Origin of the sequence: Mycobacterium sp. (assembly GCF_052144515.1) — a bacterium.
In the GTDB taxonomy this organism is placed as follows: Bacteria; Actinomycetota; Actinomycetes; order Mycobacteriales; family Mycobacteriaceae; genus Mycobacterium.
Window position 1 is genome coordinate 1 of sequence record NZ_JBKQQD010000378.1, and the last position, 57,671, is coordinate 57,671.

51 protein-coding genes and 2 pseudogenes are annotated in these 57,671 nt (G+C 67.8%); 12 read left to right on the plus strand and 41 right to left on the minus strand.

Annotated elements, in window-relative coordinates:
- Window positions 1-346: 346 nt before the first annotated feature.
- The 6 genes and pseudogenes from ACLP9N_RS24845 to ACLP9N_RS24870 all read right to left on the minus strand — a co-directional run bounded on the left by ACLP9N_RS24845 (window position 347) and on the right by ACLP9N_RS24870 (window position 5,740).
- The gene (locus ACLP9N_RS24845) at window positions 347-1,273 is read right to left on the minus strand and encodes a PE family protein (RefSeq protein WP_442409865.1); all 927 of its coding nucleotides are present in this window, start codon (window positions 1,271-1,273) and stop codon (window positions 347-349) included.
- A gap of 249 nt (window positions 1,274-1,522) precedes the next feature.
- Window positions 1,523-2,681: pseudogene (locus ACLP9N_RS24850) on the minus strand (HNH endonuclease signature motif containing protein); the annotation flags it as partial.
- A 90-nt stretch (window positions 2,682-2,771) separates the two neighbouring features.
- Window positions 2,772-3,236, minus strand: coding sequence for a PH domain-containing protein (locus tag ACLP9N_RS24855; RefSeq protein ID WP_442409935.1), 465 nt, complete (start codon window positions 3,234-3,236; stop codon window positions 2,772-2,774).
- 5 nt (window positions 3,237-3,241) lie between these two features.
- On the minus strand, window positions 3,242-3,724 hold the full coding sequence (gene ribH, locus ACLP9N_RS24860) for a 6,7-dimethyl-8-ribityllumazine synthase (RefSeq protein WP_442409866.1): 483 nt from the start codon (window positions 3,722-3,724) through the stop codon (window positions 3,242-3,244).
- Entirely contained in the window at window positions 3,721-4,998 is a 1,278-nt protein-coding gene (locus ACLP9N_RS24865; protein WP_442409867.1) for a bifunctional 3,4-dihydroxy-2-butanone-4-phosphate synthase/GTP cyclohydrolase II, read from the minus strand. The genes ribH and ACLP9N_RS24865 overlap by 4 nt, the downstream gene beginning before the upstream one ends.
- 118 nt (window positions 4,999-5,116) lie before the next feature.
- Window positions 5,117-5,740, minus strand: coding sequence for a riboflavin synthase (locus ACLP9N_RS24870; protein WP_442409868.1), 624 nt, complete (start codon window positions 5,738-5,740; stop codon window positions 5,117-5,119).
- 84 nt (window positions 5,741-5,824) lie between these two features.
- Between ACLP9N_RS24870 and ACLP9N_RS24875 the strand changes: the two genes are divergently transcribed.
- Both ACLP9N_RS24875 and ACLP9N_RS24880 read left to right on the plus strand, forming a co-directional pair.
- Window positions 5,825-6,529, plus strand: a complete 705-nt coding sequence (locus ACLP9N_RS24875) for an LppX_LprAFG lipoprotein (protein ID WP_442409869.1) — start codon at window positions 5,825-5,827, stop codon at window positions 6,527-6,529.
- Entirely contained in the window at window positions 6,529-8,142 is a 1,614-nt protein-coding gene (locus tag ACLP9N_RS24880) for an MFS transporter (protein WP_442409870.1), read from the plus strand. Before ACLP9N_RS24875 ends, ACLP9N_RS24880 begins: the two co-directional genes overlap by 1 nt.
- Here the strand turns inward: ACLP9N_RS24880 and ribD are convergent.
- The 5 genes from ribD to ACLP9N_RS24905 form a co-directional block, all read right to left on the minus strand.
- Window positions 8,139-9,158: a bifunctional diaminohydroxyphosphoribosylaminopyrimidine deaminase/5-amino-6-(5-phosphoribosylamino)uracil reductase RibD gene (gene ribD, locus ACLP9N_RS24885; RefSeq protein ID WP_442409871.1), complete on the minus strand. Its 1,020-nt coding sequence runs from the start codon at window positions 9,156-9,158 to the stop codon at window positions 8,139-8,141. The genes ACLP9N_RS24880 and ribD overlap by 4 nt on opposite strands.
- Before the next feature lie 10 nt (window positions 9,159-9,168).
- Entirely contained in the window at window positions 9,169-9,876 is a 708-nt protein-coding gene (gene rpe / locus ACLP9N_RS24890; protein WP_442409936.1) for a ribulose-phosphate 3-epimerase, read from the minus strand.
- Between the two features lie 35 nt (window positions 9,877-9,911).
- Window positions 9,912-11,321, minus strand: coding sequence for an RsmB/NOP family class I SAM-dependent RNA methyltransferase (locus tag ACLP9N_RS24895; RefSeq protein WP_442409872.1), 1,410 nt, complete (start codon window positions 11,319-11,321; stop codon window positions 9,912-9,914).
- Window positions 11,318-12,247, minus strand: coding sequence for a methionyl-tRNA formyltransferase (gene fmt / locus ACLP9N_RS24900; RefSeq protein ID WP_442409873.1), 930 nt, complete (start codon window positions 12,245-12,247; stop codon window positions 11,318-11,320). The genes ACLP9N_RS24895 and fmt overlap by 4 nt, the downstream gene beginning before the upstream one ends.
- Before the next feature lie 376 nt (window positions 12,248-12,623).
- The gene (locus ACLP9N_RS24905) at window positions 12,624-13,106 is read right to left on the minus strand and encodes a MarR family transcriptional regulator (RefSeq protein ID WP_442409874.1); all 483 of its coding nucleotides are present in this window, start codon (window positions 13,104-13,106) and stop codon (window positions 12,624-12,626) included.
- 485 nt (window positions 13,107-13,591) lie between these two features.
- On the opposite strand from ACLP9N_RS24905, the gene ACLP9N_RS24910 reads away from it, so the two are divergent.
- Both ACLP9N_RS24910 and ACLP9N_RS24915 read left to right on the plus strand, forming a co-directional pair.
- A complete protein-coding gene (locus ACLP9N_RS24910; RefSeq protein ID WP_442409875.1) occupies window positions 13,592-14,947 on the plus strand; it encodes a PE family protein in 1,356 nt (451 codons plus the stop codon).
- 314 nt (window positions 14,948-15,261) lie between these two features.
- Window positions 15,262-16,572: a PE family protein gene (locus ACLP9N_RS24915; RefSeq protein WP_442409876.1), complete on the plus strand. Its 1,311-nt coding sequence runs from the start codon at window positions 15,262-15,264 to the stop codon at window positions 16,570-16,572.
- A 4-nt stretch (window positions 16,573-16,576) separates the two neighbouring features.
- On the opposite strand, the gene ACLP9N_RS24920 is transcribed toward ACLP9N_RS24915, so the two are convergent.
- Window positions 16,577-18,559, minus strand: coding sequence for a primosomal protein N' (locus ACLP9N_RS24920; protein WP_442409937.1), 1,983 nt, complete (start codon window positions 18,557-18,559; stop codon window positions 16,577-16,579).
- A 92-nt stretch (window positions 18,560-18,651) separates the two neighbouring features.
- Window positions 18,652-19,392, minus strand: coding sequence for a lysoplasmalogenase (locus tag ACLP9N_RS24925; RefSeq protein WP_442409877.1), 741 nt, complete (start codon window positions 19,390-19,392; stop codon window positions 18,652-18,654).
- Here ACLP9N_RS24925 and ACLP9N_RS24930 point away from each other — a divergent pair.
- From ACLP9N_RS24930 to ACLP9N_RS24945, 4 genes are all read left to right on the plus strand, one after another.
- Complete coding sequence (locus ACLP9N_RS24930) at window positions 19,391-20,374, plus strand: alpha/beta hydrolase (protein ID WP_442409878.1); 984 nt, start codon at window positions 19,391-19,393, stop codon at window positions 20,372-20,374. The two genes, ACLP9N_RS24925 and ACLP9N_RS24930, sit on opposite strands and share 2 nt — an antisense overlap.
- A gap of 25 nt (window positions 20,375-20,399) precedes the next feature.
- Entirely contained in the window at window positions 20,400-21,365 is a 966-nt protein-coding gene (locus ACLP9N_RS24935; protein ID WP_442409879.1) for an alpha/beta hydrolase, read from the plus strand.
- A 29-nt stretch (window positions 21,366-21,394) separates the two neighbouring features.
- Window positions 21,395-22,879, plus strand: a complete 1,485-nt coding sequence (locus ACLP9N_RS24940) for a flavin-containing monooxygenase (RefSeq protein ID WP_442409880.1) — start codon at window positions 21,395-21,397, stop codon at window positions 22,877-22,879.
- A gap of 1,753 nt (window positions 22,880-24,632) precedes the next feature.
- Complete coding sequence (locus ACLP9N_RS24945) at window positions 24,633-25,202, plus strand: pyridoxamine 5'-phosphate oxidase family protein (RefSeq protein WP_442409881.1); 570 nt, start codon at window positions 24,633-24,635, stop codon at window positions 25,200-25,202.
- 19 nt (window positions 25,203-25,221) lie between these two features.
- Here ACLP9N_RS24945 and metK read toward each other — a convergent pair whose 3' ends face one another.
- The 12 genes from metK to pyrR all read right to left on the minus strand — a co-directional run bounded on the left by metK (window position 25,222) and on the right by pyrR (window position 38,300).
- Entirely contained in the window at window positions 25,222-26,433 is a 1,212-nt protein-coding gene (gene metK, locus ACLP9N_RS24950) for a methionine adenosyltransferase (RefSeq protein ID WP_442409882.1), read from the minus strand.
- Between the two features lie 104 nt (window positions 26,434-26,537).
- Window positions 26,538-27,800: a bifunctional phosphopantothenoylcysteine decarboxylase/phosphopantothenate--cysteine ligase CoaBC gene (coaBC, locus tag ACLP9N_RS24955; protein WP_442409883.1), complete on the minus strand. Its 1,263-nt coding sequence runs from the start codon at window positions 27,798-27,800 to the stop codon at window positions 26,538-26,540.
- Window positions 27,801-27,819: 19 nt separating this feature from the next.
- On the minus strand, window positions 27,820-28,152 hold the full coding sequence (gene rpoZ / locus ACLP9N_RS24960) for a DNA-directed RNA polymerase subunit omega (RefSeq protein WP_442409884.1): 333 nt from the start codon (window positions 28,150-28,152) through the stop codon (window positions 27,820-27,822).
- Window positions 28,153-28,220: 68 nt separating this feature from the next.
- The gene (gmk, locus tag ACLP9N_RS24965) at window positions 28,221-28,811 is read right to left on the minus strand and encodes a guanylate kinase (protein WP_442409885.1); all 591 of its coding nucleotides are present in this window, start codon (window positions 28,809-28,811) and stop codon (window positions 28,221-28,223) included.
- Between the two features lie 22 nt (window positions 28,812-28,833).
- Window positions 28,834-29,148, minus strand: coding sequence for an integration host factor, actinobacterial type (gene mihF, locus ACLP9N_RS24970; RefSeq protein ID WP_085232540.1), 315 nt, complete (start codon window positions 29,146-29,148; stop codon window positions 28,834-28,836).
- 432 nt (window positions 29,149-29,580) lie between these two features.
- Window positions 29,581-30,414: an orotidine-5'-phosphate decarboxylase gene (gene pyrF, locus ACLP9N_RS24975; RefSeq protein ID WP_442409886.1), complete on the minus strand. Its 834-nt coding sequence runs from the start codon at window positions 30,412-30,414 to the stop codon at window positions 29,581-29,583.
- Window positions 30,411-33,758: a carbamoyl-phosphate synthase large subunit gene (carB, locus tag ACLP9N_RS24980; RefSeq protein WP_442409887.1), complete on the minus strand. Its 3,348-nt coding sequence runs from the start codon at window positions 33,756-33,758 to the stop codon at window positions 30,411-30,413. The genes pyrF and carB overlap by 4 nt, the downstream gene beginning before the upstream one ends.
- A 91-nt stretch (window positions 33,759-33,849) precedes the next feature.
- Entirely contained in the window at window positions 33,850-34,977 is a 1,128-nt protein-coding gene (gene carA, locus ACLP9N_RS24985; RefSeq protein WP_442409888.1) for a glutamine-hydrolyzing carbamoyl-phosphate synthase small subunit, read from the minus strand.
- Window positions 34,974-35,495, minus strand: coding sequence for a PH-like domain-containing protein (locus ACLP9N_RS24990; RefSeq protein WP_442409889.1), 522 nt, complete (start codon window positions 35,493-35,495; stop codon window positions 34,974-34,976). Before ACLP9N_RS24990 ends, carA begins: the two co-directional genes overlap by 4 nt.
- The gene (locus ACLP9N_RS24995) at window positions 35,492-36,784 is read right to left on the minus strand and encodes a dihydroorotase (RefSeq protein WP_442409890.1); all 1,293 of its coding nucleotides are present in this window, start codon (window positions 36,782-36,784) and stop codon (window positions 35,492-35,494) included. The genes ACLP9N_RS24990 and ACLP9N_RS24995 overlap by 4 nt, the downstream gene beginning before the upstream one ends.
- The gene (locus tag ACLP9N_RS25000) at window positions 36,781-37,740 is read right to left on the minus strand and encodes an aspartate carbamoyltransferase catalytic subunit (protein ID WP_442409891.1); all 960 of its coding nucleotides are present in this window, start codon (window positions 37,738-37,740) and stop codon (window positions 36,781-36,783) included. The genes ACLP9N_RS24995 and ACLP9N_RS25000 overlap by 4 nt, the downstream gene beginning before the upstream one ends.
- Complete coding sequence (gene pyrR / locus ACLP9N_RS25005; RefSeq protein ID WP_442409892.1) at window positions 37,737-38,300, minus strand: bifunctional pyr operon transcriptional regulator/uracil phosphoribosyltransferase PyrR; 564 nt, start codon at window positions 38,298-38,300, stop codon at window positions 37,737-37,739. The genes ACLP9N_RS25000 and pyrR overlap by 4 nt, the downstream gene beginning before the upstream one ends.
- 95 nt (window positions 38,301-38,395) lie before the next feature.
- Between pyrR and ACLP9N_RS25010 the strand changes: the two genes are divergently transcribed.
- The 3 genes from ACLP9N_RS25010 to ACLP9N_RS25020 all read left to right on the plus strand — a co-directional run bounded on the left by ACLP9N_RS25010 (window position 38,396) and on the right by ACLP9N_RS25020 (window position 41,063).
- Complete coding sequence (locus tag ACLP9N_RS25010) at window positions 38,396-39,079, plus strand: class I SAM-dependent methyltransferase (RefSeq protein ID WP_442409893.1); 684 nt, start codon at window positions 38,396-38,398, stop codon at window positions 39,077-39,079.
- A gap of 227 nt (window positions 39,080-39,306) precedes the next feature.
- Window positions 39,307-40,521, plus strand: coding sequence for a serine hydrolase domain-containing protein (locus ACLP9N_RS25015; protein ID WP_442409938.1), 1,215 nt, complete (start codon window positions 39,307-39,309; stop codon window positions 40,519-40,521).
- Window positions 40,522-40,523: 2 nt separating this feature from the next.
- Window positions 40,524-41,063 (plus strand): GNAT family N-acetyltransferase, encoded by a 540-nt coding sequence (locus ACLP9N_RS25020; protein ID WP_442409894.1) that lies wholly within the window; start codon window positions 40,524-40,526, stop codon window positions 41,061-41,063.
- A gap of 54 nt (window positions 41,064-41,117) precedes the next feature.
- Here ACLP9N_RS25020 and ACLP9N_RS25025 read toward each other — a convergent pair.
- The 7 genes and pseudogenes from ACLP9N_RS25025 to ACLP9N_RS25055 form a co-directional block, all read right to left on the minus strand.
- Window positions 41,118-41,408, minus strand: a pseudogene (locus ACLP9N_RS25025) (GntR family transcriptional regulator); the annotation flags it as partial.
- A gap of 289 nt (window positions 41,409-41,697) precedes the next feature.
- Window positions 41,698-44,550, minus strand: a complete 2,853-nt coding sequence (locus tag ACLP9N_RS25030; protein WP_442409895.1) for an aminotransferase class I/II-fold pyridoxal phosphate-dependent enzyme — start codon at window positions 44,548-44,550, stop codon at window positions 41,698-41,700.
- Between the two features lie 217 nt (window positions 44,551-44,767).
- On the minus strand, window positions 44,768-45,163 hold the full coding sequence (locus ACLP9N_RS25035; protein WP_442409896.1) for an antitermination protein NusB: 396 nt from the start codon (window positions 45,161-45,163) through the stop codon (window positions 44,768-44,770).
- Entirely contained in the window at window positions 45,160-45,642 is a 483-nt protein-coding gene (nusB, locus tag ACLP9N_RS25040; protein ID WP_442409897.1) for a transcription antitermination factor NusB, read from the minus strand. Before nusB ends, ACLP9N_RS25035 begins: the two co-directional genes overlap by 4 nt.
- A 9-nt stretch (window positions 45,643-45,651) precedes the next feature.
- A complete protein-coding gene (gene efp, locus ACLP9N_RS25045; RefSeq protein WP_442409898.1) occupies window positions 45,652-46,215 on the minus strand; it encodes an elongation factor P in 564 nt (187 codons plus the stop codon).
- Between the two features lie 275 nt (window positions 46,216-46,490).
- Entirely contained in the window at window positions 46,491-46,643 is a 153-nt protein-coding gene (locus ACLP9N_RS25050) for a hypothetical protein (protein WP_442409899.1), read from the minus strand.
- A gap of 9 nt (window positions 46,644-46,652) precedes the next feature.
- Window positions 46,653-47,801: an aminopeptidase P family protein gene (locus tag ACLP9N_RS25055; RefSeq protein ID WP_442409900.1), complete on the minus strand. Its 1,149-nt coding sequence runs from the start codon at window positions 47,799-47,801 to the stop codon at window positions 46,653-46,655.
- 33 nt (window positions 47,802-47,834) lie between these two features.
- Between ACLP9N_RS25055 and ACLP9N_RS25060 the strand changes: the two genes are divergently transcribed.
- Window positions 47,835-48,611 (plus strand): B-4DMT family transporter, encoded by a 777-nt coding sequence (locus ACLP9N_RS25060; RefSeq protein WP_442409901.1) that lies wholly within the window; start codon window positions 47,835-47,837, stop codon window positions 48,609-48,611.
- Here the strand turns inward: ACLP9N_RS25060 and aroQ are convergent.
- Genes aroQ through alaS form a run of 9 tightly spaced genes read right to left on the minus strand, consistent with a single transcriptional unit; the run spans window position 48,608 to window position 57,616 of the window.
- Window positions 48,608-49,045, minus strand: coding sequence for a type II 3-dehydroquinate dehydratase (gene aroQ / locus ACLP9N_RS25065; RefSeq protein WP_442409902.1), 438 nt, complete (start codon window positions 49,043-49,045; stop codon window positions 48,608-48,610). The genes ACLP9N_RS25060 and aroQ overlap by 4 nt on opposite strands.
- Window positions 49,042-50,142 carry a 3-dehydroquinate synthase gene (gene aroB / locus ACLP9N_RS25070; protein ID WP_442409903.1) on the minus strand — a complete coding sequence of 367 codons (1,101 nt, stop codon included), beginning with the start codon at window positions 50,140-50,142 and terminating at the stop codon, window positions 49,042-49,044. Before aroB ends, aroQ begins: the two co-directional genes overlap by 4 nt.
- The gene (locus tag ACLP9N_RS25075; protein WP_442409904.1) at window positions 50,139-50,690 is read right to left on the minus strand and encodes a shikimate kinase; all 552 of its coding nucleotides are present in this window, start codon (window positions 50,688-50,690) and stop codon (window positions 50,139-50,141) included. The genes aroB and ACLP9N_RS25075 overlap by 4 nt, the downstream gene beginning before the upstream one ends.
- A gap of 6 nt (window positions 50,691-50,696) precedes the next feature.
- A complete protein-coding gene (aroC, locus tag ACLP9N_RS25080; protein ID WP_442409905.1) occupies window positions 50,697-51,902 on the minus strand; it encodes a chorismate synthase in 1,206 nt (401 codons plus the stop codon).
- 20 nt (window positions 51,903-51,922) lie between these two features.
- On the minus strand, window positions 51,923-52,363 hold the full coding sequence (locus ACLP9N_RS25085) for a prepilin peptidase (protein WP_442409906.1): 441 nt from the start codon (window positions 52,361-52,363) through the stop codon (window positions 51,923-51,925).
- A gap of 10 nt (window positions 52,364-52,373) precedes the next feature.
- Window positions 52,374-53,189 carry a shikimate dehydrogenase gene (locus tag ACLP9N_RS25090; RefSeq protein WP_442409907.1) on the minus strand — a complete coding sequence of 272 codons (816 nt, stop codon included), beginning with the start codon at window positions 53,187-53,189 and terminating at the stop codon, window positions 52,374-52,376.
- Window positions 53,167-54,348 (minus strand): endolytic transglycosylase MltG, encoded by a 1,182-nt coding sequence (gene mltG / locus ACLP9N_RS25095; RefSeq protein WP_442409939.1) that lies wholly within the window; start codon window positions 54,346-54,348, stop codon window positions 53,167-53,169. Before mltG ends, ACLP9N_RS25090 begins: the two co-directional genes overlap by 23 nt.
- A gap of 55 nt (window positions 54,349-54,403) precedes the next feature.
- Complete coding sequence (ruvX, locus tag ACLP9N_RS25100) at window positions 54,404-54,892, minus strand: Holliday junction resolvase RuvX (protein WP_442409908.1); 489 nt, start codon at window positions 54,890-54,892, stop codon at window positions 54,404-54,406.
- Window positions 54,893-57,616 (minus strand): alanine--tRNA ligase, encoded by a 2,724-nt coding sequence (alaS, locus tag ACLP9N_RS25105; RefSeq protein ID WP_442409909.1) that lies wholly within the window; start codon window positions 57,614-57,616, stop codon window positions 54,893-54,895.
- Window positions 57,617-57,671 lie beyond the last annotated feature (55 nt).

Here is a 57,671-nt window from a genome sequence, read left to right on the forward strand (position 1 = left end):
GCTGAAGGGCTTTCCCGACAACGTCGCTCCTTCGCGTACCACGTGCACGTGACGAAGGCTGATTAGCCCACCTGACTACTCGCACGCATCAGCAGGGGGTATGTTGCAAGAATTTCCGTGCCGTCGGGCAGCTGCTTGTCGCGCCAGCCCTCGAACGTTTTCACCAAATGATGGCACCGATTAGAGATTGACGATTCGCTGCAGTTCGCCGATGACGCCGACGACATGAACAACGCCATCATCTATGCCGGGATGGTCTGTGCCCAAATCGAATTGGCCAAGCTCGCGCGCTCCCATCCCAAGTTGGTGGACAACATGAACACCTGCTCATCAACGCCGCCAGCGGTCAGGACCGGCGCGAAATCCCCACGGTGTCTACACCGGCTGACACACCTTGCCAGGGGTGGCTCAGCGGACCCGGGAAGCACGGAAAGTTCAAAATGGAAGCTTTGAAAACTTGCAGGCGCGTGAGAGTGGTTAGGTTGTCGATCGTTTCCGTGTCGGAAGGGAAGTCCGCCGTAGTAGCGCCTATCACTTCTCGCCCGTTCAGAACGCCCATTCCGACGTGAACTTCTGTGCCCTGCGTCACTGAGCCGGCGAACGACTCCTGGCCCACGTTCGGTGACGGCAGGGGACTAAATCCCGGGACGGCGGCGCTCTGTTGTTTAGCGACGTCAAAGGCCGTTAGCGCGCTCTGGTGGCTTGGGTAAAGGTCCACTGAGAGTGTCACCTTTTGGCCCCCGGCGTTTTGGTAGACCACCAGCCTGGTGGCTACCGGGTGGCCCGGCGCGTTGGAATTCGGGCCGGTACTGCCGAACTTGGTGATCTGAGGGAAGAGCGTGCGAACCCCGGGGAGGCCGACGATAAGGGCTCGGGGCAGCAACCGCTGACTACGCTGAGAAACAGCGCCAGTTAGCTGGTTTTCGATGCGTTGAATCGGCCGGGCGACGGGGCCAAAGCCATTCTGCACTGTGAGCAGGCCCTGCCGGACGTTGGCGGCCTCGGTGCTGGCATAGGCGCCCGCGGCCGAGTCGAGGGTCTGCACAAACTGGGAGTGAAACTTCGCGAGCTGGGCGCTTAGCGCGTGAAATTCCGAGCCGTACTGAGAAAACAGCGCCGCAACCGCCGCCGACACCTCATCATCAGCCGCCGTCAGCACCGCCGTCGTGGGCGCTGCCGCCTCCGCGTTGGCCGCGCTGACCGTCGCGCCGATGCTCCCCAAATCTGTTGCCACCGCCGTCACCATCTCCGGCGCCACGATCACAAACGACATCTAACCCTCTCCTGTCCTGTGGCAGCGAAAAAAATCTTACTGCGAGCCGGAGCCGCGAATTGCGTTTCCGCATCGAAACACAGCGGCGGCCAAACGATTCCGCAAGCTGCTTAAGGGGCCTGCCATACGTGCCGCGCGTGCTGGTACCGACAAGTTGGGCAGCTACCAATGCCTGGCGCTTCGGCGCGAGGTCTCAGTCGACTCACCGGCCATGACCTGTATGGGCCCCGGGGGGTATCTTGCATGAGTTACCGTCCCATCGGGCAGCTGCTTGTCGCGCCAGCCCCAAAATGTCTTGAGCAAATAATGAAGCCGGCATAGGCATTTCAGATTGGACGGGTGGGTGTGGCCGCCGGCGGCGTACGCGACGGTATGGTCCACATCGCAGTAGACCGCCGGCCGGTCACAGCCAGGGGGCCCGGCAGGTCAAGTCCCGGCAGCGCACGAAATCCGCCAGTTGGGCCGAGGGGACATACCCGGGCTCGGGCGCATCGATCGGCAGGATCAGTGGCTGCAGCCGCGCGGTCTTGCCCAACTCGGCGACCAGCTCGGCCGGGATGAGTCCGTCGGCGCCGGGCAGCACCCCCGGCGCGGTGCCGGTGCCATCGACGCTGGACTGCTCGGCGATCACATGGATTACGACGTTTGACGCGCCTGAGGGCGCCGCGGCGCTGCAGTCGCCGGATCGGCAGCCACACACGAGGCGGTCGGCCCCAGCGGCCAGCGCGCCCACCGCATCGGCGCGACGCTGCTTATGGGTGCGTGGATCGGCGTCGCACACCGTGGCCGCCAACTCGTCGAGCCGGCGGTCAAAGGCCCGGCCCGCGGTGGCCACCACGTTTCCCGTTACCCAGGCCATGCCCGAGTCGTCGACGACATCGACAAACCGATCGCTGGCCGCCTTCGCCGCCCGGCGCACCGCGTCGGGGTCGACGTTCGCCACGACTTGGTCCACCGCCGCCGAGAGCCCGCCACGGGTGATCGAGGGGTACCGCGACAACAGCACCGCTAGCCGCGCGTCCACCTTCGCCAGCGCGTCGGCGTCGGTGATCAATTCGGTGCGGAACACGATCGTTTGGAACGACCGATAGTCGATGTCCCCGGCCTGGAACGCCTTGCCCACCTCCGGCAGTCGCTGGCGCATCGCCATCGCGTAATGCAGGTAGCTCGAACCCATAGCCACGCTGCAGCACAACGCTGCGGCAATCTGCGCGGCGACCGCCTCCCACGTGTCCGTTGCCCACTCCTCCCGTTCGCCGGAATCGCGACAGCGCAGCACGAACAACTCACCGATTGCGATCAGCCGCTCGGCGGCCGCCTGAGCCTCCGCCCGCCTGGCGTCGCGTACCCGCGCCAGCAGCGCCGTCGACTCTCGCGTCTCCCGCGATGCATACCAAGATTCGAATATGTGTTCGAGCGCAGCATTGCTCCACTGACTCAATACTTTTTGGCAGGTCGCAGGTTGTGGATAACCGGCGTTAAGCGGCCTGACCCATGATCACATCCCGGTCGCCAGGTCGGGCCGATAAACCTTCACCAGCCTGCGCACGGCGTCCATCGCCGCCACGGCGCGCTCCTTGTCGACGGCCTGGATCGCCATCACCGGAAAGTACTCGTCGTCGGGCAAGTCGACGCGCGCCCAGCGGCTGCCGGCCGGAAACGACACACCGACCGTGTCGGACCACGGGATAAGCTTGTCGCCCAACAGGTTACGTACCAAAAGCCCGGGCGGGCCCACTCGCAGTCGCGGCCGCGCGAACAACAACACGGCACCGGCGATGACCAGACCGAGCAGGGCCAGCGCGACCTGGTCGGCGGTCTGGAAGATCACTCCACTGGACTGCTTCTTGAGCAGCAGGCCCGCCACGATGTGCACTGCCGCGATCAGAAATGCTGCACCGTAGGCAAATAGCGGTGTCAGATGCGGGCGCAGTTCAACGTCCCAAACCTCGCGTTGTGACACCGCAGTCACGACCGAGCGCGCAGGTCACGCAACGTCAGCGCGGCGGTCAGGCCCGCCGCGGTCGCCTGGGCTCCCTTGTCCTCGACCGACGTCGGAAGCCCGGCCCGGGCCAGCGCCTGCTCCTCGGTGTTGCAGGTCAGTACCCCGTTGGCAACCGGAGTCGAGGCGTCCAGGGCAACCCGGGTCAGGCCCTGCGTCACGGAATCGCAGACATACTCGAAATGTGGTGTTTCACCACGGATCACGACTCCCAGGGCGACGACGGCGTCGTGGTTGCGGGCGAGTTCCTGCGCCACCAACGGGATCTCGATCGCGCCGAGCACGCGGACCACCGTCGGGTCGTCGATACCCGACTCGGCGGCCAATTTGCAGGCGCCGGTCAGCAACGCGTCACAGATCTGACCGTGCCAGGTGCTGGCGACGATACCGAGCCGCAAACCGGAGGCATCCAGCGCCGGAACGTCCGGCACGCCGGCGCCACCGCTCACAAAGCACCGCCGAATTCTCCTGGCAGATAGACAGATTCGTGAAAATCGTCCAGTCCGGCCAGGTCGTGGCCCATCCTGTCGCGTTTGGTCATCAGGTAGCGGATGTTCTCCGCGTTGGCCCGCACCGGCAGCGGCACCCGCTCGATGATGTGCAATCCGTACCCGTCCAGCCCGACCCGCTTGGCCGGGTTGTTGGTCAGCAGCCGCATCGAGCGCACCCCGAGGTCGACGAGGATCTGCGCGCCGATTCCGTAATCCCTTGCGTCGGCGGGCAATCCGAGCTTGAGGTTGGCGTCCACGGTGTCGGCGCCGGCGTCCTGCAGCTGGTAGGCCTGCAGCTTGTGCAGCAGCCCGATGCCGCGGCCCTCGTGGCCGCGCATGTACAGCACCACGCCACGGCCCTCCCGGGCGACCATCGCCATCGCGGCATCCAGCTGGGGCCCGCAGTCGCAACGGCGTGAGCCGAACACGTCGCCGGTGAGGCACTCGGAGTGCACGCGGACCAATACGTCGTCTCCGTCGGCGTTCGGCTCGGCGATCTCGCCGCGAACCAGCGCCACATGTTCGACGTCCTCGTAGATGCTGGTGTAGCCGATGGCGCGAAACTCGCCATGACGGGTCGGGATCCGTGCCTCGGCGACCCGCTCGATGTGCTTCTCGTGCTTGCGCCGCCATTCGATGATGTCGGCGATGGTGATCAGTGCGAGACCGTGCTCGTCGGCGAAGACCCGCAGCTCGTCGGTCTGGGCCATCGCCCCTTCGTCCTTCTGGCTGACGATCTCGCAGATCGCGCCCGCGGGTTGCAACCCGGCCATCCGGGCCAGGTCGACGGCGGCCTCGGTGTGACCGGGCCGGCGCAACACGCCACCGTCCTTGGCGCGCAACGGAACCACGTGACCGGGGCGGGTGAAATCGTCGGCGACACTGGTGGGATCAGCCAGCAGTCGCATGGTGGTGGCCCGGTCGGACGCGGAAATCCCGGTTCCCACGCCTTTTTTCGCGTCGACGGTCACCGTATAGGCGGTGCCGTGCTTGTCCTGGTTGACCGCGTACATCGGCAGCAGGCCCAGCCGGTCGCAGATCGCGCCGTCCAGTGGCACACACAGGTATCCCGAGGTGTAGCGAACCATGAAGGCCACCATCTCCGGCGTTGCCTTTTCGGCGGCGAAGATCAGATCGCCCTCGTTCTCGCGCTCCTCGTCGTCGATGACGACGACGGCCTTGCCCGCCGCGATGTCGGCAACCGCCCGCTCGACGGAGTCCAACCTCGTCATCGTCGCTACCTTGCTGTCAGACCAGCTCACACGAGAAGCCCCACGTGTGACATCCAGTATGAACCACCGCGCCGCGCCGGTTATTGCCACGGCTTATTGAGTGGGACAGTTCACCCAGCTAACGCGTCGGATGCCTGGTGGGCGCGGTCTCCAGTAACCGCTCAACATACTTGGCGATCACGTCGACCTCGAGGTTCACGTTCGTCCCGACCGGAGCGCCGCCGAGGGTGGTGAGTTCCCGGGTCGTCGGGATGAGAGAGACCTCGAACCAGTCCCGTGGTTCGGCGCCGAGGCCGGAAACCGTCAACGAAATCCCATCGACGGTGATCGAGCCCTTCTCGACGACGTAGCGGGCCACCGCCGCGGGCACCTCGATCCGCACCACCTCCCAGTGCTCGGACGGTGTGCGGGTCACGACCTCGCCGGTGCCGTCCACATGCCCCTGCACGATGTGCCCGCCGAGCCGGCTGTTGAGGGCCGCGGCGCGCTCCAGGTTCACCGGGCTTCCGACGCGCAGCGCGCCCAGGTTGGACCGGTTGAGCGTCTCGGCCATCACATCGGCGCTGAATTGGCCGCCGGGCAGCACCTCCACGACGGTCAGGCACACACCATTGACGGCGATCGAATCGCCGTGGCCGGCGTCGGCGGTGACGACGGGTCCCCGAATGACCAGGCGTGCGGCGTCGGCGAGCGGTTCGCGGCCGGTGACCTCTCCGAGTTCCTCGACAATTCCCGTGAACATTGCACCAGGTTAATGACCGTTGCGCGGCTCACGCACCCCGTTGGTTCACCGGCCTGGTCACGAGCACCCTCTACGATGCAGACTATGCAGACCCGCCGCCGATTATTTGCCATCCTCGCCGCCGTGAGCCTCGCTGCCGCCCTGATCACCGGATGCTCGTCGGGCTCCACGCAGAGCAGCGCGCCTCTCCCGGACGCGACGACGTTGGTCAAGCAGTCCGCCGATGTCACCAAGAATCTGAAGAGCGCGCACCTGGTGCTGTCGGTGATCGGCAAGGTTCCCGGGCTACCCATCAAGACGCTGACCGGCGATCTCACCACCGCCCCGGCCACCGCCGCATCGGGCGATGTGCAGCTGACAATGGGGGGCTCTGAGGTCGACGCCAATTTCGTCGTCGTGGACGGCGAGCTGTACGCCACGCTCACCCCGAACAAATGGAGCGATTTCGGCAAGGCCGCCGACATCTACGACGTCTCGACGATCCTGAACCCGTACGCCGGCGTGGCCAACTTGCTGGCGAATCTCACCGACGCCAAGGCCGAAGGGCGCGACACCATCAACGGGCAGAGCACCATCCGCATCAGCGGAAATGTCCCCGCGGATGCCGTGAATAAGATTGCGTCGCAACTCAGTGCGGGTAAGCCGGCGCCGACCACCGTCTGGATTCAGGAGACCGGCGATCATCAGCTGGTACAGGCCAAGTTGGATCGCAGTCCGGGCAATTCCGTCCAGATGACGTTGTCGAATTGGAACCAGCCGGTGCAGGTCACCAAGCCTCAGGTGAGCTGATGAGCACACAGTCAGGACGCCGGGTCGCCATCACCGCGGGAAGCCTCGCGGTATTGCTGGGTGCGCTGGACGCCTATGTCGTGGTCACCATCATGCGCGACATCATGACCGATGTCGGCATTCCTATTAACAAGCTGCAGCGCATCACCTGGATCGTCACGATGTACCTGCTGGGCTACATCGCCGCGATGCCGTTGCTGGGCCGCGCGTCCGACCGGTTCGGCCGCAAGCTGGTGCTACAGGCCAGCCTGGCCCTGTTCATCGTCGGCTCGGTGGTCACCGCGCTGTCCGTGCAAATCGGCCAGTGGAACCTGTTCGGCGACGACCCCAACACGGCTTTCCACGCGCTGATCATCGGCCGCACCATCCAGGGCGTGGCCAGCGGCGCCCTGCTTCCGGTAACGCTCGCCCTGGGCGCGGACCTATGGGCGCAGCGCAACCGCGCCGGCGTGCTCGGCGGTATCGGCGCTGCGCAGGAACTCGGCAGCGTGCTGGGCCCGCTGTACGGAATCTTCATCGTGTGGCTGTTCCACGACTGGCGCGACGTCTTCTGGATCAACGTCCCGTTGACGCTGATCGCCATGGCGATGATCCAGTTCAGCCTGCCGGCGCACGATCGCAGCGCCGAACCGGAGAAGATCGACTTGGTCGGTGGTGTGCTGCTGGCGGTCGCTTTGGGCCTCGCCGTGGTTGGGCTGTACAACCCCAATCCCGACGGCAAGCAGGTGCTGCCGAGCTACGGGCCGCCGTTGGTGATCGGGGCGGTCGTTGCCGGGGTGGCGTTTTTACTTTGGGAGCGTTTCTCGCGCACCCGGCTGATCAATCCGGCCGGGGTGCGTTTCGTGCCGTTCCTGTCCGCGCTGGGGGCGTCGGTGTGCGCCGGCGCGGCGCTGATGGTGACGCTGGTCAATGTGGAACTTTTCGGTCAGGGCGTGCTGCAGATGGACCAGAACCAGGCGGCCGGGTTGCTGCTGTGGTTCCTGATCGCCCTGCCGATCGGCGCCGTGCTGGGCGGATGGATCGCCACCCGCGTCGGGGACCGCGCGGTGACGTTCGTCGGGCTGCTCATCGCCGCCGGTGGTTACTGGCTGATCCACTACTGGCGGGCCGATCTGATAAGCCATCGGCACAACATCTTCGGGCTGTTCAGCGTGCCTGCCGTGCACACGGACCTGCTGGTGGCGGGTATCGGGCTCGGCCTGGTGATCGGCCCACTGTCGGCGGCCGCCCTGCGGGTGGTCCCCGCGGCGCAGCATGGCATCGCCTCGGCGGCCGTGGTGGTGGCCCGGATGACCGGCATGTTGATCGGGGTGGCCGCGCTCAGCGCCTGGGGCCTCTACGAGTTCAACCACATCGTCGCGAGAAAGTCCGCGGAAATCCCACCCAACGCGAGCCTCTTAGAGCGCCTGCTCCGCCAGAAAGACATGTATCTGGACGCGTTCGCGGAGATGTACGGCGGCATCTTCGCGGTCACCGTGTTCATCTGTGTGATCGGTGCGCTGCTGGGCCTGTTGCTCGGTGGCCGGAACCACCACGCCGCCGAGCCAGACGAACCCGAAATCCCCGAGCAGCAGGCCGCAGCAAACACAGCGCCCCAAGCCGTGAACCCCTAACGCGACACCAGGCTCAGCACCAGATCCGGGCCGACCCGTTCGACGCCGTCGAATTGCCAGCGCAACGCTTGCGTGATGCTGGACACCCCGACATCGTGGACGGCGGCGACGGGGCCACCCAGCAGGATCGGCGCGACGTAAGCCAAGATCCGGTTGATCGCGCCGGCCCGCAGGAAGGCCCCGGCGAGGGTGGGGCCGCCCTCGATTAGCACGTCGGTGCGATCCGACAGCGCCTTGATCACCTCGGCGGGATCGTGGGTGCGAATCACCATGGTGCGCGAATCGTCGTTGAGAACCTTTGCCTCGGGAGGTATTTCACGCATGCCCACCACCACGCGCAGCGGTTGTTTGTCGGCCAGCGAACCGTCCGGCAACCGGGCGGTCAAGGCCGGATCGTCGGCCAGCACGGTGCCGGTGCCGACCACGATCGCATCGGCGGCCGCACGGCGACGATGCAGGTCCGCGCGTGCGGCCTCGCTGGAGATCCACTGACTGGAGCCGTCGGCCGCGGCGCTGCGGCCATCAACGCTGCTGGCGTACTTCCATGTCACGTGCGGCAGCCCGGTCCGCTGCTTGTGCAGCCACTCCCGCAGCGGCCCGGCGGCCACCTGATCGGCCAGCACGCCCGACCGCACCTGCACGCCTGCCGCCTGCAGCCGGCCCGCGCCGCCGCCTGCGAACCCGTTCGGATCGGTGACGGCGTAGATCACCGTTCCGACCCGGGACTCGATCAGCGCGTTCACGCAGGGCGGGGTCTTACCGTAGTGGTTGCACGGCTCGAGGGTGACCACCGCGATGCCGCCGGCCGCCAGGCCACCCGCCCGGCGCAACGCCACCACCTCGGCGTGGTCGCCGCCGGCGGGCTGGGTGGCGCCGACGCCGACAACCCGGCCTTCGGGGTCCACAATGACGGCCCCAACCGGAGGGTTCGGGTATGTGGTGCCCTTGACCTGGTAGGAGTGCTCGATGGCGAGGCGCATCGCCGCGTCGATGCTGTTGACCTGTTCAACGGTCATAGGCGGCCGCTCATCCGCGTAGATGCGGTGACGCGGCGGCTGCCTGTCGACGTAGCGCCTCTATGGCGGCCTCGGGGTCGTCGGCGCCGTACACCGCCGAGCCGGCGACGAAGCAGTCCACGCCGGCCTCGGCGGCCTGCTCGATCGTGTCCGCGTTGATGCCGCCGTCGATCTCGACCAGGATGGTCAGCTCGCCCGAATCGACCAACTTGCGAACCGCACGCACCTTGCCCAGCACGTCGGGGATGAAGTCCTGGCCGCCGAAGCCGGGCTCGACCGACATGACGAGGAAGGTATCGAAGTGCCGCAGGATCTCTAGATAGGGATCCAGCGGGGTCTTCGGTTTGATGCTGATCCCGGCTCTGGCGCCGGCGGCGCGGATGTCGCGGGCCACCGCGATCGGGTTGTCGGTGGCCTCGGCGTGAAAGGTGACGTTGTAGGCGCCCGCTTCGGCGTACGGAGGCGCCCACCGGTCCGGGTTGTCGATCATCAAATGGCAATCCAACGGGATGTCAGTGTGGGTTAGCAGGCTTTCCACCACCGGCAGCCCGATCGTCAGATTGGGAACGAAGTGGCCGTCCATCACGTCGACGTGCAGCCAGTCGGCGCCTTCGACGGCCGCCGCTTCGTCGGCGAGCCGGGCGAAATCGGCGGCCAGGAGCGACGGTGCTATCAGGGGCCCCATCGAAGTTCCTGTGCTGCGAGGCATGAGCGCCACACTACTGAGATCGGCGCTGAGATCGGCGCGAGGCCTCACGTCACGCGCCGCAGCGCGGCGGCGAACATCGCGTCGGTGCCGTGCCGGTGCGGCCAGAGCTGCACAGAGTTCATCGAAGGGCCGCCCCCACTACCCTCGTCGACCGGTTCGAACAGCGGCCGGGTGTCCAGCGCGCACACCGGATGGCGGCGCAGCGCATCAGCGACCACGCCCGAGGTTTCGGCCAGGTGCGGCGAGCAGGTCGCATAGAGCACCACGCCGCCGGGCCGGGTCAGCGCGATCGCGGCGGCCAGCAGCTCACGCTGCAGCCTGGCCAACTGCGGCACGTCGGCCGGCTGACGCCGCCAGCGCGCCTCGGGCCGGCGGCGCAATGCGCCCAGCCCGGTGCAGGGCACGTCGACGAGCACCCGGTCGAAGCCCGCCTCGAGACCGGTCTGCCGCCCGTCGGCCCGCAGCACCTCCACCGGCAGCCCGGAGGTGTTCTGCGCCACCAGGTCCGCGCGATGCGGCGCCGGCTCGACCGCCGTGACCCGGGCCAGGGGTCCAAGGCCTTGGCTTAACAGCACAGCGGCCAGCAGCGCAGTCTTGCCGCCGGGCCCGGCGCACAGGTCCAGCCAGCGTCCGGTGTCGCCGTCGACAGGTGCCAGCGTCAGCGCCCGGGCCACCAACTGGCTGCCCTCGTCCTGGACCAGAGCCTGTCCGTCGCGCACCGGGGCCAGCTGTCCGGGGTCGCCACCACGCAGGTAGACGGCGTACGGCGAGTAGCGGCCGACGGTGCCGTGCACCATAGCGGCTAGTTCCGCGGCGCTGAGTTGGTCCGGGCGGGCCGCCAAATGCACATGCGGCCGTTCGTTGTCGCTTGCCAATGCCGCGTCGAGTTCTCCTGCCCCCGCGCCCAGCGCGTCGGCGAAGGACTGGGCGATCCAGCGTGGGTGGGCGTGCACGAACGCGGCATGCCCGATCGGATCGGCCGACGCATCGGGAGCGAGCTCGGCGACCCAGGACTGCTCGTCACGCCCGGCGATGGTGCGCAACACGCCGTTGACGAAACCCGCTCGCGCCGAGTCGAATTCGATACCTGCCTGTTCAACGGTGGTGGACACTGCGGCGTGTGCGCCGACCCGGGTGCGCAGCAGTTGGTAGGTGCCGAGGCGGAGCAGATCGAGCAGCACCGGATCGATTGCTTCCGGTGAGCGTCCAGCGGCCGCGCCGATGACCGCGTCGAGCAGGCCTAGGGTGCGGCAGGTGCCGTAGGTCAGCTCGGTGGCGAATGCGGCGTCGCGGCCGGTGATACCGCGTCGCCGCAGCACTGCGGGCAGCGCCAGGTTCGCGTACGCCTCGCGCTCGCTGACCGCCCGAAGCACCTCGAACGCGGCGCCGCGCGCCGGATCCAGTGGTTTGCGGCGCGGCCCTTTCCTCCGGTTTTGCGGCCGGGACGCGGTCATGACGCGCGTACCGCTGGGTCGAGCCGGGCGCCGCGGGCCCAGTCGGCGGCGTCCATGAGTTTCTTTCCGGGCGGCTGAATCTGGCCCAGCCGCACCGGATCTGAGCCGGTGCCGATCCACACACTTTTGCGGTCGACGTGAATACCACCGGGCGGCAAGGGTTTCGGTGACTGGTCGAGGTGCACCGGTCCGAGTTTGAGCCGCAGGTCACCGATGGCCGTCCAGGCACCCGGGTTGGGAGTGACGGCGCGGATCCGGCGCTCGACGACCGACGCCGGCAGCTCCCACCGTACCCGGGCCTGCTCGACGGTGATCTTCGGCGCCGTGCTGACGCCCTCGGTTGGCTGCGGGCGCGGTGTCAGCGTCGCGTCGGCGATGCCGTCCAGTGTGGCCGACAGCAGTACGGCACCCGAAAGAGCCAGTCGCTCAAGCAGATCCGCGGCGGTATCCGTCGGCCGGATCGTCTCGGTGACGACACCGTAGACCGGTCCGGAGTCCAGGCTTTTTTCGATTTCGAACGTGGTCGCCCCGGTGACGGTGTCCCCCGCGGCGATGGCGGCCTGTACCGGTGCCGCGCCGCGCCACGCGGGCAATAGCGAGAAGTGCAAGTTGATCCAGCCGTGGGCAGGCACCGCGAGCAGGCCGTCCCCGAGCAGTGCCCCGTAGGCCACCACCGCGCAACACTCGGGCGCCAGCTCCGCGAGTTCGTCGACGAACTCCGGCGAATTCGGCCGCGACGGCCGCAACACCGGAATGCCGCGGTCGAGCGCCTCACGGGCCACCGGTGACGGCGCCGGCTTGCCCCGCCGGCCGGCGGCCGCGTCGGGTCGGGTCAGCACCGCGACCACGTCATGCCGCGGCGAGTCGATGAGGCTGCGCAGCGCGGGCAGCGCGGGTTCGGGGGTGCCGGCGAAGACGAGGCGCACCGGCTCAGTCTAGGAAGTGTGGCGCAGGCCCACCGAAGATGTAGTAGGCATTTACTATTTCTAATACATACTGTTTCTAGAAGGCACGCTCTGGCGCCCCCTCGTTCCCAGAAGTTCCGATGACCCTCGACATCACCGTTCCCGACGACCAACCGCTCGCGGCGACGCACCGCGCGATCTGGGCGCTGCGCGACTACGCCCAGATGGCCGGGGAGGTGATGGCCCGCTCGCCAGTATCTGGCCGACGGTGTCATGGAATGGGAGTACCTGCTCGTCACCGCAACCGAGCGGTGATCACCGACCACCCTGAGTCCGGCGCCTGTGGCTCGGTGCCGGACTCAGGGACTCAGGGTTTTTTCTTCCGAGTACGTACGGCCTATATGCCGACGTCAAGGCTGACGTCGGGCTCGCCACCGGCGGCGGTGAACGCCGTCAGCGCCCGCACCAGCCCGTGACGTTCGGCCGGCGGCATCTTTTCCACGATGCCGGCGATCTCGGTACGCCGGTGCTCGGTGACGCGCCGGACAACTTCTCGTCCACGCTTGGTCAGCGCGGCGAGCAGTTCGCGCCTCGAGGTGGGGTGCGGCAGCCGGTCGATCAGCCCGGCGGTCACGAGTCGGTCGACCATCCGGCCGGTGGCCGAGGGTTGCACACCCAACAGGCTTGCCAGCGTGGCCAGGTTGATCGAGCCCCGGTTGGACAAGATCACCAGTGTCCGAAACTGCGGAATGGTGATGGTGTCGTCGACCTGCGAGATTGAGCGAGCCGATATGGCCACCAGCAGCCGGGACGCCGTCAGCAACGCGTCGGTGATCGCATCCAGCGATTCGCCTGCCGCCGTCGCGCTTTCGGTTGCCACTGTCCCCCCTTTTTCCGGGCCGCTCCCACGGGACCGTCGCAGGCTGAAGACACGAGTGTAACAGGCTCTAATTTCCTATGCATACTATCGCTATAGGGCATGATCGGACCCGAGCCGAGTCCAATCCCGTCATCCGCCAGCGATATTCGGGGGTCGAGAAAAGGGCGCGCCATGCAGGGCAACACGACAACCGCAGTTTGGCAGCAGTTTGCCGCGATGGCGCTCTTTGTTCACCAAAGAGTTCGGGCACGCGCACCGGCGGGAGGCACATATTTGCCTCCCAGGAGATTTTAAGCTCTCGTTGGTATTGCGTTGGGGCGATATGTTCCCTGGCGCAACGCATTTGACGCATTGTTGCCGAGCGCACAGCGAGTTTCACCGAAATGTAGAGGCCACCCTGCAAGTCGCGTTAGCATCCCCCCTGTCCTACGGTTTCGTGGGTATGTTCGCTGCGTCGGGTGTGATGTGTCTGAGGAGGACGGTAAATGTCGTATCTGATCGCGGCGCCAGAGTTCGTGTCGGCGGCGGCAACGGATCTCGCGAACATCGGGGAGACGATCAGCCAAGCCAACGCAACAGCGGCGTCGCCCACTTCGAGCGTGCTGGCTGCCGGCGCAGATGAGGTCTCGGCGGCTATTTCGTCACTGTTCGGCGCCCACGCTCAGGCCTACCAGGCGTTGAGCGCCCAAGCGGCGTCGTTCCATCAGCAATTCGTGCAGCTGCTCCACGGCGGCGCGGCCGAGTATGCCCAGACTGAGGCGGCGAACGCCCAGAAAACCGCGCTGAGCGTGATCAACAAACCCGTCGAGGCTGCCACCGGGCGTCCGCTGATCGGCAACGGCGCCAACGGCACGGCGGCGGACCCCAACGGCGGTAACGGCGGCCTGCTTTTCGGCAACGGCGGCAACGGTTACTCGCAAACCACCGCCAACGGCCTCGCCGGCGGCACGGGCGGCAATGCCGGGTTGTTCGGCGAGGGCGGCAACGGCGGCAACGGCGGGGCCAGCCCTGGCGGGGCAATCGCGGGCGGCAACGGGGGCAAGGGCGGCAACGGGGGGTGGCTGACCGGCAACGGCGGCAACGGCGGCAACGGCGGGGCAGGCGGCGCTACGGCCTCGGCCGGAACTGGCGGTGCCGGCGGCAACGCCGGAGGGCTGCTGGTGGGCCAGCTTTACGGCAGCCAGGGGATCAATAACCTGTTCGGCAACGGCGGGGAAGGCGGCGCCGGTGCCACCGGTGGTGCCGGCGGCAATGCCGGGCTATTTGGTACCGGGGGCCAGGGCGGCGTCGGTGAAGCGACTACCGGCGCTAAGGGCGGTGCCGGCGGTGCGGGCGGGGTGTGGGTCGGTAACGGCGGCGCCGGCGGGGCCGTAGCCAACAGCGGCACCGGCGGCACCGGCGGCGGCGGCGGCGTTTTCTATGGCAATGGGGGCGTCGGCGGCGCTGTCGAGGGCACCGGCACCGGCGGCGCCGGCGGCTTCGCCCTCGTTGGCGAAGGTGGCAACGGCGGCGACGTCGGTACCGGTACCGGCGGCGCCGGCGGCGCGGTCGGTTGGCTGGGCAATGGCGGCGCCGGCGGCGACCAAATCGGCGGTGGAAACACCGGCGCCGGCGGCCTTGGCGGCAACGGCGGGCTGTTTGCGGGCAACGGTGGCGACGGCGGATCGGCCACCGCAACCTGGTCCGGAACCGGCACCAAACCCTCGGGCGGCAATGGCGGCATCGCCACCCTCATCGGCCGTGGGGGCGACGGCGGCAACGTCGGGCTCGGCGGCAACCCGGGCGCCGGCGGCATCGGCGGCATCATTGGCAAGTCCGGCACCAACGGCGAGATCACCTAGCCCGCCACCGGGCGCTAACTACCCGCACACCGAGCGGCGCACCCCTGGGGCAAGCTTGGCGAAGCCTCGCCGACTGGCCCCACCGGGGTGACCGCATAATATTTACCCGGCACGCAGATTTTAAGCTCCCGTTGGTATTGCGTTGGGCCGATATGTTCCCTGGCGCAATGCATTTGACTCATTGTTGCCGAGCGCACAGCGAGTTTCACGGAAATGTAGAGACCACCCTGCAAGTCGCGTTAGCATCCCCCTGGCTTACGGTTTCGTAGGGACGTTCGCTGCATCGGGTGTGATGTGTCTGAGGAGGGCAGTAGATGTCGTATCTGATCGCGGCGCCGGAGTTCGTGTCCGCAGCGGCAACGGATCTGGCGCAAATCGGGGAGACGATCAGCCACGCCAATGCCCTAGCGGCGCTACCCACTTCGAACGTGCTGGCCGCCGGCGCGGACGAAGCCTCCGCCGCTATCTCGTCGCTGTTCGGCGCTCACGCGCAGGCCTACCAGTCGTTGAGCGCCCAAGCGGCGTCGTTCCATCAGCAATTCGTGCAACTGCTACACGGCGGCGCGGCGCAGTACGCCCAGACCGAGGCCACCAACGCCGAGCAAACCGCGGTCAACGCCATCAATAAACCCGTCCTGGCGATATCGGGGCGCCCATTGGTCGGTAACGGCGCCAATGGGACGGCAACGTTTCCCAACGGCGGTAACGGAGGCTGGCTGTACGGCAACGGCGGCAACGGTTACTCGCAAACCACGGCCAACGGCCTCGCCGGCGGCAACGGCGGCAACGCCGGGTTCTTCGGTAAAGGCGGCAACGGCGGTAACGGCGGGGCCAGCCCTGGCGGGACAACCGCGGGCGGCAACGGGGGCGCCGGAGGCGTCGGCGGGTGGATATACGGCAACGGCGGGAACGGCGGGAACGGCGGGGCAGGCGGCGCTACGGCCTCGGCCGGCAATGGCGGCGCCGGCGGGAGTGCGTCGTTCATCGGCAACGGCGGGACCGGCAGCATCGGCTTCAATTGGGGCGCCGGCGGCAACTCCGCAGCGTTTGGTAACGGGGCCGAGGGCGGCGAGGCTACCGGTGCCACAGGGGCCAAGGGTGGTGCCGGCGGCAGTGGCGGCCTTATCACCGGTAGCGGCGCCGACGGCGGGTCCGTCGAGCACAACGGCACGGGCGGCGTCGGCGGCGACGCCGGACACTTCGGCAACGCGGGCAACGGCGGGTCCGTCGTGGGCAGCGGCACCGGCGGCGCCGGCGGCTACGTCCTGGGGCTCGGCAACGCCGGCGACGGTGGGTCCGTCGGCAGCGGCACCGGCGGCGCCGGCGGCTACGCGCTGGGGATCGGCAATGGCGGCGCCGGCGGCGACCAAACCGGCGGCGGAAACACCGGCACCGGCGGCGTCGGCGGCAGGGGCGGGTTTTTCTTCGGCAACGGCGGTGACGGCGGGACGGCCACCGCGTCGTACTCAGGAACCGGCACCAAACCCTCGGGCGGCAACGGCGGCTCGGCCCAACTGCTCGGCAACGGCGGGAACGGTGGGGACGTCGGGACCGGCGGCGTTGCGGGTATCGGCGGCATCGCCGGCATCCTTGGCAAGCCCGGGGCCAACGGCGAGGTCATCTAGCGCGCTAGCCGACATGCAGCGGGTCGATCTGTACCCGCGCCGGCTCGTGGGTTTGCCGGGTGCTGAGCACCCCCACGCCGCGGCGTAGCGCCGCCGCCAAGGCAAGGCCATGCTCGCGCCGGACCCGCACCAGCATCCTGATGACTGGCACGCCGACCGGGATGCCCGCCGGGCGGCGCACGCCCGGCGGCAGGTCCACCGGGCCGAGCACGTCGGCGTGCTCGGGCAACTGGGCCTCTTCGAGCAACGCCGTCACCGCCTCGGCAGAGCCATCCACGGCCGCCATGTGCACACTGGGCGGCAGGCCGACCTCGGTGCGGGCCGCCAGGTCAGCCTCCGCGTGGCCGACCGGATCCCAGCGGATCAACGACTGCACCGTCGGGATGGACGCATCGGCAACGATCGTCACCACGCCGCCCTCGCCCCGGGCCCGCACCAGTGCGGCCGCGGACATCCAGCGCCACAAGGCGTCCTCGGCGGCGCGCAGGTCCTGTCGGCCCAGCAGCGCCCAGGTGTCCAGCAGCAGCGCCGCGCCATACCCGCCCGAAGCGTGCGGTTCGGCCCCCGGGGTCGCGACAACCAGGGCCGCCCGGGCGTCGACCTCCGCGACGATGGCATCACCCGCCGAGGTGACCACCGGCGTGCCCGGAAACGCCCGGCCGAGTTCCTCGGCGGTGCGCCGGGCCCCTACCACGACCGCGCGCACCGCCTCCGATCCGCAGCGCGCGCAGCGCAGCACTGGTTCGGCGCGACCGCACCACCGGCACACCGCTCCTGTTTCCGGCCCCCGGCCGGCGCCCTCTGGCAGCGACCCGGTTAGTGACAAGGGTCCCGTGCAGTGCCGGCAACGGGCGATGCTGCGGCAGCGACCGCAGGCCAGTGACGGCACGTACCCGCGCCGCGGCACCTGCACCAGCACCGGCGCTCCAGCCTCGAGCGCGGAGCGGGCGGCCCGCAGCGCGATGGACGGAAGGCGCGCGGTGCGGGCCGCCGGGTCGCGCTCCTCCGCGTATCCGCTGTCGTCCAGGGCCACCACCCGCGGGGTACGGGCGCGAACCACCGGCCGCGCCGCCACCACATCGTGCGCCCACCCGCTACGCACCAACGCCTGGGCTTCGGCGGTTCGGGAGTAGCCGCCGATCAGCGCGGCGCACCGCGCCTGATGCGCGCGCAGCATCGCCACCTCGCGGGCATGCGAATACGGCGCCCGCGGCTCGACCAGGGTGTCGTCGGAGTCGGCCCACACCATGACCAGCCCCAGGTCGCTCAGCGGAGCGAACACCGCGCTGCGGGTGCCGATCACCAGTCGCGCGCTGCCGCGCAGCGCCGCCAGCCAGCGCCGGTAGCGGGCGGCCGGCCCCAGTCCGGCCGAGAGTGCCACCACACTGTGTTCGTCGATGCGGGTCGTCGCCGCCGCCCACAGCGTGTCCAGGTCGCGCTGGTCGGGCACGATGGCCAGCGCCGTGCGCCCCGCACGGACGGTCTGCGCCGCGGCCTCGGCGAATCGGTCCGCCCACGGCTCGCCCGGCAGCGCCTGCCATACGGCGCGGGCGGCACGCGACTCGGACAGAGCGGCCAAGAACTGTTCCCCACGACGGCCGTAAACCTCCCAGCCCGACGGGTCGACCGGCGTAGGAACCAGCTGGGTCAGCGGACCCTGCGCTGGCGCGGGTTCGCGCTCGACCCTGGCGTGTCGGGCCGGCATCGCCAGCCGCAACACCTCCGGCCGGGTGCCGGCGTAGCGCGCCGCCACCGCGTCGACCAGTCGGCGGGTTTCCGCGGTGAGTACCGGCTCGGCGGACACCACACGATCGAGCCAGCCCAGCTTTCCGGTGTGATCGGTGTCGTTGCGGCGCTCCAGGATGAACCCGTCGACGAGCCGGCCGTGAAACCGCACCCGCACCCGCACCCCCGGCTGAGCGTCGTCGGACTGCTCGGCGGACACCAGGTAGTCGAACTCGCGATCCAGGTGCGGCACCGACAGCATCGGCAGCACGCGAGCGATCGGCTCCACCTCGACGGGCGTGCGCCCTTTCTCGGTCACGGCCAAAGCCCGAATATGTTGTCAGACAACGACAATTAGCCCTCGGCCAGCTCGGTGGGCTCGCTGTCCACATCCCCTCGACCGAAGAAGAACCCCGCCGTGATGAGGATCTCGGCCGCGGCGTATGACCACCAGATCGGCACCGCCAGTGCCTCGTTGCCCAGGATGAACCGCCCGATGGCGATCATCGAATCCGACGCCGCGAAACAGACCGCGCCCACCGCGGTCCACATCGTCGGCAGCCGCGCCAACAGCGCCGTGCAGACCATTGCGGACAGCGCGACGAGGTAGACCGTCACCGGAATCGTCAGCTTGTCGGCACCCAGGTGGGGCCAGAACCATACCAACAGCCCGGTGGCGGCAAGGCACATCGCCACGACGGCACCGATCCGCGCGGGCGACGGCCGTGCACCCAACGCCAGGGGAAGCAATGCACCCAGAAAACACAAGTGCGCCAACAGAAACGCCGCCAGCCCGGCCACGAACGACGGTGTCCACCAAGGGATCGCCAACAGCCAGTCGCCGACGGCCGAGAACAGCAGGGCCGGCATGAGCCACCGCCGCTCGCGGACGATGGGATGCGCGACCGCCGCGATCGTCAACAGCACCGCCATCGACGCCTTGAACGGCGGCTGCAAAATCCCGTGCCCGGTCAACTCCGTTCCCGGCGGGGAGCGCAACGCGATCACGGTCAGGTACACGCCATAGGCGATCGCCGCCCAGCCGGCGACCACCCAGGCTCCGGCAACCAGGCGGGGTGCGTACGGTACCTCCATGCCCAGTTTGGACAACACAGCCGAGGAAAACCCGACGATCGACCCCATCCTGATGAAGGTACTGGATGCGGTTCCGTTCCGGCTATCCACCGAAGACGGCATCGACGCGGCCAGGCAGCGCTTGCGCGATCTGCCCCGCCGGCCGCTGCACCCCGAACTTCGGGTGGAGGACCGCGACATCGACGGTCCGGCGGGCTCCATCGGGATCCGGATCTATTGGCCGCCAAACTATTCCGAGGCCAGCGCGGAAAGCCCCCGGCCGCCGGTGGTGGTGTTTTTCCACGGCGGCGGCTTCGTGATGGGCGACCTCGACACCCACGACGGCACCTGCCGCCAGCACGCCGTCGGCGCCGACGCGGTCGTGGTGTCCGTCGACTACCGGTTGGCACCCGAGCACCCCTACCCCGCCGCCGTCGAAGACGCTTGGGCCGCAACGCTATGGGCCGCCCAATATGGCGCCGAGATCGGCGCGGACGCGACCCGGATGGCCGTCGCCGGGGATTCGGCGGGCGGAACGATCGCCGCGGTCATGGCACAGCAGGCCCGCGACAATCCCGATTGGACCGGTGCGCCTCTCGCCTTCCAGCTGTTGTGGTATCCCTCCACGCTGTGGGACCCGTCGTTGCCGTCGTTCACCGAGAACGCCGACGCGCTCATCCTCGGCGCCAAGGCCATCGCCGACTTCTCCCGTTGGTACGCAGGCGAAATCGACATGTCCAACCCGCCGCCGGGAATGGCGCCGGGGCGCGCGCAGAACCTGACCGATCTGGCGTCCGCCTACATCGGCGTCGCCGGCCACGACCCGCTGCGCGACGACGGCATCCGCTACGGCGAGCTGCTGGCCGCCGCCGGTGTCCCCGTCGAGGTGCACAACGCCGCGACATTGGTGCACGGCTACGTCGGCTATGCCGGTGTGGTTCCCGCCGCCACCGCCGCGCTGGACCGCGGACTGGCGGCGTTGCGGGCGGCGCTGTACGGGTAGTTGCGGTGCTGCGTACGGTAAGTCCATGACGCAGCCCACCAGCACCCGGCCAGCTATCGATCCGACGCTGAAAACGCTGCTCGACGCGTTCCCGCTGACCTTCACCGCGGCCGACGGCGTCGAAGTGGCACGCGAGCGGCTCCGGCTGCTGAAGGCTCCCCCGCAAATGCTGCCCGACCTGCGCATCGAGGAACGGACCGTCGGATATGGCGACCTCACCGACATTCCGGTGCGGATCTACTGGCCACCCATGGCGGCCCACGACAACCTGCCGGTGGTGGTCTTCTACCACGGCGGCGGCTGGTGCATCGGTGATCTGGAGACCCACGACCCGGTCGCCCGGGCGCACGCCGTCGAGGCGGAGGCCATTGTGGTGTCGGTCGACTACCGGCTCGCCCCGGAGCATCCGTTCCCGGCCGGGATCGACGACAGCTGGGCCGCATTGCGCTGGGTCGGCGAACACGCCGCCGAGCTGGGCGGTGACCCGGACCGGATCGCTGTCGCCGGTGACTCCGCGGGCGGCAACATCTCGGCGGTGATGACACAGCTGGCCCGCGATAACGACGGGCCGCCGTTGGTGTTCCAGCTGCTGTGGTATCCGTCGCTCACGGCCGACCTGTCGCTGCCGTCCCACACCGAGAATGCCGACGCGCCCATCCTGGACCGCAACGTCATCGAAGCGTTCGTGAGCTGGTATGTGCCGGGCACAGACATCAGCGACCCCAAGACGCTTTCCACCACCCTGGCCCCGGCGAACGCCGCCGACCTGTCCGGTTTGCCGGCCGCCTTCATCGGCACCGCCGAACACGACCCGGTGCGCGACGACGGGGCCCGCTACGCCGAGCTGCTGCGCGCCGCCGGCGTGCCCGTGGAGTGGAGCAACGAACCGACCATGGCGCACGGCTACGCCAGCTTCGCTCTGGTGGTGCCCGCCGCCGCCGAGGCCACCAACCGCGGATTGGCCGCCCTCAAAAAGGCTCTCTATTCCTAGGCTCGACATCTGATCGCGAGGAGTCGCCCATGAGCACCACGCCCGATTACCACGTGCTGATCGTCGGTGCCGGATTCTCCGGCATCGGCGCCGCCGTCGAGCTCGACCGGGCCAGATTCACCGATTTCGTGTTGCTCGAAGCCGGCGACGGCGTGGGCGGCACCTGGCACTGGAACACGTATCCCGGTATCGCCGTGGACATTCCGTCGTTCTCGTACCAGTTCTCCTTCGAGCAGAGCCGCCACTGGTCGCGAACCTATGCGCCGGGCCGCGAGCTGAAGGCCTACGCCGAACACTGCGTCGACAAATACGGCATCCGGTCGCGAATCCAGTTCAACACCAAGGTCATTTCCACCGAATTCGACGAAGAACATGAACTCTGGCGAGTGCAGACGGACCCGGGCGGAGAAGTCACCGCCAGGTTCGTGATCAGCGCCAGCGGTGTGCTGACCGTGCCGAACCTGCCCGACATCGACGGGGTGGACTCTTTCGCTGGCATCACCATGCACACCGCGCGGTGGGACCACGGCCAAGACCTGACCGGCAAGCGCGTCGCCATCATCGGCACCGGCGCCTCGGCCGTGCAAGTCATCCCCGAGATCGCGCCAATTGTGGAGCACCTGACGGTATTTCAGCGCACCCCGATCTGGTGCTTCCCCAAGTTCGATGTACCGCTGCCCGCCGCGGCTCGCTGGGCGATGCGGATTCCCGGCGGCAAAGTACTGCAGCGGCTGCTCAGCCAGGCGTTCGTCGAGGTGACCTTCCCGATCTCGGCGCAGTACTTCACGGTGTTTCCCCTGGCCAAACGAATGGCGTCGGCGGGTCGCAGTTATCTGCGGCAACAGGTCGACGATCCCGTAGTGCGCGACAAACTCACCCCGCGCTACGCAGTGGGCTGCAAACGGCCTGGCTTCCACAACGGCTACCTGGCCACGTTCAACCGCGAAAACGTGCGGTTGGTCACCGAGCCCATCGGCAAGGTCACGCCATCGGCGGTGGCCACCACAGACGGCGAGAACCACGAAGTCGACGCGCTGATATTGGCGACCGGCTTCAAGGTCATGGACACCGACAACGTCCCCACCTACGCCGTCACCGGAAGCGGCGGCCGGTCCTTGAGCCGATTCTGGGACGAGCAGCGATTGCAGGCCTACGAGGGCGTCAGCGTTCCCGGTTTCCCGAACATGTTCACCGTGTTCGGCCCGTACGGCTACGTCGGCTCGTCGTATTTCGCGCTCATCGAGACGCAGACCCATCACATCGTGCGCTGCCTGAAACGAGCGCGGCGCGACGGCGCAACCCGGGTCGAGGTGACCGAGGAGGCCAACGCCCGCTACTTCGCCGAGATGATGCGGAAACGCCACCGGCAGATCTTCTGGCAGGACAGTTGCCGGCTGGCCAACAGCTACTATTTCGACAAGAACGGCGACGTGCCGCTGCGCCCCACCACCACCGTGGAGGCCTACTGGCGAAGTCGGCGTTTCGATCTGGACGACTATCGATTCACCGGCTAGGGCGCGCTGGGCGAGCGGAGGAAGCTTGGCGTCGTTGAGGTCCGCGGGCTGGGCTGTGTTCGTCTCCTTTGAGATAGCGGCGTTCTAGCTGGTCAATGTGACGCCGCGCTTCGGAGATGTCGCGCCGCAGTGCGGCTGCTTCCAACCGTATTGCCTGTGCCCAGCTGCCGGTGGCATCTCGACTTTCAAGCCACGCCAGCCGCTGCGTCATTTCATGCAGGAGATCGCACAATGTGCGGACCAGCAGGACGGCTTGGGCATCGTCGCGTTCACCCACCACCACGGGATCGGTTCATCAGCTGGCCCTACGTTTAAGCCCAGGTGACCCAGCCGTGACAACCACCCAACTAAGCGGAAACACCATCGCAATCCCCGAGGAGAGCAGGCGGGGCCCGTCAATTAGTCACACGCAGGACTAGGCGCCGGTTCCTGTCTCGCGAACGCTGTGCGCGGCAGACGTCACTTCACAGTGAAATGGGTCACCATCACCCGAGATTGGGCAGCCTTCGCATCGTCCACGCGTTCTCGTAACCGGCCACTAATCAGACGGTGACCTGGACTCTAAGTGAGGTAAACATGCAGCGCAGCACGACCATGCGACACCCGGGAAACCACGACACAGTCGCCGCCGCATTCTGGCTCGTCGCAGGCATCATCGTGATGATCGCCTCCGGGGACGCCCTCGCCCTACTGATTGCCGCGGTCACGATCGTGACCCTAGTTTGGCGGATGATCCGCGCAATCGAGCACCGCGTCCGAAACCGCGCGGAGCTGGCTCCTGTGACCCATCTACGCCCAGCATTGACAGCCCGGCCAGCCCGGCCCGACCACAAAAACAGTTCGGCTCACGGGTCATGGCGTGGCCCTCGCGCCGCGTAACCGACCTGGCTGCGGTAGAGCACTCCTCAGCGATTGAGACCATCCCGCTGGACGAGCTATAAGGGGTCAACTGTTGCCTACACCTGCGGCCGTCGGTGTTTTCGAAGTGGGCGCGTAACTTGTCTGCCACTTCCGATCTGACCGCGGCGGCCTCACTCGGCCTATTCGCGTAGTTGCGCCATTCCTCGGCCTTGTCATGGTGGCCGTGCGCCTCGAACTTGAGAGCGGTCGCACGGCACAGTCGTACTAGTTGTTCAGAGTGAGCCTCTTCGAGAGCTTGGTGGTTGTCCAGGATCTCGGTGATGTGCGCATGGAGCTGCTCGCTAGTGGGGTTGTCTGGAAATGGCGAGTAATCGAACTCGTCTGGCCAGCTGTGCATTTCGCCTTCTCGCGCCGATCTGGCTCGTAGTGCCGAAATACTACTGAGTCAGCCGCAAGTTAGGGCGCCAACGCTAGAAATCGAACGAGGTAACGCCGCTGCAACCGGTCGATGTGAGCCTGTGCCTCTTGGTTGTCTCTGCGTAGTGCGGCTGCGTCCATCCGCATTTCACATGCTCGGCCGTTTGTGTGCGGTGACGTCCTGGGGTTGAAGTGTTGAAGCCAGGCTAACTGAGTAGTCATCTCGCGCAGCTGAGAGTGCAAAGCACGAATTAGCTCGACAGCTTGGCACGATTGCAGTCATCCGCGACGAGATAGTCGCATTTAACTTCGAATTACACCAACGTTTGATTGCGGATTGGACTGCCGTTTAATTTACGCCGGCGTCACGATGCTGCGGTGAACGCCTACCGATGCCGCACCCTGGCCGGACCGCTGCATTCCGGCGGCTAGCCTTAGTCACTACAGTTCCTAATCACCGACTAGGAGACCTCGGGTGGCGAAGGAGTTTTCGCGTATCGACGAGTCCCTCCGCGAGTTCATCGGCGAACAGGCGATGTTCTTTGTCGCCACCGCCCCTACGGAAGGTGGGCGAATCAATCTCTCGCCCAAGGGATACAGCGATACGTTCGCGGTGATCGACGACCACACCGTCGCCTACCTCGATCTGTTCGGCAGCGGTGTCGAGACCATCGCACACCTGCGTGACAACGGCCGGATCACCCTCATGTTCTGCTCGTTCACCCGCAACTCGCGGATCTTGCGACTGTTCGGCACCGGCCGCGTCGTTCGCCCTGACGATGCCGAGTTCGACAGCCTCAGAAGACATTTCGCGCAGCTGCATCCGGGCATCCGGGCCGCCGTCGTCGTCGAAGTCGAACGGATCGCCGACGCCTGCGGATACGCGGTGCCCTACTACGAACTCGTCGACGAACGGCCCGTGCTGGACGCGTATCACTGCAAGCAGCCCGACGAGAAATACGCTCAGCAGATCGCAACCCGCAACCGGCACAGCATCGACGGTCTGCCCGCACTCGAGCCCGACCACCCGCTGCCGCCCCGCTAGAGCGGGGCGCGAGCAAACCCTAAATCGCGCGCTTGAGGTCGTCGACCTTGTCGAGCCGCTCCCACGGCAGGTCGATGTCGGTGCGGCCGAAGTGCCCGTAGGCGGCGGTCTGCGCATAGATCGGCCGCAGCAGGTCCAGGTCGCGGATGATCGCACCGGGCCGCAGGTCGAACACCTCAGGCACGATCTTCTCGATCTTGACCGGGTCGACCGTCGCGGTGCCGAAGGTCTCGATGAAGAGGCCGACGGGTGCGGCCTTGCCGATCGCGTAGGCCACCTGCACCTCGACCCGCTCGGCCAGCCCGGCCGCGACGATGTTCTTGGCCACCCAGCGCATCGCGTACGCCGCCGACCGGTCCACCTTGGACGGATCCTTGCCGGAGAAGGCGCCGCCGCCGTGACGGGCCCAGCCGCCGTAGGTGTCGACGATGATCTTGCGGCCGGTGAGCCCGGCGTCACCCATCGGGCCGCCGAGGACGAACTTGCCGGTGGGGTTCACCAGCACCCGCGTCGACGATGCGTCCAGGGTGTCGTGGGCCAGGTCGTCGAGCGCGTTCTGCAGCACGTGCCGCCGGATGTCGGGATCCAGCGTCTTCTCCAGATCGATGCCGTCGGCGTGCTGGGTTGAAACGACCACGGTGTCCAGCCGGACCGGGACGTCGTCCTCGTATTCGATGGTGACCTGCGTCTTGCCGTCGGGACGCAGGTAGGCCAGCGTCCCGTTCTTACGCACCTCGGTCAGCCGCCGTGACAGCCGGTGCGCCAGCGCGATGGGCAGCGGCATCAGTTCGGGGGTGTCGTTGATCGCGTAGCCGAACATCAGGCCCTGGTCGCCGGCGCCCTGGGAGTCCAGCGGGTCCGCGGCGCCCTCGACGCGCGCCTCAAGGGCGGTGTCCACACCCATGGCGATGTCGGGCGACTGTGCGCCGATCCCGATGTTCACGCCGCAGGACGCCCCGTCGAAGCCCTTGTCCGACGAGTCGTAGCCGATGTCGAGGATGCGCGCGCGAACCGTGTTGGTGATGTCGGCGAACGCCGCTTTGGCCGCCGTGGTCACCTCGCCGACCACGTGCACCTGCCCGGTGGTGACCAGCGTCTCGACCGCGACACGGGAGCGGGGGTCCTCCGCCAGCAGCGCGTCGAGGACCGAGTCGCTGATCGCGTCACAGATCTTGTCGGGATGTCCCTCGGTCACCGACTCACTGGTAAACAGCCGACCCTTCTCGCTCACCCTGTCATCCTTTCGTGCTGCGTAAAACTTAGATAGTCAAATTATTTTAGACGCCTCTAACCGAACCGGTTCGGCGGGGGCGTGCGCAACTCTTCCGAAGGCCGTTATCCGGCGTCACCATGCAGGAACGCGACAATCGCGTCCACAATACGACTGGCCATCAGCGTCTTGGAACCGTGCTGCAGCGCGGACTCGGTGCCGTGGGACGCCAGCAGCCAGCCGTCGTTGCTGTCCACCTCGAACGCCCGGCCGTCGCCCACCGCGTTGACGACCAACAGGTCACACCCCTTGCGGCGCAGCTTCGCCCGTGCGTGGAACAGTACGTCCCCGTTGGCGTCGCCGGTCTCGGCGGCGAACCCGACAATGGCACGCATGTTGGGCAGCTCCCCGTGTGCGCGTGCCCGCACCGCACCGGCCAGCACGTCGTCGTTGCGCACCAAGTCGATCATCGGCGCATCGTCGCGACTATCCGGACCTTTTTTGATCTTGGCGGCCGAAACCTGCGCGGGACGGAAGTCGGCAACGGCCGCGGCCATCACCAGCACGTCCGCGTCGGGGGCGTGCTTGGACACCGCGTTCCCGAGTTGTTCGGCCGAGCTGACGTGCACCACGTCGACTCCGGCCGGGTCGATGAGCCCCGCGGTGTGCCCGGCGATCAGCGTGACCTGGGCGCCGCGCTGGGCGGCGACCCGTGCGACCGCGTAGCCCTGCTTGCCCGAGCTGCGGTTGCCTATGAAACGCACCGGATCGATGGCCTCGCGGGTGCCGCCGGCGGTCACCAGGACCTTGCGGCCGGCCAGGTCGTAGGGCAGGGCGTCGTGGCGTTCCAGCAGCAGGTGGGCAAGGGTGGTGATCTCCTCGGCCTCGGGTAGCCGGCCGGGCCCGCTGTCGGTGCCGGTGAGCCGCCCGAATGCGGGTTCCAGCACCACAGCACCCCGGCGGCGCAGCGTGGCCACGTTGTCGACGGTGGCCGGGTGTAACCACATCTCGGTGTGCATTGCCGGCGCGAACATCACCGGACAGCGCGCCGTGAGCAGCGTGGCGGTCAGCAGATCGTCGGCGCGGCCGGCCACGGCCCGGGCCAGGGTGTCGGCGGTGGCAGGAGCGACCACGACCAGGTCGGCCTGCTGGCCGAGACGAACATGCGGCACCTCGGGAACGTCGGAGAAGACGCCCGTGTGCACGGGCTGACCGGAGAGCGCCTCGAAGGTGGCGGCCCCCACGAACCGCAATGCGGATTCGGTGGGGATGACCCGGACCTGGTGACCGGCCTCGGCGAGCTGGCGGACGACGGTGCACGCCTTGTAGGCGGCGATGCCCCCTGAGACGCCGACGACGATCCGCTTGGGGATCCAGGTGCCGTGCATGATCTCCGGGCCTGGCCTGTTACTCGCCCTCGGTGTGCTCGAGCAGATCGGCGTGGATCTCGCGCAACGCGATGGACAGCGGCTTCTCCTGCAGTCCAGGCTCGACCAGCGGGCCGACGTACTCGAGGATGCCCTCGCCGAGCTGGTTGTAGTAGTCGTTGATCTGCCGGGCCCGCTTGGCCGCGTAGATCACCAGGGCGTACTTGCTCGAGACCCGCTCCAGCAGCTCGTCGATGGGCGGGTTGGTGATGCCCAGCGGGGTGTCGTAGGCGCCTTGTCCACCCGCGGACGGATCGAATTGATCCACGGCGGGGATGGCGGCCAGCGACGAGTCGGACTGCGGAATACTCACGTGCAAAATCTCCTGGCGACGTAGCGGGGTGCGATTAAGGGGCTGAGAACTTCGGTGCTGATCCGGGGTCATGCCGGGTCCGGCGCAGTTACCAGCAAGGATACCAATTCGGCGCACGCAGACTCTAATCGCGTGTTCACGACGACCTCGTCGAAGTCGTCCTGGGCGGCCAATTCGGTGCGCGCGGTGTCCAGCCGGCGCTGTATCGCCTCGGGTGTCTCGGTGCCCCGCCCGATCAACCGGGCTTCGAGGTCCTCCCAGCTCGGCGGCGCCAGAAAGACGGTCATGACCTCGGGCATCGCCTTCTTGACCGCCCTGGCCCCGGCCAGGTCGACCTCGATGAGCACCGGAAGGCCGGCGGCGATGGCGGTGTGCACGGGCTCCGCCAGGGTGCCCGATCGCTGCAAGCCGCCATGGATCTCGGCCCACTCCAACAATGCGCCCTGGTCGATCAGTTGCTGGAAGCGGGCGGGACTAACGAAGTGGTAGTCGACGCCGTCGACCTCGCCCGGCCGCGGCGCACGCGTGGTCGCCGAGACGCTGAAGTGCAGGTTCGGAATGCGCTCGCGCAGACACCGGACCACGCTGGACTTACCGACGGCTGAGGGACCGGACAGTACGACGACACGTCCTCTGCCCGGTCCCCGGCCGGCGCTCACAGGCGCTGTTGGGTCGGCGGGGTTAGGAGCCGAACTTTTCCAGCAATGCCTTGCGCTGACGGTCGCCGAGGCCGCGCAGGCGGCGGGTCGGGGCGATCTCGAGCTCGGTCATGATTTCCTGCGCCTTGACCTTGCCCACCTTCGGCAAGGCCTCGAGCAGGGCAGACACCTTCATTTTGCCCAGGACTTCGTCTTTCTCGGCGTCCTTGAGCACCTGGGTGAGGTTGGTGCCGCCGCGCTTGAGCCGATCCTTGAGCTCTGCTCTCGCTCGACGTGCGGCAGCAGCCTTCTCCAACGCGGCCGCGCGCTGCTCGTCGGTCAACTGGGGAAGGGCCACGATTCCTCCGTCTCTCATCGATCGCAATCGATCTTTGTTTATCTCAGCCGGGGTACTCCAGCCAGCGGGAACGACCGTACTCACGCTTCCTGACGAAATCTAACCCGACCCCCTGATTTTGGGGACATTTGTCCAGCAAGAAGTCCAGCATGAGCCCGGCGCGGGCCCGTCGCGGGCCACCGGCCAGCGGTCGTCAGGGCGCTGCTGACGGCGGTCTCATAGATTGGCGTGCCAGCCGTGTCGGGCGCGGTTTGTGGACCCGTTAATGGGTTTACCTGCAGTTTTTCTGTTGTCGGGAGGGTCGTGCGTCCGTGCGTCGACGGCCCGCCGTCGATGTCTGGGGTTGCGTGAGGTGGCGGCCACGGGCCCTGATGCTGCCCGGTGCTGGGAATCACGGATTTTCGTTGCGTGTCGCGCGTGTCGCGCCGCCCGTCAAACGAGGTAGGCCACAGCCTCGCGCATCCGCTCGCCCGCCGCCCGCAGTTCCGGCACGCCCGGGCCCGCCCGCAGCACCTCACGTGACACCGCGGGTAACAGCTGGCCCGGCGCCGCCCCACCCAGGCCGGCGAGCTGCTCAGGCCGCCCGCCTTGCGCCCCGATGCCCGGCACCAGCACTGGTCCATCGAGGGCGGACAGATCGGGCGGCTTGAGCGTGGTCGCCCCTACGACCACGCCGACGGATCCGGGCTCCCCCGGGTTCGCGCTGTGACTTGCGGTCTTGTTGATCACCGCCGCCTGGTCGACGATCAGCTGCGCAACCGTGCGCTCGTCGAACCGGGCCTGCTGCACGGTCGCGCCCTCCGGGTTGGAGGATGCGGCCACCACGAACACCCCGCGGTCATGCGCCGCAGCGGTCTCCAGCAGCGGCCGCAGCGAGCCGAATCCCAGGTACGGCGAGGCCGTCACCGCGTCGGCGGCCAGCGGCGAGTCGCCCGCCCAGGCGGCGGCATAGGCCGCCATGGTCGTCCCGATGTCGCCCCGCTTGGCGTCAGCCAGCACCAGCACCCCGGCGTCGCGCAGCGCGGCGATGGTGCGTTCCAGCACGGCGTATCCTGCGGCGCCGTAGGCCTCGAAGAAGGCCACCTGTGGCTTGACAACCGCGAAACCGGCGAACGCTTCGATGCAGCTGTCGCAGAACGCGGCCAGCCCGTCGGCGGTGGTGGGCAGACCCCACGCCGTCAGCAGCTCGGGATGCGGGTCGATGCCCAGGCAGAGCGCCCCACGGCGCGATCTGGCCTCGGCCAGCCGGGCACCGAACCCGGTCACCGAGCGCCCTCTCCGAGTGCACTGTGCAGCTCCTGCAGCGAACGCACGCCGATGTCGCCCCGGATCCCCGCCTCGATGCCCTGGACGGCGGCAGACGCGCCCTGCACCGTCGTGACGCAGGGGATGTTGACGGCCACCGCGGCCGAGCGGATCTCGTAGCCGTCGACGCGTGGACCGGAGTTGCCGTAGGGCGTGTTGATCACCATGTCGACCTCGCCGGCCCTGATCGCGTCGACGGCCGACATCTCGGGACGGCCCGGCTGCGGTTCCTCGAAATGCTTGCGCACCTCCTCGCACGGAATCCCGTTGCGGCGCAGCATCTCTGCTGTTCCTTCGGTGGCCAGCACGCGGAAACCCAAGTCGGCCAGGCGCTTAACCGGAAACACCAGCGATCGCTTGTCCCGGTTGGCGACCGACACGAATATGGTGCCTTCGGCCGGCAACGACCCGTAGGCGGCGGTCTGGCTCTTGGCGAATGCGCTGCCGAAGTCGCGGTCGATGCCCATCACCTCGCCGGTCGATTTCATTTCCGGGCCGAGCAGGGAATCGATAGCGGCTCCGTCGGCACGGCGGAACCGGTGGAACGGCAACACGGCTTCTTTGACCGCGATCGGCGCGGACGGGGACGCGTTGGCACCGTCCCCGGAGGCCACCAGCATCCCCTCCTCGCGGAGCTGGGAGATGCTGGTGCCCAACATGATCCGGGCACATGCCTTGGCGAGCGGGATCGCGGTGGCCTTCGAGACGAACGGCACCGTGCGGCTGGCGCGCGGGTTGGCCTCCAGCACGTAGAGCACATCGTCTTTGAGGGCGTACTGCACGTTGAGCAGACCGACCACGCCGATGCCGTGCGCGATCGCCTCGGTCGCGCGGCGCACCTTCTCGATGTCGCTGCGGCCCAGCGTCACCGGCGGCAGCGCGCAGGCCGAGTCGCCGGAGTGGATGCCGGCCTCCTCGATGTGCTCCATGATCCCGCCGATGTACACCTCGGCGCCATCGCATAGCGCGTCGACGTCGATCTCGACCGCATCCTCGAGGAAGCGGTCGACGAGCACCGGGTGCTCGGGAGAGAGCTGGGTGGCCCGGGTGATGTAACCCTCGAGCGTCTTTTCGTCGTAGACGATCTCCATGCCCCGTCCACCCAGCACGTACGACGGCCGCACTAGCACCGGATAGCCGATGTCTTCGGCGATCCGGCGGGCCTGCGCAAATGTCGTTGCGGTGCCGTACTTTGGCGCCGGCAGGCCGGCGGCGTTCAGCAGGTCGCCGAAGGCGCCGCGGTCCTCGGCCAGGTCGATGGCCTCCGGCGGGGTGCCGACGATCGGAACTCCGGCGTCGGCGAGCCGTTGCGCCAGCCCGAGCGGCGTCTGGCCGCCGAGTTGCACGATCACGCCGATGACCCCCGGGCCGCCCTCCGCCGACTGGGCCTCGGCGTGGAAGACCTCGAGTACGTCCTCGAAAGTCAGGGGCTCGAAGTACAGCCGGTCGGCGGTGTCGTAGTCGGTGGACACCGTCTCCGGGTTGCAGTTGACCATGACGGTCTCAAAACCGGCCTGGCTCAACGTCGTTGCCGCGTGCACACAGCTGTAGTCGAACTCGATTCCCTGGCCGATCCGGTTCGGGCCAGACCCCAGGATCAACACCTTGGGCTTCTCGGTCTGCGGGGCCACCTCGCTCTCGGCGGCGGGGTCCAATTCATAGCTGCTGTAGTGGTAGGGCGTCTTGGCCTCGAACTCGGCGGCGCAGGTGTCCACCGTCTTGTACACCGGGTGGATGCCGAGGCGCTCGCGCAGCGACCGGACCCCGTCCTCCCCGGCCAATTCCGGTCGCAGCGACGCGATCTGGCGGTCGGACAGCCCGCTGTGCTTACCCCGCCGCAGCAGTTCGGCGTCCAGCACCGGTGCGTCGACAAGCTCGCCGCGCAGCTGCACCAGCTCACCGATCTGCGCGACGAACCACGGGTCCACACCGCTGGCCTCTGCGACGCTTTCGATCGACGCGCCCAGCCGCAGCGCCAGCTCGAGGTCGTAGAGCCGGCCTTCGGTGGGGGTCTGCAGCCGGGTCAGCACCGCTTCGACGTCACCGTGCGGGTCCGGCTTGGTCCAGAACCCGGCGCGGTCCGTCTCCAGGGACCGCATCACCTTGCCCAGCGCTTCGATGAAGTTGCGGCCCAACGACATTGCCTCCCCGACGGATTTCATCGTGGTGGTCAGGGTGGGATCGGCGCCGGGGAACTTCTCGAACGCGAACCGCGGCGCCTTGACCACGACGTAGTCCAGGGTGGGCTCGAAACAGGCGGGCGTTTCCTTGGTGATGTCGTTGACGATCTCGTCGAGGGTATAGCCGATGGCCAGCTTGGCCGCGATCTTGGCGATCGGGAAGCCGGTGGCCTTGGACGCCAGCGCACTCGATCGGGATACCCGCGGGTTCATCTCGACGACGATCAGCCTGCCGTCGGCGGGATCCACCGCGAACTGGATGTTGCAGCCGCCGGTGTCCACACCGACCTCGCGCAGGATCGCGATGCCCAGATCCCGCATCCGCTGGTATTCCCGGTCGGTCAGCGTCATGGCCGGAGCGACCGTCACCGAGTCGCCGGTGTGCACGCCCATCGGGTCGAGGTTCTCGATCGAGCACACCACCACCACGTTGTCGTGGCCGTCGCGCATCAGCTCGAGCTCGAATTCCTTCCAGCCGAAGATCGATTCCTCGATCAGCACGTTGGCGCTGGGCGAGGCCGCCAACCCGGCCCCGGCCATCCGGTCGACCTCCTCGAAGGATCGCGCCATACCCGAGCCCAGCCCGCCCATAGTGAAGCTGGGCCGCACCACGACCGGCAGGCCCACTTCGTCGACCGTCTCGCGGACCTCGTCCATGGTGAAACACACTCGGCTGCGGGCGGATTCGCCGCCCACCTTGGCGACGATATCCTTGAACCGCTGCCGGTCCTCGCCGCGCTGGATGGCGTCGAAATCGGCGCCGATGAGTTCGACCCCGTACCGCTCCAGCGCCCCGTTCTCGTACAGCGCCACCGCCGTGTTGAGCGCCGTCTGTCCGCCCAGCGTGGCTAGCAGCGCGTCGATCTTGTTGCCACGCTCGGCCTGCTGGGCGATCACCCGCTCGACGAACGCCGGGGTGATGGGCTCGACGTAGGTGTGATCGGCGTACTCCGGGTCGGTCATGATGGTCGCCGGATTCGAGTTGACCAGGCTGACCTGCAGGCCCTCGGCGCGCAGCACCCGGCACGCCTGCGTGCCCGAGTAGTCGAACTCGCAGGCCTGCCCGATGACGATCGGGCCCGAGCCGATCACCAGGACGTGGTTGACATCCGTCCGCCGCGGCACTAGCGCCCTCCTTTCCAGGCGCGAGAGTGCGCAGTTGTACAGGGTTTGCGGCGTGTTCCTGTACAAACACGCACGCTCGCGAGTGGTGGGATCATCGCGCACCTGCCATTAGCTCGACAAAGCTGTCGAAGAGGTACTCGGCATCGTGGGGTCCGGCGGCGGCCTCTGGGTGGTACTGCACCGAGAACGCGTGCCCCTCAACGAGTTTGACGCCTTCCACCACGCCGTCGTTGGCGCAGGTGTGGCTGACGACCGCGGGGCCGAACGGCGTGTCGAAGGACTGGCCCGCCTCGCCTTCCAGCGCGAAGCCGTGGTTCTGCGCGGTGACCGCGACCCGCCCGGTGGCGTGGTCGATGACCGGGATGTTGATGCCGCGGTGGCCGAACACCATCTTGTAGGTCGACAGGCCGAGTGCCCGGCCCAGGATCTGATTGCCGAAACAGATGCCGAACAACGGGATGCCGGCGCCCAGCACCTCCCGGGTGAGCGCGACGACGTGGTCGGCGGTGGCCGGGTCGCCCGGGCCGTTGGAAAGGAACACGCCGTGCGGTCTGATGTCGGCGATCTGCTCGAAGGTCGCCGACGCCGGCAGCACATGGCTGCGGATCCCGCGCCGGGCAAAGTTGCGCGGCGTGTTGGTTTTGATGCCCAGGTCGAGGGCGGCCACCGTAAATCGGTGCGGCACATCGGGTTCGACGACATAGACACCATCGGTGCTGACCTCGCCGGCAAGATCGGCGCCCAGCATCGACTGCTGGCCCCGCACCCGCTCGACCAGCGCCTCCATGTTCACGGGGTCGGTCGCTGCGTCACCGGAGAACACCCCCGCCTTCATCGACCCGCGACTGCGCAGATGGCGCACGACCGCCCGGGTGTCGATGCCGGCAATCCCGACGATGTTTTGGCGGACCAGCTCGTCGTCCAGCGTGCCGGTGGCGCGCCAGTTCGAGGCGCGTGGCGACGGATCGCGTACGGCGTAACCGGCCACCCAGATCTTGTCGCCACGGCTCTCGGCGTCCTCACCGTTCCAGCCGGTGTTGCCGATCTGCGGTGCGGTGGCCACCACGATCTGGCGGTGATAGCTGGGATCGGTCAGCGTCTCCTGGTAGCCGGACATGCCGGTGCTGAACACGGCTTCGCCGAGCGTTTGGCCGATCGCGCCGAACGGCGTCCCGGTGAAGACGCGTCCATCCTCGAGGACCAGCAGGGCTTTACTCACGCGACCTCTTCCTGCCGGCCGTCCGGCCGGACCTCAAGCCAGGCGGCGTATTCGGTGCGGTTGTTTGCGCGGAACCCGGTGTCGATCTCCACGCCCGACGGCAGCCGCCACCGGATCGCGAGTATCCCATTACGGACCGTGACTTTGCCGGCGATGCCCCGCTCGGTGCGGATGGCCGTAATCGACTCCTGCGGAATCCAAATCGGGCGGGCGCCGATGCGTTGCACGATGATTCCCTCGGGATAGCGGGTCAGCACCGCCTTGCTGCGGTACCCCAAATCATCGACCGTGATCCGGTCGTTCCACCACGGCGCTAGCGTGCAGCCGACATAGACCCCGCGGGTACTGATGATCGCCGAGCCCACCTCCTCGGGCATGTCCGGAATGGTGCCGATCGACTCCACTTGCCGCTCCGCGCGACGCCGCCAGCCGCGCAGCATCAGTTGGATCACCACCGCGATCACCACCACCAGCACCGCGGCGAAAATCAGCGACCCGACCAGCGTGGCGGAGTTCATGCCGGGCTCTTCCCATCCCTGGCGGTGACCTTGCCGCGCAGCAGGGTGGCAGTCACGGTGGCGGGCAAGGTCATTGACTCGTATGGCGTGTTGGCCGACCGGCTGGCCAGCGCGGGCCCGGTGACCGTCCACGTGGCGTCGGGGTCGACCACGGTCAGGTTGGCCGGCTCCCCCACCTCCAGCGGCCGGCCCTGATCGGGCAGGCGTGCAATGCGCGCCGGATTCTCACTCATCACCCGCGCGACGTCACGCCAGCTCAACAGCCCGGGCACCACCATGGTTTGCGCCACCACCGACAGCGCCGTCTGCAACCCCAGCATGCCGGGGCGCGCCGAGGCGAACTCGACGCATTTCTCGTGCTCGGCGTGTGGGGCGTGGTCGGTAGCCACACAGTCGATGATCCCGTCGGCCAGCGCTTGGCGCAGCGCGACGGCGTCGGCGGCTTCGCGCAGCGGCGGATTGACCCGATTGACCCCGTCGTAGCTGGCCAGCCTGCTGTCGTCGAGCAGCAGGTGGTGCGGGGTGACCTCGGCAGTGATCGAAATACCTTGCTCCTTAGCCCATTTCAGGATCTCGACGGTGCCCGCAGTGGAGGCGTGGCAGATGTGCACGCGGGCGCCGGCGTCGCGGGCCAGCAACGCGTCGCGCGCGACGATCGATTCCTCGGCCGCTCTGGGCCACCCGGACAGCCCGAGCCTGGCGGCGGTGGGCCCCTCGTGCGCGACGGCGCCGACGGTCAGCCGTGGCTCCTCGGCGTGCTGGGCGATCAGCACCCCAAGCCCGGTGGCGTACTCCAGCGCGCGGCGCATGATCAACGGGTCATGCACGCAGATCCCATCGTCGGAGAACATCCGCACCTGCGCGACACCGGCAGCCATCATGCCCATCTCGCTGAGTTCGGCTCCGGCCAGCCCGACGGTGACCGCGCCGACGGGATGCACGTCGACCAGGCCGACCTGCTGGCCGCGGTGCCAGACGTGGTCGGTGACCACCGGGCTGTCGGCCACCGGGTTGGTGTTGGCCATCGCGAACACCGCGGTATAGCCGCCGAGAGCCGCTGCGGCCGAACCTGTTTCGATGTCCTCGGCGTATTCGCGGCCCGGCTCGCGCAGGTGGGTGTGCAAATCCACAAATCCGGGCAGTAGCACCTGATCCGTGGCGTCAATAACATCTGCGGTGTCGGGAATCTCCAAGCCGGCACTGATTTCGGCGATCTGGCCGTCATCGACCAGGACGTCGATCCTCTCGCCCTCCCCGTACAGACGGACACCACGCAGCAGCACACTCATGCCGCACCCTCTTTTCCGGCGAGGTCAGCACCGACCAGCACGTGGAAGAGCACGGCCATCCGGACGTGCACGCCGTTGGAAACCTGTTGTAGCACTGCCGATTGCGAGGAGTCCGCCACCGACGACGCGATCTCCATGCCACGCACCATCGGTCCCGGGTGCAGCACCACGGCATGGCCGGGCAGCATCGCCTGGCGCCGGTCGGAAAGCCCATAAAGAACCGAGTATTCGCGCACCGACGGGAAGAAGCCGCCGTTCATCCGCTCGGCCTGCACCCGCAGCATCAGCACTGCGTCGGCGGCGGGCAGCTCGGCGTCGAAGTCGTGGGTCACCGTGACCGGCCAGCCGTCGACCCCGACCGGCAACAACGTCGGCGGTGCCACCAGCACCACCTCGGCGCCCAGGGTTCCCAACAGCATGACGTTGGAACGGGCGACCCGGCTGTGCAGGACGTCGCCCACGATCACGACGCGCCGGCCGTCGATGCCGCCGAGCCGCTGACGGATGGTCAGCGCGTCCAGCAGCGCCTGCGTCGGGTGCTCGTGCGTGCCGTCGCCGGCGTTGATCACCGAGGGCCCGTCGTCGTTCCCACAAGTCCACTCGGCGAGCAGTTGCGCGGCACCGGACGCCGGATGCCGGATGATCAGCGCGTCGGCGCCGGCCGCGCACAGCGTCAGCGCGGTGTCGCGCAGCGACTCGCCCTTGCCCACCGACGATCCAGTCGCGCTGACGTTGATCACGTCCGCGCTCATCCACTTGCCGGCCACCTCGAACGACACCCGGGTGCGCGTCGAGTTCTCGTAGAACATGGTGATCACGGTGCGTCCGCGCAGCGTGGGCAGCTTCTTGATTTCGCGACCCACCAGCGCCTGCGCGAACCGATCGGCGTCGTCGAGGATGGCGGTGGCCTCGTCGCGGCTCAGGTCGCCGGCGGCCAGCAGATGTCTTGTGCTCATCGGGAAATCACCACGCCATCGTGACCGTCGTGCTCACTGAGCTGAACATGCACGCTCTCGCTGCGCGAGGTCGGCACGTTCTTGCCCACGTAGTCGGCGCGCACCGGCAGTTCGCGGTGGCCACGGTCGACCAGCACCGCCAGCTGCACCGCCCGCGGCCGGCCCACGTCGCGCAGCGCGTCCAGCGCGGAGCGCACCGAGCGCCCCGAGTACAGCACGTCGTCGACCAGGATCACCAGCGCGTCGTCGATGCCGCCGGCCGGGATCGACGTGGCCTCCAGCGGTCGCGGCGGCTTCGTCATCAGATCGTCCCGGTACAAAGTGATGTCCAGCGCGCCGTGGCCGACCTCGACGCCGCTGTACTCGCCGATGTTGGTGGCCAGCCGCTGGGCCAGGATCACGCCGCGGGTCGGGATTCCCAGCAGCACCACCCGCGGCGCGTCGGGACCATCCAGCGCGGTCTTTTCGATGATCTGATGGGCGATACGAGAAATGGTGCGACCGACGTCGGCCGCGGACATCAATTCTCGGGATTCCCCGCCCGGGGCAGCAGCGCCCATGCGAAAACCCTGACCTCCTTCTCCGCCTCTCCGGACGGATCGTTAAAGGATGTCGACTGCCGGGCATCGTAGCACTGCTGACTATCCTGGGGAAAATGACAGGCTCAAGTTCCTCCCAGCAATCCTCCGGACGACCGCTAATGGACTTCGATGCCCTCTACCGCGGCGAGAGTCCGGGCGAAGGCATCCCACCGATGACGACACCGCCGTGGGATCTCAAGGCGCCCAAGGAGAATGTCGTCGCGTGGCAGGCCGGCGGCTGGGTGCACGGTGATGTCCTCGACATCGGCTGCGGCCTTGGCGACAACGCCATCTACCTGGCCAAGAACGGGTACCGGGTGACCGGCTTGGACATCTCGCCCACCGCGCTGATCACCGCCGAGCGGCGCGCCATGGACGCCGGAGTCGACGTGAAGTTCGCGGCGGCCGATTCCACCAAATTAGAGGGGTATGCCGACGCCTTCGACACCGTGATCGACAGCGGCATGTTCCACTGCCTCGACGACGACGGCAAGCGCAGCTACGCCGCCGCGGTACACCGGGCCACCCGGCCGGGCGCCACCCTGTTGCTCAGCTGCTTCTCCGACGCCAACCCGGCGCGCGAGGAGTGGTCAACTCAACCAAACAGGCCGGAGGTTTCCGAGCAGACGCTGCGCGACGTCTTCGGCGGCGCAGGCTGGGACATCGAATCGCTGGAGCCCGCCACCGTCCGCCGCGAACAGGACGGCACCGAAATCGAGATGGCGTTCTGGTACGTTCGCGCGCAGCGTCGCGATTGAGTTTCGGCTGAGTTTCGGAGCCGGAAACTTTTCCAAGTTCGAGAGTTGCACGTTCAAAACGAACTCATTCGTTTGGCTGGTTAGGCAATGTCGCCTCGTTGATGCAAGACGACCGGTGACCGACCCCCCGCCGCCCGGACCGTTCGGAGGCCCACCTCCGCCGCCCTTACGCTGATGTCGCCAGCGGGGTAGCCAGCCCGACGGCTAACCTGGACCGCGTGAATCGCCTGAACCACCCGAACCTCGGGGGCAATCAGGCCTCCATCCGCGAGGTATGCGATGCCGGCCTGCTCGCCGGCGCGGTGACGGTGGTCTGGCAGCACGGAGAAGTGTTGCAGGTCAACGAGATCGGTTACCGGGACGTCGACGCGGGCCAGCCGATGAGCAGGGACACCCTGTTCCGCATCGCGTCGATGACCAAGCCGATCACGGTGGCGACGGCAATGAGCCTGGTCGATGAAGGCAAGCTGGCACTGCGCGACCCGATCGTGCGCTGGGTGCCGGAGATGGCCGATGTGCAGGTACTGGACGACGCGCGCGGTCCGCTGGACCGGACGCATCCGGCCCAGCGTGCCGTGCTGATCGAGGATCTGCTTACCCATACCAGCGGGCTGGCCTACTCATTCTCGGTATCCGGGCCGATCTCGCGGGCCTACATGCGGCTGCCGTTCAATCAGGGCCCCGACGCCTGGCTGACCGAGCTGGCGGCACTGCCGCTGATGCACCAACCCGGTGAGAAAGTCACCTACAGCCATGCGATAGATCTGCTGGGCGTCATCATTTCCCGCATCGAGGACAAGCCTTTTCACCAGGTTCTCGACGAACGGATCCTGGGCCCGGCGGGCATGCCCGACACCGGGTTCTTCGTCTCCCCCGAAGCACGAGGCCGCGCCGCGACCATGTACCAGGTTGACGACGAGGGCCAGTTGCGGCACGGCGTGATGGGGCCGCCGCATATCAAGCCGCCGTCCTTCTGCAACGCCGGCGGCGGGTTGTGGTCGACCGCCGACGACTACCTGAGGTTCGTGCGAATGCTGCTCGGGCAGGGGACCATCGACGGCGTGCGGGTGCTGTCGCCGGAGTCGGCGCGCCTGATGCGCACCGACCGGCTCACTGATGAACAGAAGCGGCATGACTTCCTGGGGGCGCCGTACTGGGTCGGCCGCGGATTCGGGTTGAACCTGTCGGTGGTCATCGATCCGGCGAAGTCCGCCTCGCTGTTCGGGCCGGGCGGCCCCGGAACATTCACCTGGCCCGGCGCCTACGGGACGTGGTGGCAGGCTGACCCGTCCGCGGACCTGATCCTGCTGTACCTGATTCAGAACTGTCCCGATCTAAGCGCGGATGCGGCTACGGCCGTCGCGGGTAACACGTCGTTGGCGAAACTGCGCACGGCGCAACCGAAATTCGTCCGTCGCACCTATAACGCACTCGCCCTCTAGCCATGGCCGACTATCCGCCCAGCCGAATCGACGGGCCGCGGCTGACGCTGCGCCCCCCCGCACTCGAGGACGCCGGTGCGATTTTCCAGCGGGTGGCCCGCGATCCCCAAGTGACCAAGTATCTGCTGTGGACCCCGCACCCCGATGTGGCTACCACGCGGCGGGTGATCGCCGAAAAACTCAATATCGGCAACGAGGAGCAGACGTGGGCCATCGCGCTGCGGCGCAGCGACGAGGTCATCGGACTGACCAGCTGCCGGCGCCGGGTGCGGCACTCCGTCGAAATCGGCTACTGCATGGGACGACGTTGGTGGGGCAAGGGTTTCATGTCCGAGGCGCTCGACATGCTGATGACCGCGCTGGAAGCCGACCGCGACGTGTACCGCGTCTGGGCCACCTGCAATGTCGACAACGAGCGCTCGACGCGACTGCTCGAGCGAGCCGGCTTCGTGTTGGAGGGCCGGCTGGCGCGCCACGCCGTCTACCCGACCCTCGGGCCCGAACCGTGCGACAGCCTGCTCTACGCCAAGGCCCTGCGGTGAATCGCGCCCCCGTGCCGAGCCTGCGGTAAGGGCGCGGTTCTGCGAAAGATTCAGCGCTGAGCGCAGTCTCGATGCCACCACTGCAGACTCGATGCGCGTCGTAGGCTGGGCCGCCACCCGTTTTGGCGTTCCAGCGCACGGCGGGCGCACGTCGAGCTCATGGTCGAGCTTGCGCTGTGCGACATGAGTGCCGACTTTGGGACCATGCTCGATCAGCCCCTCGTTTTTCAGAACGGTGAGCGCCTCGCGAATGGTGTTGCGGGACAAGAAGAATTCGGCCGCCAACGCACTTTCCAGCGGCAGGCCGTCGGGGTAGGCGCCGGCATGGATCTGCTGGCGTAACACGTCGGCGACGCGGCGCGCACGGTCGGCGCGGTGTCCCCCCGATCGGTACGGCTACAGCCACGTCGTCACGCGGCCCGCACCGGCAGCTCAGCGTATTACGCCGGTTCGAGTTAGGTGAGGACCAGCTAAAAGCCGGCCCGCCTGGCTATTGCGCCACCCAAAGCGTCTTGCCGGCTTTCAGATCGCGCTGAGTGGAAACGGACAGCAATCTGTCCCGCAGGACTCTCCGGAAGCCGGTAGAAATTTTGCCCACCTCGAACATCTCCGCCGCCAGAGGCCTACGAGTCAGCTACGCGTCTTTGGCAGCCGCGCGCACCGCGCGGTCTCCATTAACGGCTCCCGCCGCCCCCAAACTAGAAGCATCCGATGAGATTTCGAAGACTGGGACCGCGGCACCCACGGCGGCCGTCGCCGCATTCCGTTGGGCCTCCATGCGCGCCAGCGCTTCCTGGGTGAACACCGACAACCCGAGGTCGTGGTTGTATCCGTGGATTTCCTTGACGTCCAGCTGGGCCAGGAAGTAGACGATCTCTTTGGAGACCACCTGACCCGGGACCAGCACGGGGAACCCGGGCGGGTACGGCACCACGAACGTAGTGGACACCAGCCTCTTCCCCTCGGCGAGCCGCCGCCCGGCCGCGCCGATCAGCACGTATTCGCGGTCGGCCTCTTCGTATCCCGCGTAGAAGGCCGCCCGCATGTCGCCGAACGAGCAAGCGTCCACGGGACGGAAGGCGAAGTCGAACTCGCTGAAGTCAGGTAGGTGCGGCAGATCCTCGGTGATCTCCTCGACCCGGCGCTCGTGCAGTGCCCAGTCGGCCGCGCTGGCCCCCTGCTTCTCCCGGTCGAAATCGGTGGCCACCCGCCGCAGCACGTCGAGCAGATAGTGCACGCTCGACCACGTGACGCCGATGGTGAAGATCAACAACACGCTGTTGATAGAGGTCTTATTGATCTGGATGCCGAATCGGTCCATCAGGATCTTCTCGCGGAAGTCGTACCCGTTCATTCCGGTGTTGCCGAGGAACAGGGTGACCCGCGTCGGGTCCAGCACGAACTGGTCGGAGCGCCAGGCCTCGTTCCACTCCGCCAGGGCCCCCTGCCTGATCGAAGCGGTCGAGCTGACCGCGGAGGCCCGGAACTCCTCGGGCACCAGGTCGGCTTCGTCGAGGATGCGAAACCACTTGCTGATCAGCCGGTCTTTGCGGACGCGGTGGCGGAACACCAGCGCCATGTCGTAGACCTGCCGGACCAGCTGGAAACCCTCCATGTCGACCTGCCGGCGCGCCAGGTCCAGCGAGGCGAGAAGTTGCTGGTTCGGCGATGTCGAGGTGTGCGTCAGGAACGCCTCGCCGAACGCGTCGCGGGCACGCGCATTGAAATCCTGGTCGCGGACGTGGATCATCGACGCCTGCCGAAACGCCGACAGCGACTTGTGGGTCGAGTGCGTCGCATACACCCGGACCCGCGCCCTACTGGGGTCGGGCAACAGCCGGTGATCAACCCACTCCGACCGGGGGATCCCCTCCATCGACGCGGCCCAACTGCGGTATTCCTCGGCGTATTCCGGCGACGCCAAGGTGTGCTCGAGTCGCTTCGCTGACACCATGGCCGTCCGTTGCCGGGCCCACGGCACGGCGGTGGCGAACGCGTACCACGCCTCGTCCCATAGGAAGCAGATGTCCGGCTTGATCGCCAGCACCTCCTCCATCACGCGACGAGGGTTGTAGACGACGCCGTCGAAGATGCAGTTGGTGAGCAGCAGCATGCGTACCCGGTGCAGCTGCCCAGCCGCCTCGAGATCCAGCAGCGCCTTCTTGATGGTGCTCAGCGGCACCGAGCCGTAGATCGCGAACTGCGGCAGCGGATACGCGTCCAGGTACAGCGGGTACGCGCCGGCCAGCACCAGGCCGTAGTGGTGCGACTTGTGGCAGTTGCGATCGATCAGCACGATGTCGCCCGGCCGGGTCAGGGACTGCACGACGATTTTGTTGGCGGTCGACGTTCCGTTGGTGACGAAGTAGGTGTGGTCGGAACGCCATGTACGCGCGGCTTTGTCCATCGCCTTCTTGATGTTGCCGTGCGGATCCAGCAGCGAGTCCAGGCCACCGGACGTGGTCGATGTCTCGGCCATGAAGATGTTGCGGCCGTAGAACTCCCCCATGTCCTGCAGCGACTTCGAGTTGAAGATGCTGGCGCCACGGGCGATGGGCAGCGCATGGAACTGTCCGACGGGCGCCCCCGCGTACGCGCGCAGCGCGTCGAAGAATGGCGTGGCGTACCGGTTCCGCAAACCCGCGATCACCGTGCTGTGCAGATCGGTGACATCGTTGAGCCGGTAGAACGTCCGGTCGTAGACGTCGGGCTCGTCGTCATTGCCCGCCGCGATCGATTCGTCGGTCAGCAGGTAGAGGTCGATATGTGGCCGCAGTTCTCTGATCCACTCGCCGCATTCGACCCAGTCCTGAGCGCATTCGCTGCTGACCGCGTCATCGTTGGGCCCCAGCAGCGTGTTCATCAGCGGCACCCGGTCGCGGGACCGCAGCGGCAGGTCATGGCGGATGATCGCGGCCTGGATCTCGCCGTTGAGTGCGACCGCGGTGATGGCATCCTCGACGCTGGGGGCGACCAGGACCTCGAACTGGATGTCGTCGGACGGGTTGCGCAGCGCCCGCAGGCTTTCGGCCAGGCAGTCCGGGGCCGTGGGCGGCGAATCGTCGGCGAGCAACACGGTATAGAACTGCTGCTGTTTGGCCTGGGCCACCAGCTCCTGATCGGCCAGCGGCGCGGAGGTGTCGAAAAGCGCTGTGCGGTCGCCATATTCGCTCAGCAGTCGCACGGCCAGCGACACCTCTTCGCTGAGCCGCACCGTGGAAAGGCTCTCCAGGTGAGCGCGGAAGGTCGCCAGATTCTCCGCGCCGGGGTACAACCAGTAGCGCTCGTAGGCGTCGATGCGGTCCATTAGTCGTTTGACCCGAGCCAGGTCGTGAGCCTTGTCCAGCCCGGCGAGGTCAACCTCGGCGAGGTGCCGGCATGCGTCGTCGAGCAGGTTCCACGTGTCGATGCGCGTGTACGACGGGTTAGCTACGGCCGCCAGCGCGGAGACCCGAAGTCGCCGCGGGCGGGCACCGTTTCGATTCATGCCGTCACCTGTCCTTGGTGCATTCGTCATTATCGCGCGCAGGACGCGAATAATTACCGGGCGCTGTGATCGGTACGGGTTGTCCGCAGGCGCGTGCTATCGCGGTCGCTGGGATGTGGTACCGGATTTCCATCATGGGACAGCAACCATTGTGTCCCGCTCGCGCTCGCCGCGCGGCGATTTCCTTACCCGGGATCGGACCCACCGGATGAGCGGGTCAGCCGTCCACTTCGTCGTCGGCGTCATCAATAGCCACCCGGCCCCTACCGCGCGTGCTTTCCACCCACCGCAAAACCGGAAGCTCCCAGCGTCGCGCGGGTAGATCGGTGACATCGGACAGCGACCTCACCACGCCCTGCGTCAAGCCCATGAGCGCCGCTATCACCGGTAGCAGCGGCTGTAGCGGCTTGGCCGCCGTTCGAACCGTGCTGATCCGATTGGCCACGACCACGCGTTCGATGCAGTGATACAGCCACGCGCCGACGCCCAGCGCGTATATCGACATCGCCGAAGCGACGATGGTCAACCCATAAGCAGCGCACACGACAGCGCCAAGCACCACCGTGCCCGCCAGGAAGGCGGCGATGGCGAGGCGGAGTTCCAGGCGGCTCATGAGGCGCCTTCCCGGATCGCCCGAGCGGCGGCGCGGATCTGCGGCGTCACCAGCATGACCTGGCCCAGCACTCCGTTGATGAAGCCCGGCGATTCGTCGGTGGACAGCTCCTTGGCCAGCTCCACGGCCTCGTCGACGGCGACCGGCTCGGGCACGTCGTCGGCGTACAGCAGTTCCCACACCGCGACCCGCAGGATGGCGCGGTCCACCGCGGGCAGCCGGTTCAGCGTCCAGCCCTGCAGATGCGAGGTGATCAAGTCGTCGATGTGCGCGGCGTGCTCGTTCACACCGCGGGCGACCGCGACGGTATAGGGGTGCAGCGGCGCAACCTCGGGCTTGGCCTCGGCCAACGCGGTACGGACGTCGACCACCTCGGTCGGGGTCAGGCCGCGGGCCTCGGCTTCGAACAACAGGTCGACGGCGCGCTTTCGGGCCTGATGGCGTCCCTTAACAGGCCGGGCCGGCTTTTCGTCAGGCATAACGCCCGCTCACGCGTTGACGCGGCCCAGGTAGCTGCCGTCGCGCGAATCCACCTTGAGCTTGTCGCCGGTGTTGATGAAGAGCGGCACCTGGATCTGCGCGCCAGTCTCCAGGGTGGCCGGCTTGGTGCCCGCGCTGGACCGGTCGCCCTGCAGGCCCGGCTCGGTGTGGGTTACCACGAGTTCGATCGTGACCGGCAACTCGATGTACAGCGGCGCCCCGTCGTGGAACGCCACCTGCACCGGCAGGCCCTCCAGCAGATACCGTGCGGATTCAGCGACCAGGGATTCGGGCAGGTGGTGCTGCTCGTAGTCCTCGCTGTCCATGAACACGAAGTCCGAGCCGTCGCGGTACAGGTAGGTGGTGTCGCGGCGGTCGACGGTGGCGGTGTCCACCTTGACGCCGGCGTTGTACGTCTTGTCGACGACCTTGCCCGAGAGCACGTTCTTCAGCTTGGTACGCACAAACGCGGGGCCTTTGCCGGGCTTGACGTGCTGGAACTCGGTGATGGTCCACAGCTGTCCGTCGATGACCAGGACTAGTCCGTTTTTGAAGTCAGCAGTGGTTGCCACGATCGGTAAATCTCCTACAGGATGGCCAGTTATCTAGTGAACGAGCTTCCACCCGTTATCGGGTCTGCCTAACGAGTATGGCTGAACCGTTGCCGGCGCTCGACCTTACCGAGCCGCCGGGCCTGGTGGGAAATCCCCACAACCCCCTCGTCCTATCCGCGCCCCGGCGAGCTTACCCGCGGCCGGATGCAGCAAACCGCGGCCGAGGTGCACGGCCCGGTTCTCTCTTCGGCGACGGGGGTGACGGCGGAGCGGGCGGCAGTAGTCACTTCGGCTCAGGTGGGGACGGCGGCAACGGCGGCAATGCCAAGTTGATCGGCAACGGCGGCGACGGCGGTAACGGCGGGTCCGGCGCGTACGACGGCATCGACGGTGTGGGCGGGGCAGGCGGCGCCGGCGGGGCGTTGTTCGGCCACCCACGGGACCACCGGTACCAGCTAAATCAGGGTGATCAGCTCCTTGGGGAACCGGGTCAGCAATTCCGGGGTGTGCCCGTCGGTTTCCGGCGTCGCTGGTGTTGTTTCCGAGGGCACGACCAGCGTGTCCTCGATGCGGACACCGCCGCGTCCCGGCAGATAGACGCCGGGCTCCACCGTCACCACGGAACCCGCGAGCAGTGTGCCGGCGGACGTCGCGCCAATGCCCGGAGCTTCGTGGATCTCCAGGCCCACGCCGTGTCCCAGACCGTGTCCGAAGTGCTCCGCATAGCCCGCGTCGGCGATCAACTGGCGCGCAGCGGCATCCACATCGCGCAGGCCGACGCCCGGCCGCAACGCTTCCCGGCCGGCCCGCTGCGCGTCGGCGACCAGCTGATAGATCTCCCGCTGCCAGTCGGCGGCCTTACCCAGCACGAAGGTGCGGGTCATGTCGGAGTGATATCCGGCGACCAGCGCGCCGAAGTCGATCTTGACGAAATCGCCGGTCGCCAGCACCGCGTCGGTCGGCCGGTGGTGCGGGATCGCCGAATTCGGCCCCGCGGCCACGATCGTCTCGAAGGACACCGCATCGGCGCCGTGGTCGAGCATCAGCGCCTCCAACTCGCGAGCCACCTCGCGCTCGGTTCGCCCGGGCCGCAGACCGCCGCGATCCAGCAGGTCGCTAAGTGCGGCGTCGGCCGCCTCGCAGGCCAGCCGCAGCAACGCCAGCTCACCCGCGTCTTTGACCTCGCGCAGCGCCTCCACGGTTCCGGAGGCACGCACCAGCTCGGTGACCAGTTCCGATGTGTCACCGGACGTCCGCTTGTCCAGCTCGTTCGTCAGCGCATCCAGGCCGTCCACCGTGACCACATGGCTCTCGAAGCCCAGCCTGCGCACGCCGTCGTCGGCGGCCCGACCGGCCAGGTAGCGTCCACAGGCCCGTTCGATGACGACCTCGAGCCCGGGTGCCTGCTGCGCGGCCTGAGTGCGGTACCGGCCGTCGGTGGCCAGCACCGGCTCGCGATCGTCGGCGAAGACCAGCAATGCGCCGTTGGAGCCGGTGAAGCCCGACAGATAGCGCACGTTGGTCAAGTCCGTGACCAGCATCGCGTCCAGCTCGGTAGCCGCGATCGCTGATTTGAGATTGTGTCGACGCTGGGAATGTGTCACGGCTCTTGACGCTACTCGCTACGCTGAGACTCCATGAGAGACTGGATGCTGCGCGGATTGGTGTTCGCCGTTGCGATGGTTGTCCTCCGAGTGGTCCAGGGGGCACTGATCAACGCATGGCAGACGCAGTCGGGGTTGATCAGCGTCGTGCTGCTCCTGCTTTTCGTCATCGGCGTAGCCGTGTGGGGAATCAGGGACGGCCGCGCCGACGCCACTGCGAATCGGGATCCGGACCGCCGCCAAGATCTGGCGATGACCTGGCTGCTCGCCGGCCTGGTCGCGGGGATCCTCAGCGGTGCGGTGTCCTGGCTCATCGCCCAGGTGTACAGCGCGATCTACACCGGCGGGCTGCTCAACGAGGTGACCACGTTCGCGGCGTTCACCGCGCTCACCGTGTTCCTGCCCGGGATCGTCGGTGTGGCGGTCGGCCGGTGGCGGGTGGATCGGCAGTACGAGAAAGAACCGGAGAGACACCACGGGCTTGCCGATGGGCCTGAGCGAGGGGCCGACACCGATGTGTTCTCCGCCGTTCGCGCCGATGACTCCCCGACCGGTGAGATCCCTCTCGAAAAAGGGGACAAGGGTCAAGCCCAGACTGAGCAACGCGCGGCGGTGGCCACAGCTGAACGTGGGGCCGAACGTGAGGCACCCACCGAAACCATCGCCACCGGCGCGAGTGAGGCGCCCACCGAATCGTTCAAACTGCCCGGCGGCCCGTGGGGCAGCCCATCCGGTAGCGAAGACAAGACCGAGGTGATCCGGACGCGTGACGCCGACCAAACCAAGCCGGACACCCCGAAGAAGGATTAGCGGGCCGCCAGATAGCGCAGGGCGAGCAGGTAGCCCTGCACTCCGAGCCCGACGATCACCCCGGTTGCGACCGGGCTGATGTAGGAATGGCGCCGAAACTCCTCGCGCGCATGCACATTGGAGATGTGCACCTCGATCAAGGGCGCGCTCAGTTCGGCGCAGGCGTCGCGCAGGGCCACCGAGGTGTGCGTGAAGCCGCCCGCATTCAGGATCACCGGTTCGCCGGCATCGGCGGCCGAATGGATCCAGTCCAGCAGCTCGGCTTCGCTATCACTTTGCCGCACAACGACTTTGAGGCCAAGCTCGGCGGCTTCGCGTTCGATCAGGGCGGCTAGCTCATTGTGGGTGGTGCTGCCGTAGACATCCGGCTCGCGCCTGCCCAGCCGGCCCAGGTTCGGGCCGTTGATGACGTTCACGATGATCGGAGCTGTCATGACGCACCGACTTCGCTGTAGGCGGCCGCCAGCAGCGTCGGGTCCGGTCCCGCCATCCGGCCCGGTTTGCCCAGGCCGTCGAGGACGACGAACCGAAGCACGCCGGCCCGGGTCTTCTTGTCGCCGGCCATGTATTCCAGCAGTTGCGGCAATGCGTCGGCGTCATAGCTGACCGGCAGGCCGAGTGACTCCAGGATGGTGCGGTGCCGCAGCGCGGTGGCGTCGTCGAGCCGTCCGGCGAGTCTGGCCAGCTCGGCCGCGAATACCAGGCCCACCGACACGGCGGCGCCGTGCCGCCACTGGTAGCGCTCCCGGCGCTCGATCGCGTGCCCCAAAGTGTGCCCGTAGTTGAGGATTTCGCGCAGCTCCGACTCCTTCTCGTCGGCGGCGACGACTTCGGCCTTGACCTGGATCGCCCGCACGATCAGCTCCCGCAACACGTCGCCTTTCGGGTCCAGAGCGGCCTGCGGGTCGGCTTCGATGAGGTCGAGGATCGCCGGATCGGCGATGAACCCGGCCTTGACCACTTCGGCCATCCCGGCCACGATCTCGTTGCGCGGCAACGTTTCCAGAGTTGCCAGATCAGCCACGACAGCGAGCGGCTGATGAAACGCGCCGACCAAATTCTTGCCGGCCTCGGTGTTGATCCCCGTCTTGCCGCCGACGGCCGCGTCGACCATGGCGAGCAACGTGGTGGGCACGTGCACGATCGCGACACCGCGCAGCCAGGTGGCCGCGGCGAAGCCGGCGACATCGGTGGCGGCCCCGCCGCCGAGGCTGACCAGGGCGTCTTTCCGGCCAATTCCGATGCGGCCCAACACTTCCCAGATGAATCCGACGACCGGCAGGTCCTTACCCGCCTCGGCGTCCGGAATCTCGATGCGGTGCGCGTCGACGCCCTTGCCGGCCAGGTGGTTTCGGATCGCCTCCGCGGTGTCGGCCAGCACCGGTTGGTGCAGGATCGCGACCCGGTGCCGACCGGAAAGGAGTTGGTCCAATTCGTCGGACAGGCCTTGTAAGAGACCCCGGCCGATGACCACCGGATACGGCGGGTCGACGGCCACCTGCACGGTGACCGGTGCGGTGTCTTCGGTCATTTGGCGGCCTGCGCTGGCGAGGCGGCGTCTGCCGGTGCCTGTAGCCGAGACACGATGTAGCGGACCACGGCCCCCGGATTGCGGCGGTTGGTGTCTACCCGCATTGTTGCGACGCGCCGGTACAGCGGAACCCGGGCCGACATCAGGGCGCGGAATTTCGCGGCGCGGTCCGGCCCGGCCAGCAGCGGCCGCACGGTGTTGCCGCCGGTACGCCGCACGCCTTCGTTGGCGTTGATCTCCAGATAGATGACCGTGTGCCCGGCGAGCGCCTCGCGCACCCCCGGGCTGGTGACGGCGCCGCCGCCGAGCGACAGCACGCCGTCGTGCTCCGCCAGTGCCGCGCGCACCACGTTTTCCTCGATGCGCCGGAATTCCTGCTCCCCGTCGTTGGCGAAGATGTCGGCGATGGTCCGGCCGGTCTGCTGCTCGATGGCCACGTCGGTGTCGAGCAGGCCGACCCCGAGCGCCTTGGCCAGCCGCCTCCCGATGGTGGACTTGCCCGAACCCGGCAATCCGACGAGTACCGCCTTGGGTGCCTTGGATGTCATGAGCGCCTACCCGGACTTCCGCGCGGTGGGCGCTTCCCGCTCGGCGACCGCGCGCCGGTAGGCCTCGATGTTGCGGCGGGTTTCGGTCAGCGAGTCGCCGCCGAACTTCTCCAGCGCCGCGCGGGCCAGCACCAGCGCCACCATGGTTTCGACCACGACGCCGGCGGCCGGCACGGCGCACACATCGGAGCGCTGGTGGATGGCGACGGCCTCGTCGCCAGTCGCCAGGTCGACGGTAGCCAGCGCTCGGGGCACGGTGGAGATCGGCTTCATCGCCGCGCGGACCCGCAGCGGCTGGCCGTTGGTCATGCCGCCTTCCAGCCCGCCGGCCCGGTTGGTCGACCGGACCACCCCGTCGGGCCCGGGATACATCTCGTCGTGGGCGTGGCTGCCGCGGCGGCGCGCGGTCTCGAAGCCGTCGCCGATCTCCACGCCCTTGATCGCCTGGATGCCCATCACGGCGGCGGCCAGCTGGCTGTCGAGCCGGTTGTCACCGCTGGTGAACGATCCCAGCCCGACCGGCAGGCCCATCGCCACCACCTCGACCACCCCGCCGAGAGTGTCGCCGTCCTTCTTGGCCGCTTCGATCTCGGCGATCATGGCCGCCTCCGCGGCCTTGTCGAACGCACGGACCGGGCTGTCGTCGATGGCGGGCAGGTCTTCGGCCCGCGGCGGGGGTCCGTCGTAGGGCGCCGACGGGCCGATCGCGATGACGTGGGAGACCACCTCGACGCCGAGCGCCTGCCGCAGGAACGCGCGCGCGACGGTTCCCGCCGCGACGCGGGCGGCGGTCTCGCGGGCGCTGGCCCGCTCCAGCACCGGCCGGGCGTCGTCGAAGCCGTACTTGAGCATCCCCGCGTAGTCGGCGTGGCCGGGCCGCGGCCGGGTCAGCGGTTCATTGCGGGCCGAGTTTTCCAGTTCCGCCGCATCGACGGGGTCGGCGGCCATCACGGTTTCCCACTTCGGCCACTCGGTGTTGCCGATCTCGATGGCAATGGGACCGCCCAGCGTGACGCCGTGGCGCACCCCGGACAGCATGGTGACCGCGTCACGCTCGAACTTCATCCGCGCGCCGCGGCCGTAGCCGAGCCGGCGTCGGGCCAGTTGGTCGGCGATCTCGGTGGACGTGACCTGCACGCCGGCGACCATGCCTTCGACGACGGCCACCAACGCTCGGCCGTGCGATTCCCCGGCAGTGATCCAACGCAACACCCGACTATCTTCCCATGGGCTCAACCCACGAGGGCCAGCCCCGCTGCGGCTGCGGTGGCCAGGCACATCGACGGGCCGTGCGGCACGGTACGCACGCCGCACAACATCCCGACCACACCGCACAGCGCCGTCAGCAGCGGAGCGGCCAACCCCGCCAGAAACCACACCTCGACACCGAAGCAGCCGGCCAGCCCACCCAGGCCGATCGCGAGTTTGACGTCACCGGCTCCCAGCGCCGCCGGCGCCACCAGGTGCACCAGCAGATAAACCCCAGCCAGCGCCGCAGCCCCGGCCAGCGCCGGCACGCCGCGGCCGACCATGGCGCCGGCCAGCAGAATCACGGCCGCACCCGGCAGCGTTAGCGCGTTGGGCAGCCGTCGTTGCCTGATGTCGTAGCAGCTCAACACGGCCAGCCAGGTGAGCACCAGGGCCGCTATTACGCTGGGCAAGCCGATCCGCATTCGCGGCAGGCTAGTCCAACGGCTCCAAAGCGCAAGCCATCGCCTCGCGCGGGGCGGGCAGCCCGGTGAATTGCTCCACCTGCGCAAACGCCTGATGCAACAGCATCTGCAGGCCGCTGATCACCCGACCGCCAGCGGCGGTGACCGCGGCGGCCAGCGGCGTCGGCCACGGGTCGTAGACGGCGTCCAGCAGCACCGGGATGGCGGCGAACGTGCCGGCATAGCGCGCAGCCACGTCGGCCGGGACAGTGCTGACCAGGACCTCGGCGGCAGCCACCTCGTCGGCCAGGCCGTCGCTGTCCAGGGCGCAGAACCGGGTGGGCGCGCCGATGCGGGTTCCGAGGTCCACCAGCCGGGCGGCCTTGTCCGGGTTGCGCGCCACGACGGTGACGCCGGTGACGCCGTGTTCGGCCAGCGCCACGACGGCCGCCGGCGCGGTGCCGCCCGACCCGCACACCAACGCGCGCCCGGACACAGAACCGAGCGCCCCCGTCACGCCGTCGACGTCGGTGTTGTCGGCGCGCCAGCCGCGCCGGGTGCGAACCAGGGTGTTGGCCGACCCGACCTGTTCGGCGCGCGGCGTGTGCTCGTCGGCGAACCGCAGGGCGGCGAACTTGCCGGGCTTGGTCACCGACACGCCGACCCAGTCCGGCCCGAACCCACCGACCACGGCCGGCAGCTCGTCGGCACCGCATTCGATGCGCTCGTAGGTCCAGTCGTGCAAGCCGAGCGCGCGGTAGGCGGCCAGGTGCAATTGCGGGGAGCGGGAATGCGCGACCGGCGAGCCCAGCACCCCGGCTTTCCTAGCGGGCGCTGTCGAGGACACCGTTGTGCTTGGCCAGCTCGATGTTCGCCAAATGCTGTTGATAATCCTTGGTGAACAGCGTCGTGCCCTGTTTGTCGATGGTGACGAAGTACAGCCAGTCCCCCGGCTCGGGGTGCTCGGCGGCGCGCAGCGCATCGACACCGGGAGAGCAGATCGCGGTCGCCGGCAGTCCCTGGGACACGTAGGTGTTCCACGGCGTCTTCTGGGCCCGGTCGGCGTCGGTGGTGGCCACCTCCCGGCGGTCCAGCGGATAGTTCACCGTCGAGTCGAACTCCAGCGTGTGGTGAATGTGCAGGCGGTTGTAGATGACCTGCGCCACCTTCGGGAAATCCTGCGAGTCGGCTTCCTGCTGCACCAGCGACGCCACCACCAGGATGTCGTAGGGCGACAGGTGCAGGGATTGGGCGGTGTCCACCAGCCCGGATTTCGTGTATTCCTCGGCGCCGGCGCCGATCAGACCCGCCAGGATGTTCTCCGGCGAGGCCGTCGGATCGACGTCGAAGGTTCCCGGGGCGATCAGACCCTCGATCCGGCGATGGTCGCTTCCCAGCTCGTTGGCCGGTTCGATCGCCCAGGGCGGCACCGCCAGCGCGATCAGATTGCTTTTGGCGGCGGCGTTGCGCAGGTCCTCCACCGCGACGCAGCGTCGGTTGCCGTCGAGGTCCACGCAGGTAGCGCGGGAAATCAGTGAGAAGATGCCAGGATTCACCATATTGGTCTTCATGTCGGTGGTGTCGTCGAGCTGTCGTCCCTCCGGGATGACCAGCTTGCCCACCCTGTTGTTCGGATCGACGAGTCGCGCCACCGCGGAAGCGGCCGAGATCTCGGTCCGGATCCGGTAGAAGCCCGGCTGGATCGACGAAATCCCCGCGACCCCGTGCGCCGCGTTGAGGAATGCGCGGACGGTGGCGACCACGCCGCTGTTGTGCAGCGTCTCCCCGATCGCGGTGGTGGAGTCACCGGCGTGTACCTGAATCATGATGTCTTGCTTGCCGGGTCCGCTGTAATCGTCACCCGTCCCGAACATCGTGTGCCACAGCCGGAAGCCGACGACGACGGCCGTGAGCACCACCACAATGAGCAGGCCGAGGGCCAATCTGCCGGCGAAGCGCCTCCGGCGCTGGCCACGCTCGGCCCGCTTCTGCGCCAGGCGGCTCATCTTGCGCCGGGGCGGCCCGACTTCCTCGGGCTCGGCGCGTTCCTGCCGCACGCTGTCAACCACCGACGATATCCCCCGCCGCGGCAGGCCCGGAGAGGGCGGCACGCCGCTGATCGAGCCAGCTCTGCAGGATCGCCACCGCCGCCGCCTGGTCGATCACCGCCCGTTGATCCTTGGCGCGCACACCCGCCGCGCGCAGGGATCGCTGCGCGCTGACGGTGGTCAGCCGCTCATCGGCGAGCCGCACCGGTGTCGGGGCAACCCGGTGCCCGAGCGCCGCGGCCAGTTCGGTCGCGTCCCGGGCCGACGGGCCGGTGCGGTCGGCCAGTGTCCGCGGCAGCCCGACGACCACCTCGACAACCTCCAGCTCGGCGGCCAGCGCGGCCAGTCGGCGCAGATGCTTACCGGTACGGTCGCGGCGAACCGTCTCCACCGGGGTCGCGAGGATGCCGTCGGGATCGCTGACGGCCACGCCGATGCGCACACTGCCCACATCGATGCCGAGCCGTCGTCCCCGTCCAGGATCCCGCTGTGCCGAAACCACTCAGCCGACCCGCCGTATCTCCGCGCGTACCGCGTCGAGCGCCGCGTCGATGCCGGTCGGATCCTTACCTGAGCCCTGCGCCAGGTCGGCCTTACCGCCGCCGCGGCCGTCGACGGCCACGGCGAGCTGTTTGACCAGGTCGTTGGCGCTGATCCCGAGATCTTGGGCGGCTGGATTGGCGGCCACCGCGTACGGCACGGTGGGGCCGTCATCCCCTGAAACCACAGCTATCAGCGCGACCACCGCGGGGTCGCTGCCCAGCTTGCCCCGGATGTCGCCGACCAGAGACCGCAGGTCGGCCGCCGTCATCCCGGCCGACATCCGTTGCACCACCACACGGACGTTACCGATCCGCTCCGCACCCGCCGCGGCGTTGGTCGCGGCGGCCCGGGCGTTCGCCAGTCGGGCGCGTTCGAGTTCCTTCTCGGCGGCCTTGAGCCGGTCCACCAGATTGGCCACCCGGGCGGGCACCTCTTCGGACGGCACCTTCAGCGACGAGGCCAGCCCGGCCATCAGCGCGCGCTCCTTGGCCAGGTGGCGGAACGAGTCCAGCCCGACGTAGGCCTCCACCCGGCGCACCCCGGAGCCGATCGAGGATTCGCCGAGGATGGTCACCGGGCCGATCTGCGCGGAGTTGTGCACATGCGTGCCCCCGCACAGCTCCAGTGAGAACGGCCCGCCGATCTCCACCACCCGCACCTCCTCGGGATAGGCCTCGCCGAACAGCGCCATCGCGCCCATCGCCTTGGCCTTCTCGAGTTGCTCGGTGAAGGTGTGCACCTCGAAGTCGGCCTGCACGGCCTCGTTGGTGACCTCTTGGACTTGTGAGCTCTGGGTGTCCGATAGAGGCCCCTGCCAGTTGAAGTCGAAGCGCAAGTAGCCCGGCCGGTTCAGCGACCCGGCCTGAACCGCGTTGGGCCCCAGCACTTGTCGCAGCGCGGCGTGCACCATGTGGGTGCCCGAGTGGCCTTGCGTGGCGCCGCGGCGCCATTCCGGGTCCGCCGCCGCGACGACGGTATCGCCCTCGACGAATTCCCCTGATTCCACGTTGACGCGGTGCACCCAAAGGGTTTTGGCGATCTTCTGCACGTCGGTGACCGCCGCGCGGGCGCTTTCGCCTGCGCCGGTTCCGCGGACGGTGCCGACGTCGGCGAGCTGACCGCCGGACTCAGCGTACAGCGGGGTGCGGTCCAGCACCAGTTCGACCCGATCCACGACGGCGGCTTCACCGTGCGCCGCATGCGCCACCACCGGGACCCGTTTGCCGTCGACGAAGATGCCGAGAATCCTTGCCTCGGAGGTCAATTCGTCGAAGCCGGTGAACTCGGTGGGGCCGGCGTCGACCAGCTCGCGGTAGGCGGTCAGGTCGGCGTGCGCGTGTTTGCGCGCAGCGGCATCGGCCTTGGCCCGCTGGCGTTGCTGCAACATCAGCTCGTGAAAGCCGGTCTTGTCGACGGTCAGGCCGGCTTCGGCCGCCATTTCGAGAGTGAGCTCGATCGGGAAACCATAGGTGTCGTGCAAGGTGAAGGCGTCCGAGCCGGAAACCACCGTGGCGCCTGACGTTTTGGTAGCGTTGGCCACGTCCTCGAACAGCTTCGAGCCCGACGTCAGCGTGCGATTGAACGCGGTCTCCTCGGCGACGGCGATGCGGCTGATCCGCGCGAAGTCGCTGACCAGTTCGGGATACGACGGGCCCATCGCGTCGCGCACGGTGGCCATCAGCTCACCGACGATCGGGGTGTCCGAGATATCCAAGCCCAGCAGCTTGGCCGACCGGACGACCCGACGCAGCAGCCGGCGCAGCACGTAACCGCGGCCGTCGTTGCCCGGGCTGACCCCGTCGGCGATCAGGATCGCGGCGGTGCGGCTGTGGTCGGCGATGATGCGGTAGCGCACGTCGTCTTCGTGGTTCCCGACGTCATAACCGCGGGGTGCCCGAGCCTCCACCAGGTCGATGACCGGCCGCAGCAGGTCGGTCTCGTAGACGTTGTGCACGCCTTGCAGGACCAGCGCGACGCGCTCCACCCCCATGCCGGTGTCGATGTTCTTGCGGGGCAACGGCCCGAGGATCTCGTAGTCTTCCTTGGACGATCCCTCGCCGCGCTCGTTCTGCATGAACACCAGGTTCCAGACCTCGAGGTAGCGGTCCTCGTTGGCGATGGGACCGCCCTCGGGTCCGAACTCGGGCCCGCGGTCGTAGTAGATCTCCGAGGAAGGCCCGCACGGCCCCGGGATGCCCATCGACCAGTAGGTGTCGGCCATGCCGCGGCGCTGGATCCGCTCGGCCGGCAGCCCGGCGATCTCCTGCCACAGCTGTGCGGCCTCGTCGTCATCGAGATACACGGTGGCCCAGAGCCTTTCGGGATCCAGCCCGTAGCCCCCGTCGGCGACCGGATTGGTCAGCAGCGCCCAGGCCAGTTCGATGGCCCCACGCTTGAAGTAGTCGCCGAACGAGAAATTGCCGGCCATCTGAAAGAACGTGTTGTGCCGGGTGGTGATGCCGACCTCGTCGATATCCGGGGTGCGGATGCACTTCTGGATGCTGGTGGCCGTCGCGTAGGGCGGTGTGCGCTGCCCGAGGAAGAACGGCACGAACTGGACCATGCCGGCGTTGACGAACAACAGGTTGGGGTCGTCGAGGATCACCGACGCGCTGGGCACCTCGGTGTGGCCCGCCTTCACGAAATGATCAAGGAACCGCTTCCTGATCTCGTGTGTCTGCACTCTTTTGCTTCCTTAGGTGCTTGCTCTCGGGTCGATTCTCGCCATTGGACGCTAG

Excerpts from the sequence above, each read along its gene's own strand:
- ACLP9N_RS24845 (WP_442409865.1), bottom strand. The coding sequence starts at position 1,273 with ATGTCGTTTGTGATCGTGGCGCCGGAGATGGTGACGGCGGTGGCAACA.
- mltG (WP_442409939.1), bottom strand. The coding sequence starts at position 54,348 with ATGAGCCGCCTGGCGCAGAAGCGGGCCGAGCGTGGCCAGCGCCGGAGG.
- ribD (WP_442409871.1), bottom strand. The coding sequence starts at position 9,158 with ATGACCGTTGAACAGGTCAACAGCATCGACGCGGCGATGCGCCTCGCC.
- ACLP9N_RS25075 (WP_442409904.1), bottom strand. The coding sequence starts at position 50,690 with ATGACATCCAAGGCACCCAAGGCGGTACTCGTCGGATTGCCGGGTTCG.
- ACLP9N_RS25035 (WP_442409896.1), bottom strand. The coding sequence starts at position 45,163 with ATGAGCCGCCTGGAACTCCGCCTCGCCATCGCCGCCTTCCTGGCGGGC.
- ACLP9N_RS24925 (WP_442409877.1), bottom strand. The coding sequence starts at position 19,392 with ATGGAGGTACCGTACGCACCCCGCCTGGTTGCCGGAGCCTGGGTGGTC.
- ACLP9N_RS25010 (WP_442409893.1), top strand. The coding sequence starts at position 38,396 with ATGACAGGCTCAAGTTCCTCCCAGCAATCCTCCGGACGACCGCTAATG.
- ACLP9N_RS24990 (WP_442409889.1), bottom strand. The coding sequence starts at position 35,495 with ATGAACTCCGCCACGCTGGTCGGGTCGCTGATTTTCGCCGCGGTGCTG.
- ACLP9N_RS24930 (WP_442409878.1), top strand. The coding sequence starts at position 19,391 with ATGCCCAGTTTGGACAACACAGCCGAGGAAAACCCGACGATCGACCCC.
- ACLP9N_RS24910 (WP_442409875.1), top strand. The coding sequence starts at position 13,592 with ATGTCGTATCTGATCGCGGCGCCAGAGTTCGTGTCGGCGGCGGCAACG.
- ACLP9N_RS24870 (WP_442409868.1), bottom strand. The coding sequence starts at position 5,740 with ATGTTCACGGGAATTGTCGAGGAACTCGGAGAGGTCACCGGCCGCGAA.
- ACLP9N_RS25060 (WP_442409901.1), top strand. The coding sequence starts at position 47,835 with ATGAGAGACTGGATGCTGCGCGGATTGGTGTTCGCCGTTGCGATGGTT.
- coaBC (WP_442409883.1), bottom strand. The coding sequence starts at position 27,800 with ATGCACGGCACCTGGATCCCCAAGCGGATCGTCGTCGGCGTCTCAGGG.
- ACLP9N_RS25030 (WP_442409895.1), bottom strand. The coding sequence starts at position 44,550 with ATGAATCGAAACGGTGCCCGCCCGCGGCGACTTCGGGTCTCCGCGCTG.
- ACLP9N_RS25020 (WP_442409894.1), top strand. The coding sequence starts at position 40,524 with ATGGCCGACTATCCGCCCAGCCGAATCGACGGGCCGCGGCTGACGCTG.
- ACLP9N_RS24875 (WP_442409869.1), top strand. The coding sequence starts at position 5,825 with ATGCAGACCCGCCGCCGATTATTTGCCATCCTCGCCGCCGTGAGCCTC.
- aroQ (WP_442409902.1), bottom strand. The coding sequence starts at position 49,045 with ATGACAGCTCCGATCATCGTGAACGTCATCAACGGCCCGAACCTGGGC.
- ACLP9N_RS24935 (WP_442409879.1), top strand. The coding sequence starts at position 20,400 with ATGACGCAGCCCACCAGCACCCGGCCAGCTATCGATCCGACGCTGAAA.
- aroB (WP_442409903.1), bottom strand. The coding sequence starts at position 50,142 with ATGACCGAAGACACCGCACCGGTCACCGTGCAGGTGGCCGTCGACCCG.
- ACLP9N_RS24865 (WP_442409867.1), bottom strand. The coding sequence starts at position 4,998 with ATGACGAGGTTGGACTCCGTCGAGCGGGCGGTTGCCGACATCGCGGCG.
- nusB (WP_442409897.1), bottom strand. The coding sequence starts at position 45,642 with ATGCCTGACGAAAAGCCGGCCCGGCCTGTTAAGGGACGCCATCAGGCC.
- ACLP9N_RS24880 (WP_442409870.1), top strand. The coding sequence starts at position 6,529 with ATGAGCACACAGTCAGGACGCCGGGTCGCCATCACCGCGGGAAGCCTC.
- ACLP9N_RS25000 (WP_442409891.1), bottom strand. The coding sequence starts at position 37,740 with ATGAGCACAAGACATCTGCTGGCCGCCGGCGACCTGAGCCGCGACGAG.
- ACLP9N_RS25085 (WP_442409906.1), bottom strand. The coding sequence starts at position 52,363 with ATGCGGATCGGCTTGCCCAGCGTAATAGCGGCCCTGGTGCTCACCTGG.
- ACLP9N_RS24995 (WP_442409890.1), bottom strand. The coding sequence starts at position 36,784 with ATGAGTGTGCTGCTGCGTGGTGTCCGTCTGTACGGGGAGGGCGAGAGG.
- ACLP9N_RS24895 (WP_442409872.1), bottom strand. The coding sequence starts at position 11,321 with ATGACCGCGTCCCGGCCGCAAAACCGGAGGAAAGGGCCGCGCCGCAAA.
- ACLP9N_RS24920 (WP_442409937.1), bottom strand. The coding sequence starts at position 18,559 with ATGCTGTCGGTGCCGCACCTGGATCGCGAGTTCGACTACCTGGTGTCC.
- ACLP9N_RS24940 (WP_442409880.1), top strand. The coding sequence starts at position 21,395 with ATGAGCACCACGCCCGATTACCACGTGCTGATCGTCGGTGCCGGATTC.
- ACLP9N_RS24915 (WP_442409876.1), top strand. The coding sequence starts at position 15,262 with ATGTCGTATCTGATCGCGGCGCCGGAGTTCGTGTCCGCAGCGGCAACG.
- pyrR (WP_442409892.1), bottom strand. The coding sequence starts at position 38,300 with ATGGGCGCTGCTGCCCCGGGCGGGGAATCCCGAGAATTGATGTCCGCG.